Here is a 57,671-nt window from a genome sequence, read left to right on the forward strand (position 1 = left end):
ACCGGGAACGTGCCCCAGCAGGAGTGGGACGCCGGGGTCGAGGCGCTGGTCGCCCGGTACGGACTCCCCGAGCAGGCGATCGCCACCCTCGCCCAGGAGAGTGGGCTGTACCGGTTCCCCGGGGGCACCCAGTCCGTGGAGACCCGGCGCGTCTCGCCGTCCTACGGGCCGCTGCACCGCATCCAGCCGGTCGAGGGCCGCTGGTTCCGCGCCGGTGACCGGCAGAGCATGTCGCCCGCGCTGGTCGTCAACCAGGACTTCCTGACGCTGCTCGGCGTGACCGACCTCAGCACCCGCCCGACCGTGGTCATCGGCGGCTCCCAGCCGGTGCTGGCCACGATCGTCGGGGTGGTCGCCTGGAACGAGGGCTGGCCGAGCACCTACCGGATCGACTCCTCGGCCGGCGACGCCGCGACCGCGGCCGGCGGCCCGGGGTTCGGGTCCCCGCCCACGTTGGAGCTCTGGGTGCCCTCCGAACAGGCCGACGCGGTGGTGGCGGCGGTGCAGACCGACCTGGCGCGACTGCTGCCCGGGGCGGAGGTGCAGGCCTACCGGCAGGACCCGGAGAACCTGGAGGACACCATCGCCAAGCTCCGGCTCGCGGTGCGTGCCGCCGGGCTGGTGGTGCTGGCCCTCGGCGGGCTCGGCGTGCTGAACATCGGGTTGGTCACCGTGCGCCAGCGGATCCGGGAGATCGGCGTCCGGCGCAGCTTCGGGGCGACCTCGGCGCGGGTCTTCTCCGCAGTCGTGCTGGAGAGCGTCGTGGCCACCGCGCTGGCGGGGCTGGCTGCCGTCGCCCTGTCGGTGGCGATCGTCCGGAACCTGCCGCTGGAGCGGTGGCTGGCCGGCGGCGTCCCCCTGGTCGACGCGCCCGGGTTCCCGGTCTCGGCGGCGGTCGAGGGGCTGGTCGCGGCGACGGCGGTCGGCGCGCTGGCCGGTCTGGTGCCCGCGCTGATCGCGGTCCGGGTGAAGGTGATCGACGCGATCCGGTTCTGACGGTCCGGTCCCCGCCACCAGGCTCTGGTGGCGGGGACCGGATCGGCTCAGTCGCGGACGAGCAGGGCGACCGGCAGCTGCGCGCACATCTCGCTCAGCCGGATGCCGCCCGAGTCGGAGACCAGTCGGTTGCCGGTGAGCAGGTCCCGCCACGCCCCGGTCCGTGAGCCGACCGCGGTGTCGCCCCACCCGGTCTCGGCCAGGTGGACCGGCCGCCGGGTCGCCACGGTGACGACGCCGCCGCGGTCGAACGCGACGACGGAGTCGGCCGCCGGACCGCGGGCCGTCACCGGGGTGTACCCCGACCACGCCTCCGGGGCGTCGCGCCGGTGCCGCAGCGTGCGGGAGACCACCAGCAGCTTGGCCGCACCGGTCTCGTCGACCGGCGGCACCCAGCCACCGTCCAGCCGGGCCAGCAGCTCCCGGCGCAGCTCGTAGTCGACCGGACGCCGGTTGTCCGGGTCGACCAGCGAGAAGTCCCACAGCTCGGTGCCCTGGTACACGTCCGGGACACCGGGGACGGTCAGCTGCAGCAGCTTCTGCGACAGCGAGTTCGACCAGCCGAAGGGCGCGATCCGCTGCACGAACCGCTCGATCTCCGCGTGCGTGGTGGCGTCGTCGAACGCCGCGTCCACCAGGGCGTGCAACTGGCTCTCGAACTCCTGCACCGGGTTGGTCCAGGTGGTCGAGGTGCCCGCCTCCCGGGCCGCCTTCTCCACGTAGGCGTGCGCCCGCTCCCGGGACAGCGGCCACGCGCCGACGAGGTTCTGCCACACCAGGTGGGCCAGCGGGCGGTCGGCCAGCGGGTGCCGGTCCAGCCAGCCGCGGACCAGGGCGGCCCACTCGGACGGGACCTCGGCCAGCACGGCCAGCCGGGCCCGGACGTCCTCGCTGCGCTTGGTGTCGTGCGTGGACAGCGTCGTCATCGAGGCCGGCTTGACCTCCTGGCGGTGCTGCTGCGCCGCGTGGAACTGCTCGACCGTCGTCCCGAACCGGGCCGGGTCGCCGCCCACCTCGTTGAGCGCGACGAAGCGCGACCACCGGTAGTAGGCGCTGTCCTCCACGCCCTTGGCCATCACCGGACCCGAGGTCTGCTCGAACCGGGTGGCCAGCTCGGTGCCGGCCGAGCCCAGCAGCGGGTGCAGCGCGTCGACGGCGGCGGTGAGGTCGGGACGGCGGAGCTTCACCGCGGCCACCGTGGCGTCCAGGTGCTCGCGGCCGTCGGGCAGGTAGCTGCGGTAGACCGGGAAGCCGGCCAGCAGCTCGGCCAGCCCCTCGGTCACCTGCTCGGCGGGCACACCGGGCAGCTCACCGACGATCCGGTGCAGGCGGGCCACCTCCGACCCGAGCATGCCGTCGGTGACCTCGCGCTTGCAGTCGTGCACGAGCTGGGCGTAGTCGACCCGGCCGCCGGCCAGCTCGGTGTCCAGTGCGGTGATCGCGGCCTCGCCGGCCGGGTCGATCAGCACGTCATCGACCTCGGCGAGCGCGTCGTACCCCGTCGTCCCGGCCGTCTTCCAGCTCTCGGGGAGCTCCTCGCCGGGCTCGAGGATCTTCTCCACCACGGTCCACCGGTCACCGGTCGCCTCGGCGAGCAGGTCCAGGTAGCCCTTCGGGTCGGCGAGCCCGTCGGGGTGGTCGATCCGGAGCGCGTCGACCGAGCCGTTCTCCACCAGCTGGACGACGAGTGCGTGCGTGGCCCGGAAGACGTCCCGGTCCTCGACCCGCAGCCCGGCGAGGGTGTTGATCGCGAAGAACCGACGGTAGTTCAGCTGGTCGTCCGCGCGCCGCCAGTCGACCAGCTCGTAGTGCTGCCGGTCGTGCACCTCCTGCGGCGTGCCCGCCTCGGTGCCGGGGGCGATGGGGAAGCGGTTGTCGTAGTAGCGCAGCTCGGGACCGTCGTCGGTCTCCACGACCTCCAGCTGGGAGACGTCGTCCGCGCTGCCCAGCACCGGGATCCGGATCCTGCCCCCGCCGAAGTCCCAGTCGACGTCGAAGGCGTCGGCGTGGGCCGACTCCCGCCCGTGCTGGAGCAGGTCCCACCACCAGCGGGACTCGGCCGGGTCGCTGACGCCCATGTGGTTGGGCACCAGGTCCAGCACCAGGCCGAGCCCGTGCTCGTGCAACGCGGTCACGAACCGGTCGAGCCCGGCCCGCCCGCCGCGCGGCTCGTCGATGTGCGCGTGGTCGACCGTGTCGTACCCGTGCGTGCTCCCCGCCGCCGAGCGCAGCAGCGGGGAGGAGTACGCGTGGGTCACGCCGAGGTCGGCCAGGTAGCCGGCCACGGTCGCTGCGTCGTCGAGGGTGAAGTCGGCGGTCACCTGGAGCCGGTAGGTGCCCGCGGGCACCTCCCGGCGACGGCTCTCGGACGGCTGGCCCCCGGCCGGCTGGCTCACGAGGCGGACTGTAGGACGACGGTGGCGCGGGCGGCGACGGTCAACGTGTCCCCGGCCTTCACCACGACCGGTTCGACCTCGCTCATCTCCGCGGTGTCCACCACCACGGTCCAGCCCTCGGCGTACTCGCTGCTGGGCAGGGTGAACTCGATGTCCTCGTGCCAGGCGTTGAACACCAGGTAGAAGCAGTCGTCGACGACCGGCTCGCCCCGCTCGTCGGTGGAGCGGATCCCGTGGCCGTTGAGGTAGACGCCGATCGACTTGGCGTAGTGGGCGTCCCAGTCCTCTTCGCTCATCAGCTCACCGGCGTGGGTGAACCAGGCGACGTCCTGGACCGGGTCGCCCTCGGCGCGGCGCACCGGGCGGCCGTGGAAGAACCGCCGACGACGGAACGTCGGGTGGTCGGTGCGCAGCTTGGTGACCAGCTTGGTGAACTCCAGCAGGCCCTCGTCGATGTTCTCCCAGTCGATCCAGGTGATCGGGGAGTCCTGGCAGTAGCCGTTGTTGTTGCCGCCCTGGGTGCGGCCGAGCTCGTCGCCGTGCAGCAGCATCGGCACGCCCTGGGAGAGCATCAGCGTGGTGATGAAGTTGCGCCGCTGCTGGGCTCGCAACGCCAGGATCTCGGGGTCGTCGGTCTTGCCCTCGACGCCGAAGTTCCAGCTGCGGTTGTGGCTCTCGCCGTCGTTGTTGTCCTCGCCGTTGGCCTCGTTGTGCTTCTCGTTGTACGAGACCAGGTCGTTGATGGTGAACCCGTCGTGCGCGGTGACGAAGTTGATGCTGGCCACCGGACGCCGGCCGGAGTGCTGGTAGAGGTCGGCGGAGCCGGTGATCCGGCTGGCGAACTCGCCGATCGTGGCGTTCTCGCCCCGCCAGAAGTCGCGGACGGTGTCGCGGTACTTGCCGTTCCACTCCGTCCACAGCGCCGGGAAGTTGCCGACCTGGTAACCGCCGTCGCCGATGTCCCAGGGCTCGGCGATCAGCTTCACCTGGCTGACGATCGGGTCCTGGTGGACGAGGTCGAAGAAGGCCGACAGCCGGTCGACCTCGTGGAACTGGCGGGCCAGGGTGGAGGCCAGGTCGAAGCGGAAGCCGTCGACGTGCATCTCGGTCACCCAGTACCGCAGCGAGTCCATGATGAGCTGGAGCGACTGCGGGGTGCGGACGTTGAGCGAGTTCCCGGTGCCCGTGGTGTCCATGTAGTACTGCTTGTCGTCCTCGACCAGGCGGTAGTACGCCGAGTTGTCGATGCCCTTGAACGACAGCGTCGGGCCCATGTGGTTGCCCTCGGCGGTGTGGTTGTAGACGACGTCGAGGATGACCTCGATGCCCGCCTCGTGCATGGCCCGGACCATGCCCTTGAACTCCTGCACCTGCTGGCCGTCGGTGTACTGGGCGTACTCGTTGTGCGGGGCGAAGAAGCCGATCGTGTTGTAGCCCCAGTAGTTGCGCAGGCCCTTCTGCTGCAGCGTGTCGTCCTGCACGAACTGGTGCACCGGCATCAGTTCGATCGCGGTGATCCCGAGCTCCAGCAGGTGCTCGATGATCGCCGGGTGGGCGACGCCGGCGTAGGTGCCGCGCAGGTCCTCGGGGATGCGCGGGTGGGTCATCGTCAGGCCCTTGACGTGCGCCTCGTAGATGACCGTCTTGTTGTAGGGGGTCCGCGGCGGGCGGTCCATGCCCCAGTCGAAGAACGGGCTCACCACGACGGACTTGGGCATGTGCGCCGCCGAGTCGTCGTCGTTCTTCTCACCGGTGGCGAAGTGGTAGCCGAACACCGACTCGTCCCAGTCGACCTGGCCGTCGATCGCCTTGGCGTAGGGGTCGAGCAGCAGCTTGTGGGGGTTGCAGCGGTGGCCCTGGGCGGGGTCGTGCGGGCCGTAGACGCGGTAGCCGTACCGCTGTCCGGCCTGGATGCCGGGGAGGAAGGCGTGCCAGACGTAGGCGTCCATCTCGGGGAGGCGGATGCGCTCCTCGTTGCCCGCCTCGTCGAACAGGCACAGCTCGATCTTCTCGGCCACCTCGCTGTAGATCGCGAAGTTGGTGCCGGTGCCGTCATAGGTCGCCCCGAGGGGATACGCGGAACCGGGCCACACCTGGGTGGTCATGAAAGGTCGTCCTCCTGAGCTGATCGCCCCTGGGCTCGGGGCAGGGGCGCGGGTCGTCACGGCTGAACCGAGGGGTTCGTCGTCGGATGCCCGCTGAGCGGCCTCCGCACACCTGTGGCGATGAGACACGGGCGACGTCCGGAGGACGAGCGCGGGCGGTCGTCGGAGGGAGTCTGCCAAGCCCGGTCCGCTCGCCCGCGCAGTGCCGACCCGCCGGCGGCACGGCTCCGCCGCGCGGACGACGACGCCGGCCGTGTCGCGGGGACGGCGACGCCCTCCGCGGCGGACCGGGGAGGGCGTCGGCACCCGGCTGCGGCAGTGCCTGCACCGGGCCGGGCCGGGAGCGGCAGCCCGGGCACCGCCGACCTCGCCCGGTGACCCGGGTGGCACTGGCGGCGACCGGTGCTGCTCGCTCCTGCGGGCGCTGACGGTAGGGGTCCGCGGGCGTGTCGACAACTCCCCACGGCGACGGCCGGTCGATCTCCCGTCCCACGTGTCCCGTGCGGCCCATCCGGACGGGGTCACCGGCCCGGGGGACGCTCCGGCCACTTCTGTCACAGGCCCGTCGTACCGTCGTCGGCGTGCGCGCATCCACCGACATCCGGCCCACCCAGGGGCGGTTCCGTGTCGTCAGCGAGTTCGAGCCCTCCGGCGACCAGCCCACGGCGATCAAGGCCCTCGCGGAGCGGGTCAATGCCGGTGACCAGGACACCGTCCTGCTCGGCGCCACCGGCACCGGGAAGTCGGCCACCACAGCCTGGTTGATCGAGCAGGTGCAGCGCCCCACCCTGGTGATGGCCCCGAACAAGACGCTGGCCGCGCAGTTGGCCAACGAGTTCAAGGAGTTGATGCCCGACGCCGCGGTCGAGTACTTCGTCTCCTACTACGACTACTACCAGCCCGAGGCCTACGTCCCGCAGACCGACACCTACATCGAGAAGGACTCCTCGGTCAACGAGGAGGTCGAGCGGCTGCGGCACTCGGCGACCAACAGCCTGCTCACCCGGCGCGACGTCATCGTCGTCTCGACCGTCTCCTGCATCTACGGCCTGGGCACGCCGCAGGAGTACGTGGAGCGCGCACTCAAGGTGAAGGTGGGGGAGCAGCGCTCCCAGGAGGAGCTGCTGCGCACCCTGGTCACCGAGCAGTACACCCGCAACGACCTGGCCTTCACCCGGGGCACGTTCCGGGTCCGCGGCGACACGATCGAGATCTTCCCGGTCTACGAGGAGCTCGCCTGCCGGATCGAGATGTTCGGCGACGAGATCGAGCGGCTGTACTACCTGCACCCGCTCACCGGCGAGGTCATCCGCGAGGTCGACGAGCTCTTCGTCTTCCCCGCCACCCACTACGTCGCCGGGCCCGAGCGCATGGAACGGGCGATCGGTGGCATCGAGGCGGAGTTGGAGCAGCGGCTCGCCGAGCTGGACAAGCAGGGCAAGTTGCTGGAGGCGCAGCGGTTGCGCATGCGCACCACCTACGACATCGAGATGATGCGCCAGGTCGGGTTCTGCTCGGGCATCGAGAACTACTCCCGGCACATCGACGGCCGGTCACCCGGCAGCGCCGGCGCCTGCCTGATCGACTACTTCCCCGACGACTTCCTGCTCGTCATCGACGAGTCGCACGTCACGGTGCCGCAGATCGGCGGCATGTACGAGGGCGACATGAGCCGCAAGCGCACGCTGGTCGAGCACGGCTTCCGGTTGCCCTCGGCGATGGACAACCGCCCGCTGCGCTGGGAGGAGTTCACCGACCGCATCCACCAGACCGTCTACCTGTCGGCGACCCCGGGTCACTACGAACTCGGCCGGGTCCAGGGTGACGTCGTGGAGCAGGTGATCCGCCCGACCGGGCTGATCGACCCGGAGGTCGTGGTCAAGCCGACCAAGGGCCAGATCGACGACCTGGTCCACGAGATCCGGCTGCGCACGGAGAAGGACGAGCGGGTCCTGGTCACCACGCTGACCAAGAAGATGTCCGAGGACCTCACCGACTACCTGCTCGAGCTCGGCATCAAGGTGCGCTACCTGCACTCGGAGGTCGACACCCTGCGTCGCGTCGAGCTGTTGCGGGAGCTGCGCCAGGGTGAGTACGACGTGCTGGTCGGCATCAACCTGCTGCGCGAGGGGCTCGACCTGCCCGAGGTGTCGCTGGTGGCGATCCTCGACGCGGACAAGGAGGGCTTCCTCCGCTCGGGCACCTCGCTGATCCAGACCATCGGCCGGGCGGCGCGCAACGTCTCCGGCCAGGTGCACATGTACGCCGACAAGATCACCCCGTCGATGGCCCAGGCGATCGATGAGACCAACCGGCGGCGGGAGAAGCAGATCGCCTACAACACCGAGCACGGTGTCGACCCGCAACCGCTGCGCAAGAAGATCGTCGACATCCTCGACGGCATCTACAAGGCCGCCGAGGACACCGAGGAGGTCACCGGCGGGGCCACGACCGAGCTGCTGGGCGGCTCGGGACGTCAGCAGTCGCGCGGCAAGTCGCCGGTGCCCGGGCTGTCGTCGAAGAGCCGGGCGAAGGCCGGGTCGATCGACGTCCAGGGTCTGCCGCGCAACGAGCTCGCCGACATGATCACCTCGATGAACGAGCAGATGCTGGCGGCGGCCCGCGAGCTGCAGTTCGAGGTGGCGGCCCGGCTGCGCGACGAGCTGACCGAGCTGAAGAAGGAACTGCGGCAGTTCGACGCCGCGCACGCCTGAGCCGGTTCGCAGGTCCTCGCCGTCCGCGGGCACAGGTCCTCGCCGTCCGCGGGCACAGGTCCTCGCCGTCCGCGGGCACAGGTCCTCGCCGTCCGCGGGAACTCTGCGGGGCGGTCGTTCGTAGGGGACCCTGGGACCTGGACCGCCGGGGTCGGTGCGTTGCCGCGCCGGACCGGGCAGGCCCCACGTGGAGGGGAGTATCCCGCCCGCGGCAGTGTCGTCAACACGGGATCCCACGGTCCCCGGCGCTGCCGGCCGACCTGCCTGGCGGGTCGGTGGGAGAGACCTCCGGTGCTGACATGAGCCAGACGACCGGAGGAAGTGCATGGACGTCCCCCTGTGGGTGTGGGGCATCACGGTGGCTGCGATCATCGGGATGCTCGTCTTCGACTTCTACGGCCACGTGCGGACACCGCACGCGCCGACCCTGAAGGAATCAGGCAAGTGGTCGGCGATCTACGTCGCCATCGCCGTGCTGTTCGGCCTGGTGGTGCTGGTGTTCTGGGGCGGTACCTACGCCGGTGAGTACTTCGCCGGGTGGGTGACCGAGAAGAGCCTCTCGGTCGACAACCTGTTCGTCTTCGTGCTGATCATGGCCAGCTTCGCCGTGCCTCGGGAGCTGCAGCAGAAGGTCCTGCTGTTCGGGATCGCCTTCGCGCTCGTGCTGCGGACGATCTTCATCTTCCTCGGGGCCGCGGCGATCGAGAACTTCAGCTGGGTCTTCTACATCTTCGGCGGCTTCCTGATCTGGACCGCGATCGCCCAGGCCCGCAGTGGCGGCCACGACGACGACGAGGAGTTCAAGGAGAACTCGGTCCTGCGGCTGACCCGCAAGGTGCTCCCGACGACCGAGGAGTACCACTCCGACCGCCTGACCACGAAGATCAACGGCAAGCGGTTCATCACCCCCCTGATGATCGCGCTGATCGCCATCGGCAGCGCCGACATCCTCTTCGCCGTCGACTCCATCCCGGCGATCTTCGGTCTCACCCAGGAGACCTACCTGGTCTTCAGCGCGAACGCGTTCGCGCTGCTCGGGCTCCGCCAGCTGTTCTTCCTCATCGACGGCCTGCTCGACCGGCTGGTGTACCTCGCCTACGGCCTGGCGATCATCCTCGGGTTCATCGGCATCAAGCTGCTGATCCACGCACTGCACGAGAACACGCTGCCGTTCATCAACGGCGGCGAGCACGTCACCCTGGTGCCGGAGATCCCGACCTGGCTGTCGCTGCTGGTCATCCTGGTGACCCTGCTGGTGACCACCTGGGCGAGCCTGCGGAAGAACAAGAAGGACGCCCAGCGGCGCGAGCAGCGTGGCGCCGGGGACCCGGCGGCCGACAGCACCGGGCGGCACATCGACGCACCGGGCGACCCGGACGCCGACACGGCCGAGGCGCCGGCCGACCCGCGCGAGGTGCCGGTGAGCCGGCCGGAGTCGCGCACCGACTGAGCGTCGCGGGGTCAGGGGTGACGAACGTCGCTCCTGGCCCCGCGCCACAGCGGTCGGGGACACGGGTCGTCAACCGATGCACGGGGCAACGAACCCGTAGAGTGCCGGAACGTGGAGCTCCCCGTCTGGTTCGAGATCTCGACGTTCGTGGGGCTCACCGTCCTGCTGCTCGCCGACCTCGCCCTCGTCGTCCGTCGTCCGCACGAGCCCTCCGTCAAGGAGGCGACGGCGTGGGTCGTCTTCTACGTGGCCCTGGCGCTGGCCTTCGGCGGGATCGTCCTGGCGGTGACCAACGGGCAGTTCGCCACCGAGTTCTACGCCGGCTGGTTGACCGAGTACTCGCTGTCGGTCGACAACCTGTTCGTCTTCGTGATCATCATGGCCCGCTTCCGGGTGCCCCGGAAGCTCCAGCAAGAGGTCCTGATGGTCGGGATCATCATCGCGCTGGTGCTGCGCGGCCTCTTCATCCTCGCCGGCGCCGCCGTCATCGAGCGGTTCATCTGGGTCTTCTTCCTCTTCGGTGCGTTCCTCGTCTACACCGCGATCAACCTGGTCCGGCACCGCGAGGAGGACGAGGACTACGAGGAGAACGGCCTCATCCGGCGGATGCGCAAGATCCTGCCGATGACCCAGGACTTCCACGAGAGCAAGATCCGCGTCGTCCAGGACGGCAAGAAGCTGTGGACGCCGATGATCGTGGTGTTCCTGGCACTGGGCACGACCGACCTGCTGTTCGCGCTGGACAGCATCCCGGCGATCTTCGGGCTGACCCGCGAGCCGTTCATCGTCTTCACCGCGAACATCTTCGCGCTGATGGGCCTGCGCCAGCTGTACTTCCTGCTCGGCGGCCTGCTCAAGCGCCTGGTCTACCTGTCCCTGGGGCTGGCCGTCATCCTGGCCTTCATCGGCGTCAAGCTGATCCTCGAGGCGCTGCACGAGAACCAGTACCCCTTCGCCGGCGAGCGTGAGCCGCTGGAGAGCATCCCGGCGATCCCGACCTGGCTGTCCCTGACGGTCATCCTGGTGGTCCTGCTGGTCGCCACCGTGGCCAGCCTGGTCAAGACCCGCGGCGAGGTGCCGGACACCGAGGGTGCCGCGATCGACCCGGCCGGCACCGACACCGGTGAGCCCGGCCGCCCCGCCGCGCTGACCGAGGACGAGCAGCGCGCCCGCGCCGCCACCGGCGAGGACCCGCACCGCACCAGCTGAGCGCGGCGGCGGCCCGTCTCTCGGGCCGCCGCCGTGGAGTCAGCGGGGCGGGATCGTCCCCGGCTCGACGGTCGAGCCGCCGGCGGCGACCAGGACGCCGTCCCGCCACACCTCGCGCACCCGCCCGGCCAGGCCGGTGAGGTCGCCCGCGTCGCCGTCCAGGACCACCAGGTCGGCCCGCTTGCCGGGCTGCAGGCTGCCCAGCTCGCCGTCGACGCCCAGCAGCTCGGCGGCCGAGAGCGTCGCGGCGTGCCAGGCCTGGTCGGCGGTCATCCCGCAGCCGGCCATCAGGCCGAGCTCGGAGAGGTTGTCGCCGTGCGGGCCCACCCCGCTGTCGGTGCCCATCGCGACCTTCACCCCGGCCTCGACCGCCCGGCGGACGGACTCGTCGTGCACTGACTGCACCGCGCGGGCCTTCTCGATCACGGCCTCGGGCAGCGACGCTCCCGCGGCGACCGAGGCGAGCACCGCCCGGGGGGCGGCGAGCGTGGGCACCAGCCAGGTCCCGTGCGCCAGCATCAGGTCGATGGCCTCGTCATCGAGGTAGATGCCGTGCTCGATCGAGCGGATCCCGGCCCGGACGGCGGCCTTGATCCCCTCCGCGCCCTGCGCGTGGGCCATCACGTGCACCCGGGCCGCCGTCGCCTCCTCGACGAGCACGTCGAGCTCGGCCGGCCGGAAGTGCGGGTGCCGCGGGTCGTCCCGAGCGGAGAGGACTCCGCCACTGGTGGCCACCTTGAGCACGTCGGCGCCGGCGCGCAGCAGCTCCCGCACGGTGCGGCGCATCTCGTCGGCGCCGTCCACGACCGTTCCCGGCCGACCGGGGTGCGGCCCCATCAGCGGCAGCTCGGCGCCGCAGACGTGCCAGCCGTCGCCGTGCCCGCCGGTCTGGGACAGCATGCTGATCGCGATCTGCATCCGCGGCCCGGCGATCAGCCCGTCGCGCACGGCCTGGGCCACCCCCAGGTCGGCGCCGCCGGCGTCCCGCACCGAGGTGATGCCCACGGCCAGGGTGCGGCGGAGGTTGAGCACCGCCTCGTAGAAGCCGTAGCTGAACGGCGTCTGGAGCAGCCGCAGCATGTCCACGCCGCTGAGCATCACGTGCACGTGGCAGTCGAAGAGGCCCGGCAGCACGGTCGCGCCGGCGCAGTCGACGACCTCGTCGCCCTCCAGCCCCGTGCCGACGTCCAGGACGCGGCCGTCCTCCACGAGGACGTCGGCGCGGGCAGCGGGCCCGCCCGTGCCGTCGAACACCTGGCCACCGGCGAACACCCGTCGTGTCATCCGGGTCACACTAGCGATCCGTCAGTGGGCCGCAGGACCGTGCGGCCGGGGGAGGTCGGCCGGCGCGTGGTTGGCTCCCGGGCATGAGCCCCCCGACCGACGTCGGCCGCGTCGCCGGCCTGGTCGGGATCCTCTTCGGACTCGCCGGCATGGGCAGTGCTGCGGTCGCGGTCACGCTGCCGGCCATCGCCGCCGACCTCGACCTGACGACCGGTGGCGTCTCCTGGGTGATCAGCCTCTACGCGCTGATGCTGGCCGTGGCGACCGCCGTGTACGGCCGGATCGCCGACCTGGCCGGCATCCGGCTGCCGCTGGTCGTCGGCGTGGCCCTGATGACCGCCGGGGCGGTGCTCGGCGGTCTGGCCCCCAGCTACCCGGTGCTGCTGGGTGCCCGCATCCTCCAGGGCCTGGGTGCGGCTGCGGTCCCGGTGCTCGGCATGGCGATCGTCAGCGCGCGGTACGAGGGAGCGGTGCGCACCGCCGCGCTGGGCAAGGTCGCCGGTACCGCGGCGGCGGTCAGCGCGCTGGGGCCGTTGGTCGGTGGGCTGGTGGCCGACGTCGCCAGCTGGCGGGCGGTCGTGGTGCTGCCGGCGCTCGGGTTGCTGCTGGTGCCGGTGCTGTGGCGGTCGGTCCCCGCCGTGGGCACCGGTGCCCGGCTGGACGTGCTGGGCGCGGTCCTGGTCGCCGGCACCGCCGCCGGGCTGGTGCTGCTCGTGCAGTCCCCGGCCTCCGGGGTGGTGATCGCCGCCGTCGGTGCTGCGCTGCTGGGGCTGGGCGTCCCGGCGGTCGCCGCGCAGGTGCGCCGCCGGCCGGAGGGCTTCCTGCCCAGGGCCGTCGTCCGGGAGCCGGTGGTGGTCCGCAGCGCGCTGGCCGCCTCCGCCGTCCCGGCTGCCTGGTTCGCGCTGCTGATCGCCGTCCCCGCCGTGCTCGCGGGCGAGGGGTGGACGCCGCTGCACATCGGCCTGGCGCTGGTGCCCAGCGCGGTCACCGGCTTCCTCGCCCCGCGGCTGGCCGGCCCACTGCTGGCCCGGCTCGGCCCCGCCCGGTCGCTGGCCATCTCCGGGATCATCGCGACCGTCGCGCTGCTGGTCGCTGCTCTGGGCGCCACCGCTGGTTCCGCCCCCGGCCTGGTGACGGCCGTCGTCCTGGTGACGGTCGCCTTCGGGCTGGGCCAGCCGGCACTGATGGCCGCGGTGGGTGGCGCCGTTCCCGACGAGGTGCGCGGCGTCGCGCTGGGCATCGCCACGCTGGTCTTCCTGGTCGGCGGCGGGGTGGGGTCGGCGGTGGTCGGCGGTGCGGGCGAGGTGCTCGGGCTGGACCGCAGTCTGCTGCTGCTCGCCGTGCTGCCGCTGATCGGTGCGCTGGGCCTGGTCGGCAGCATCCGGGCGGAACGGCGCGACCCGGGAGCACTCACCCCTTAGCAGGGCTCATCTTCGCGCCGCCGTGCGCTGGGCTAGCGTGCCCCGCATGCGGCCGACCGACCTCTCCCTGCTGCGCGTGCCCGGTGTGCCGACGGTGTCCCCGGACGGGGCGACCGCCGTCGTCGCCGTCAGCCGGCTGGACCTGGACGCCGACGAGTACCGCGGCCAGCTGTGGACCGTCCCGACCGACGGCTCCGCGCCGGCCCGACCGCTGACCCACGGCCACCACGACTCGGCACCCGTGTTCTCCCCGGACGGCCACTGGCTGGCCTACCTGTCGGCCGAGCCGAAGGGGCGGCCGCAGCTGCACGTGCTGCCCGCCGGCGGTGGCACGGCCCGGCGGCTGACCGACCACCACCTGGGCGCCGGCACCCCGGTGTGGTCGCCGGACTCCCGCCGGCTGGCCTACACCGCACGGGTGCCCGAGCAGGGGCGGTACGGCACCGACGAGGACGTGTCGCCGGGTGCGGAGCCTCCCCGGCTGATCACCACCCTGAAGTACCGGGCCGACGACATCGGTTTCACCAACGACCGCCGCAGTCACGTCTTCGTCGTCGACCTGCCCGCGGACACCGACGACGACGCCGTCGAGGAGCCCACGCCGTTCCAGGTCACCGGCGGCGACGTCGACGACACCGACGTGGCCTGGCGTCCGGACGGCGCCGAGCTCGCCTTCGTCTCCGCGCGGCACGAGGGCGCCGACCTCGACCTGGTCTCCGACGTGTACGTCGTCCGGCCCGACGGCAGCGGGCTGCGCCGGGTCACCGACTCCCGGTCCACGTGCAGCCACCCGGCCTACGACCCGGACGATCCCACCGGCCGCACCATCTACCTCACGGCGATCCCCGACCTGGGCCCGGTCGGCCGGGACTTCGTCGGCCGGAACAGCACCCTGGCGCAGGTCAGCGCCGCGGGTGGCCCGGTGGTGCCGCTGCTCGACCCGGAGGAGCACGACCGCGGCGACGAGACCCCGGCGACCGTCGTGGCCGGTGGCGCCGCCCTCATCGGTGTCCAGCGCCGCGGCGCCGTCGAGCTGCTGCGGGTCCCGCTCGGCGGAGGCGAACCCGAGGTGCTGGTCGAGGGGCAGTACACGGTGCGGGGGATGGCCGTCGGGGGCGGCGTCGTCGTCGCCACCGTCGCGCACGACCGCTCGGCGGGCGAGCTCATCGCGGTCACGCCGGGACGGCGCCGGCTGATCACCGGCTTCGGTGCGCCGCTGCAGGCCACCGGCCGGCTGCACCGGATGCGGGAGACGACGGCGACCGCGCCGGACGGCTACCCGGTGCACGGCTGGGTGACCACGCCGCCCGGGCCGGGGCCGCACCCGGTGCTGCTGACCGTGCACGGCGGGCCGTTCAGCCAGTACGGCTGGACGCTGTTCGACGAGACCCAGGCCTACGTCGAGGCCGGCTACGCCGTGCTGATGTGCAACCCCCGCGGGTCGTCGGGCTACGGCCAGGCGCACGGCCGGGTGGTCAAGGAGCACATGGGCGAGCTGGACGCCGACGACGTGCTGGCCTTCCTCGACGAGGCGCTGACCGACCCAGGGCTGGACTCCTCCCGCGTCGGGCTGATGGGCGGCTCGTACGGCGGGTTCATGACCACGCTGCTGCTCGGCCGCACCGACCGGTTCGTCGCCGGCATCAGCGAGCGGGGCTTCAACGACCCGGTGAGCTTCGTCGGCTCCTCCGACATCGGGTTCTTCTTCCCCGACGAGTACGTGGGCACCGACCCCGAGCGCGTCGCCGCGCAGTCGCCGATGGCCTCGGCGCACCGGATCACCACGCCGACGATGGTCATCCACTCGGAGGAGGACTGGCGCTGCCCGCTGGAGCAGGGGACCCGGCTCTACGTGGAGCTCAAGCGCCGCGGCATCCCCACCGAGCTGCTGCTCTTCCCGGGGGAGGGGCACGAGCTGTCCCGGTCCGGCCGGCCCAAGCACCGCCGGGCGCGGCTCGAGCACGTGCTGCGCTGGTGGAGCCGCTGGCTGCCGACCCCGCAGAACAGCCCGGTGATGGGCGCGCTGCCGGCCGGGTCCGGCCCGGGCGGGCCGGACCCGGCCGAGCCGCTGACCGTGCAGGCGACCCGGGTCGACTGAGGAGCGCGCTGGGCCACGCCCCCGCTCACCTGCGGCGGCGGACCACCGCGTAGCCGAGGGCGAGCAGCGTCGCGCCCAGTGCGGTCTCGACAGCCCGGGCCCGGACGCTGGCGCGGACGATGCCGACGGCGTCCGGGCGCGCCTGCCGGGTGCCCAGCAGCGCTCGACCGAGCGACGAGTCGACGCCGGCGCCGACGGTCACGATGCGCTGCGACGGTGAGTCGAGCCGGGCGGTGAGCCCGGCATCGGCCAGCGCGCCGGCCAGCTCGGCGAGATCGGCGCGGCCGGGCCGGGTCCCGGTGCGGGCGGTGGCCGCCGCCGAGCGCAGGCCCAGCACGAACCCGCGGACGTCGTCGGCGACCACGTGGACGTCACCGCCGGCGGCGGTGACCCGCACGGGCGCACCGTCGACCCCGATGGACAGGTCGCCCGTCACGTCGAGGCGGGCCACCTCCGGGTTCATCCCTTGCTGGCGTTCTCGGCGGTGGTGATGCGCAGCGTCCCGTTCAGCCGCCAGGTGGCGCGGGGGGCGTCGGGACCGGTCTCCCGCGGCACTTCGACGGTCATGTCCACGAACTCGTAGTTGATCGCCGCGCCCTTGCCCGTCAGGTAGGCCCACATCTCCTTGCCCAGGTCGGCGAAGCTGGTCGTCTCGTGGGACTTGATGTCGCGCTTGCCGGTCGCAGTGTCGCTGTTCGACATGGTCATGGAGCTCTCCTCGCTCGGGCGGTGGCCGCGCGGACGCGGCGCTGCCGGACCTGCCGCGGGCGCGCTCGTCCACGGCTCCGGTTGTGCACTACCCGGTATGGCGTCGACGAACCGGCGTCCGGAGCAGGCGGCGGCGGAGGGCGGTGCGGGCCGCGGGCCGGTCTAGCGTGTCCGCATGGCGCTCATCTACCCCGTCCAGGCCGACCTCCCGGAGCCCGACGAGGACAGCGAGGCCGACTTCGCCGAGCTCGCGGCCGATCTCTCCGACAACTGGCTGGTCGAGATCGCGGTGGGGGAGGACGGGGACGACGCGTGCTTCGGCCCGCTCACCGCGAGGGCGGCCTGGGACCTCGCGGTCGACCTCGACGAGCGCCGCCCCGACTGGTCGATCTCGGTGGTGCCGCTGCACGTGGCCGGGACGGCGGAGGAGCTCGTGGATCTCTTCGAGGACTAGAGCCCTCGAGGACCGGCCCCGGCGCCGCGCCGGTCACCAGCCGCGGGCGCGCCACTCCGGCAGGTTCGGGCGCTCGGCGCCGATCGTCGTGTCCGCGCCGTGGCCCGGGTAGACCCAGGTGTCGTCGGGCAGCTCGCCGAACAACCGGCTCTCCACGTCGTCGACCAGGCTGGTGAACCGGGCGGCGTCGGACTGGGTGTTGCCGACGCCGCCCGGGAACAGGCTGTCGCCGGTGAAGACGTGCGTGCCGGCGCCCTCGGGGCCGCGCCAGACCAGCGCGATGCTGCCCGGCGTGTGCCCGCGCAGGTGCACCACTGCGAGGGTCTGGTCGCCCACGGGGACGGTGTCGCCGTGGGAGACCGGGCGGGTGACCGGCACCGGCAGGTCGGCTGCGTCGGCCGGGTGCGCGACGGTCTCCGCGCCGGTCGCCTGCACCACCTCCGGGAGTGCGCGGTGGTGGTCCCAGTGGCCGTGCGTGGTCACCACCGTGCGGACGTCGGCGTCGCCGATCAGCTCCCGCAGCGCCGCCGGCTCGGCCGCCGCGTCGACCAGCAGCGACTCCCCGGTGGCCGTGCTGGTGAGCAGGTAGACGTTGTTCGCCATCTCGCTGACGGCCAGCTTCCGGATGGTCAGCCCCGGGAGCTCGCGGACGTCGGCGGGGCCACCGACCTGCACGTCACCGGTGTACGTCTGCCCGCTCATCCCGCTCCCGTCTGAGACTGTCGGTGCCGCCGTCTAGGTTCGTCGGCATGGACGCTAGTGCAGGTTCCAGGCCCTCCGGCGCGCCGGCCGCGGCGGGGTCCGGCGAGCCGACGCTCGACGGGGTGGTCGGGCTGCCGGCGACCGAGCTGGCCGCCAGGGTCCGCGCCGGTGAGCTCTCCGCGGTCGACGTCGTCCGTGCCCATCTGCGGCACCTGGCCGCCGTGGAGGCGCGGATCGGGGCGTTCCGGGTCGTCCGCACCGAAGCCGCCCTGGCCGAGGCCGCCGCGGTCGACGCCCGCCCCGACCGGGCCCGGCTGCCGCTGGCCGGTGTCCCGATCGCGGTCAAGGACAACGTCGCGGTGGCCGGCGAGGTGGCCACCGACGGGTCGTCGGCCCACCTGCCGGCGCCGGCGAGCGCCGACCACCCGGTGGTGGCCCGGCTGCGGGCCGCGGGGGCGGTCGTCGTCGGCATCACCCGGGTGCCCGAGCTCTGTCTCTACTGCGCCACCGACGGTCCGGGCACGGTCACCCGCAACCCGTGGGACACCGCACGGTCGGCCGCCGGCTCCTCCGGGGGCAGCGCCGCCGCGGTGTCCGCCGGTGTCGTCCCGCTGGCCCAGGGGAACGACGGCATGGGCTCCCTCCGGCTGCCCGCTGCCGCCTGCGGGCTGGTCACGCTCAAGCCCGGCTCCGGAGTGGTCCCGGCCCTGATCGGTGCCGACAGCTGGTCCGGCATGGCGGAGAACGGTGTGCTGGCCACCACCGTCGCCGACCTGGCCGTCGGCTTCGCCGTGCTGGCCGGCACCGAGCCGGCCCCGCCGGCGGCTCCGGTCGGCCCGCTGCGGATCGCGGTGTCGACCCGGTCGCCCGTGCCCGGCGTCCGGCTGGACGCCGCCGCCCGCGCTGCGCTGGACGCCGTGGTGGCCGAACTGCGGACCGCCGGGCACGTCGTGGTCGAGAAGGAGCCGCTGATCACCCCGGCTGCGGCGCTGGGCACCATCACCCGGTGGCTGGCCGGCGCCGACTCCGACGCCGAGGCCCTCGGGCTCGACCGCCAGGCCCTGGAGCCGCGTAGCCGCACCCACGCCCGGCTGGGCCGCTGGGTGCGCCGGGCCGGCCTGGTCCGGCCGCAGACGGCGGCGGCGTTCCGGGCCCGGATGGCGAACTTCTTCTCCGACGTCGACGTCCTGCTCAGCCCGGTCGTCTCCGGTCCGCCGCTGGCTGCGCGGCCGTGGCACGAGCGGGGCTTCCTGGCCAACATCACGGCCAACGCCCGCTGGGCGCCGTGGACGTCGGCCTGGAACGTGGCCGGCCTGCCGGCGCTCGTCCTGCCCGCCGGCCCGGGCCGGGAGGGGCTCCCCAGCTCCGTCCAGTTCGTCGGCCCGGCCGGTGCCGAGACGCGGCTACTCTGGCTGGCCGGGGAGCTCGAGGGCCGGCTGCCCTGGCGCCGGCACGCGCCGGTCTTCGACCCGGCCGGACCGGTCGGCGGCCCCGCCGGCTGACCGGGCAGCGTCGCCTCGGCCCGCGGTGGGGGAGACCCAGCCGACACCCGGGCCGGGAAGCGCACCGTCCGGGCCACCGTTCCACGGTCCGATGCACCGCACCGGCCTCAGCACCGCACCACTGGTCCCCGCCGCCCCGCGACCGGACCAGCACCGAACCACTGCGACCGACAGGGATCACATGGACCGGCTCGTCGTCCGCGGCGCCCGAGAGCACAACCTCAAGGACGTCCACCTCGACCTGCCCCGCGACGCGATGATCGTGTTCACGGGGCTCTCCGGCTCGGGCAAGTCCAGCCTGGCCTTCGACACGATCTTCGCCGAGGGCCAGCGCCGCTACGTCGAGTCGCTGTCGGCCTACGCCCGCCAGTTCCTCGGCCAGATGGACAAGCCGGACGTCGACTTCATCGAGGGCCTGTCCCCGGCGGTGTCGATCGACCAGAAGTCGACCAACCGCAACCCGCGGTCGACGGTCGGCACGATCACCGAGGTCTACGACTACCTGCGGCTGCTGTACGCCCGGGCCGGTCAGCCGCACTGCCCCAACTGCGGGAAGCCGATCTCGCGGCAGACCCCGCAGCAGATCGTCGACCAGGTGCTGGCCATGGAGGAGGGCACCCGGTTCCAGGTGCTGGCGCCGGTCGTCCGGGCGCGCAAGGGCGAGTACGTCGACCTGTTCAGCTCGCTGCAGACCCAGGGCTTCTCCCGGGTGCGGGTCGACGGCACCATCCACCCGCTGACGGAGCCGCCGACGCTCAAGAAGCAGGAGAAGCACACGATCGAGGTGATCGTCGACCGGCTGACGGTCAAGGAGAACGCCAAGCGGCGGCTGACCGACTCGGTCGAGACCGCGCTCGGGCTCGCCGGTGGCCTGGTGGTGCTCGACTTCGTCGACCTCCCCGAGGGCGACGCACACCGGGAGCGCACCTTCTCCGAGCACCTGGCCTGCATCGACGACGGGCTGTCCTTCGAGGCGCTCGAGCCGCGGTCGTTCTCGTTCAACTCGCCGTTCGGCGCCTGTCCCGAGTGCACCGGCATCGGCACCCGCAAGGAGGTCGACCCCGACCTCGTGGTCCCCGACCCCGGCAAGAGCCTCGGTGAGGGCGCCATCGCCCCGTGGGCCGGTTCGATGAGCAACGAGTACTTCCAGCGGTTGCTCGGCGGGCTCGCCGACATGATCGGCTTCTCCATGAACACGCCCTGGGAGGAGCTGCCGGCGAAGGTGCAGAAGGCGGTGCTGCACGGCTCCCCGGACCAGGTGCACGTCCGCTACAAGAACCGCTACGGCCGCGAGCGCAGCTACTACGCCGCCTTCGAGGGCGTGCTGCCCTTCCTCGAGCGCCGACACGAGGACACCGACAGCGAGTTCATGAAGGACAAGTACGAGGGCTACATGCGCGACGTGCCGTGCCCCGTCTGTCACGGCACCCGGCTCAAGCCGGAGATCCTCGCCGTCAAGTTGATGGGCCGCTCGATCGCCGAGGTCACCGGGCTGTCGATCGGCGAGGCCTCCGAGTGGCTCAACGCCCTGGAGCTCGGCGAGCGCGAGCGGGCGATCGCCGTCCAGGTGCTCCGGGAGATCCAGGCCCGGCTCTCCTTCCTCGTCTCCGTCGGGCTGGACTACCTGTCCCTGGACCGGCCGGCCGCCACGCTGGCCGGTGGGGAGGCGCAGCGCATCCGGCTGGCCACCCAGATCGGCTCCGGGCTGGTCGGCGTCCTCTACGTGCTCGACGAGCCCTCGATCGGCCTGCACCAGCGCGACAACGTCCGGCTGATCGAGACCCTCGTGCGGCTGCGGGACATGGGCAACACGCTGATCGTCGTCGAGCACGACGAGGACACCATCAAGCAGGCCGACTGGATCGTCGACATCGGTCCCGGCGCCGGCGAGCACGGTGGCGAGGTCGTGGTCAGCGGCACCTACGAGGACCTGCTGGCCAGCGAGCGGTCGATCACCGGCCAGTACCTGTCCGGCCGCCGGGAGATCACCATCCCGAAGATCCGTCGCGAGCGGACGCCGGGCCGGGAGCTGGTCGTCAAGGGCGCCCGGGAGAACACCCTGCGCGGCATCGACGTGGCGTTCCCGCTGGGCGTGCTGGTCGCCGTCACCGGCGTCTCCGGCTCGGGCAAGTCCAGCCTGGTCAACGACATCCTCTACACGACCCTGGCCAACGAGCTCAACCGCGCCCGGATGGTGCCCGGCCGGCACCGCACCATCACCGGCCTGGACCAGCTGGACAAGGTCGTCGGCGTCGACCAGTCGCCGATCGGCCGCACCCCGCGGTCCAACCCGGCCACCTACACGGGGGTCTGGGACCACGTCCGCAAGCTGTTCGCCAGCACGTCGGAGGCGAAGGTCCGCGGCTACCAGCCCGGCCGGTTCTCCTTCAACGTCAAGGGCGGCCGGTGCGAGGCGTGCTCCGGCGACGGGACGCTGAAGATCGAGATGAACTTCCTCCCGGACGTCTACGTGCCCTGCGAGGTCTGCAAGGGGGCCCGGTTCAACCGGGAGACCCTCGAGGTGCACTACAAGGGCAAGACCGTGGCCGAGGTGCTCAACATGCCGATCGAGGAAGCCGCCGAGTTCTTCGCGGCCATCCCGGCGATCGCCCGCTACATGCGCACCCTCACCGACGTCGGTCTCGGCTACGTCCGGCTCGGCCAGCCGGCGACGACGCTGTCCGGTGGCGAGGCGCAGCGGGTCAAGCTCGCCAGCGAGCTGCAGAAGCGCTCCAACGGCCGCACCATCTACGTCCTCGACGAGCCCACGACCGGGCTGCACTTCGAGGACATCAACAAGCTGCTGCAGGTCATCCAGGGGCTGGTCGACAAGGGCAACTCGGTCATCGTCATCGAGCACAACCTCGACGTGATCAAGAGCGCCGACTGGTTGATCGACATGGGCCCGGAAGGTGGCTTCCGCGGCGGCATGGTCGTGGCCGAGGGGCCGCCGGAGCTCGTGGCCTCGGTCCCGGAGAGCCACACCGGCAGGTTCCTCGCCAACATCCTCGACCCGGAGGCCGTCGCCGCGGCGGCCGCCGGCCCGAAGAAGAAGGCCCGCAAGAAGGCCAGCTGACCGGTGCGCGGGGCGGTTGCGGCCGCCTCGTGCGCCCCGGACGAGAGGACCCACCGTGACGACGACGTCCGGCGACCTGCCCGTGCTACCGCGCCCCGATGGGGTGGACGTCCGCTACCGACGCTGGCTGCCCGCCGGCGAGATCCGGGGCACCCTGCAGCTGGTCCACGGCGCCTCCGAGCACTCCGGCCGCTACGAGCGCCTGGCCGGTGCGCTCACCGGGCGGGGCCTGGCCGTCTACGCGATGGACCTGCGCGGGCACGGTCGCACCGCCGAGGTCACCGGCCCCGGTCGGTTCGGGGCGCCCGGCGCCGACGGCGTCCTCGACGACGTGGAGGCCCTGCACCGGCTCGCCGCCGAGGAGCACCCGGGCCTGCCACGGGTGCTCCTGGGCCACTCGATGGGCTCGATCATCGCGCTGGCCAGCGCCGAGCGGGACGGCGCCGGGCTGAGCGGGCTGGTGCTGTCCGGACCGATCGGGGTGTCGCCGGAGCTGGCCGAGACGGTGTCCGCCCTGGACGGTGCCGTGGCCGCTGGGCTGGGAGACCAGCCGCTGGACGCCCTCGGCGCCTTCAACGAGCCGTTCGAGCCGGCCCGCACCCCCTACGACTGGCTGTCGCGTGACCCGGCCGAGGTCGACGCCTACCTGGCCGACCCGCTCGCCGGCGACCAGGTGCCGCTGACCCACGGGTACGCGGCCGGGGTCTTCGGCATGTCGGTCCGTGCGGCCAGCCCGCAGGGCGTCGCCGCACTGCCCGGAGGTCTGCCGGTGCTGCTGCTGTCCGGGCAGCACGACCCGGTCGGCGGCCGGGACGCCGAGCAGGTCACCGCGCTGGCCGGGCTGCTCCGGGAACGCGGCCTGCCGGTCGACCAGCGGGTCTACCCCGAGGCGCGGCACGAGGTCTTCAACGAGACCAACCGCGACGAGGTCGTCGCCGACCTGCTCGGCTGGCTCGAGGCTCGCCTCGGCGGTTGACCGGGAGGCTCGCCTCGACGAACGACGCGGAGGCTCGGCGGCCGCCCCGGAGCGGCTGCTGCGCCGGTCGGCCTCCAGGGCGCCCCGCGGGGCACGGGTCAGCTACGACGGTCCTGCACGTCCAGGAGTCGACCGCCGGTCGGCGCGGGTGGCCGTCCGGCCTGCACCGCGCCGGTCACCTCGCCCACGGCCGCCTGCGCCGCATCGGGCCCCTCGACCAGCCAGACCGCCGACCGCGCGGGCCCGGCGCAGGCCGTGAGCTCCACCAGCCACGGGTGCGTCCGTTCCGCCGCCGCCAGCTGCCTGATCCGGCGACCGCGCAGCAGCAGGACGAAGGCGGCGACCGACCCGAGCCCGGCCGTCAACGCGATCGGGCGGAGGGCGGAGACCTCCTCTCGCCACGGGTCCGCCCCGGCCCCGGGAGCGGCCCAGCCCTGCCAGCGGGTCGACCTCCCCAGCACCCAGCTGGCCCGGGGTGGAGGTGGGGGTGAGCCCGTGGGCGTGCCCCAGGGCAGCAGCAGCCGCCCGACCGCCGCGGCGTCCGGCCGGGCCACGGGGGCCGGCAACACCCCAGCGCGGAAGCAGCTGACCCGCCAGTTCCCGCCCCAACGGTCGGTGACCACCACGCCGCCCCGTTCGCTGCTCGCCGTCCCGCGCATGCCCGTCCCGTCCTCCGCCCGTCGCTGAGAGGGCCACCCTGGCAGCCGCGGCCGGTGTGGTGCCGGCGTCGTCCACAGGCCGATCGCCGTGCACGACGAACCCGCTCCGCGGCACCCCGGTCCACCACCGGGACGTGTGGCCTCTCCCCGGCAGGACCGGGTACCTGCTGCTCAGGCGGCCGCCATCCGTCCGGTTGCCGCGCGCGTCGGCGGGGCTGCCAGGAGCGGGCGACGGAGTGTCGGTGGGCAGACCTAACCTGGGGGCATGCCCGACCCGTCCACGTACCGCCCAGCGGTCGGCAGCATCCCGGAGAGCCCCGGGGTCTACAAGTTCCGCGACCCGGCCGGCCGGGTCGTCTACGTCGGCAAGGCCAAGAGCCTCCGGCAGCGGCTGAACAGCTACTTCGCCGACGTCTGGGGCCTGCACCCGCGCACCCGGCAGATGGTCACCACCGCGGCGAGCGTCGAGTGGACCGTCGTCGGCACCGAGGTCGAGGCCCTCCAGCTCGAGTACAACTGGATCAAGGAGTTCGACCCCCGGTTCAACGTCCGGTACCGGGACGACAAGAGCTACCCCAGCCTCGCCGTGACGCTCAACGAGGAGTTCCCGCGGCTGCAGGTCATGCGCGGCCCCAAGCGCAAGGGCGTGCGGTACTTCGGCCCCTACGCACACGCCTGGGCGATCCGCGAGACGGTCGACACGCTCACCCGGGTCTTCCCGGCCCGCACCTGCTCCAACGGCGTCTTCAAGCGGGCCGCCCAGATCGGCCGGCCCTGTCTGCTCGGCTACATCGGCAAGTGCGCAGCGCCCTGCGTCGGCCGGGTCAGCGCCGAGGAGCACCGCGAGATCGTCGACGACTTCTGCGACTTCATGGGCGGCCGCACCGAGCAGATGATCCGCCGGCTCGAGCGGCAGATGACCGAGGCCGCCGAGGAGATGAACTACGAGCGGGCCGCCCGGCTGCGCGACGACCTCGGCGCGCTGCGCCGGGCCCTGGAGAAGCAGGCCGTCGTCCTCGGCGACGGCACGGACGCCGACGTCGTCGCCTTCGCGCAGGACGAGCTGGAGGCCGCCGTCCAGGTGTTCCACGTCCGCGGTGGCCGGGTGCGCGGGCAGCGCGGCTGGATCATCGACAAGGTCGAGGACGTCACCACCGGCCAGCTGGTCGAGCAGTTCCTGCTGCAGGTCTACGGCGGGGTGGACGAGGAGACCGGCACCGGCGACGTGGGGGAGTCCGTGCCCCGCGAGGTGCTCGTGCCCGAGCTGCCCGACGACGCGGAGGTCTACGCCGAGCTGCTCAGCGAGCTGCGCGGTTCCCGGGTGTCCCTGCGCGTCCCGCAGCGGGGGGACAAGCGCAGCCTGATGGAGACCGTCGAGCGCAACGCCAAGGAGTCCTTCGCCCGGCACCGGGTGAAGCGGGCCAGCGACCTGACCGCCCGGTCGCTGGCGCTGTCGGAGATCCAGGAGGCCCTGGACCTGCCCGCGGCGCCGCTGCGGATCGAGTGCATCGACATCTCGCACGTGCAGGGCACCAACGTCGTGGCCAGCATGGTGGTCTTCGAGGACGGCATGGCCAAGAAGTCCGACTACCGGCGCTTCTCCGTGGCCCAGGGCACCGACGACACCGCGGCGATGGCCGAGGTCGTGCGGCGCCGGTTCGCCCGGCACCTCAAGGAGGAGCAGGACCGCCGGGACGAGCAGGGCGTCGCCGCGGAGGAGGGCCGGCCGCGCCGGTTCGCCTACCCGCCCAACCTGCTGGTGGTCGACGGCGGCGCCCCGCAGGTGGCCGCGGCCAGCCGTTCGCTCGCCGAGCTGGGCATCGTCGACGTCGCCGTCTGCGGCCTGGCCAAGCGGATGGAGGAGGTCTGGCTGCCCGACGACCCCGACCCGGTCATCCTGCCGCGCACCTCCGAGGCCCTCTACCTGCTGCAGCGGGTGCGCGACGAGGCACACCGGTTCGCGATCACCTACCACCGGCAGAAGCGATCCAGCACCATGTTGGTCTCCCTCCTGGACGACGTCCCGGGGCTCGGCGACACCCGGCGGAAGGCACTGATGAAGCAGTTCGGATCCCTCAAGCGGCTGCGTGCGGCCTCGGTGGAGGAGCTCACGGCGGTGCCCGGCATCGGCCGGCGCACGGCCGAGGCGGTGCTCGCCGCGGTCGCCGAGCCGGTGGCCGCGGGCGCCTCGCCCGACGTGGTCGCCGAGGACGCGGTCGAGCTGGAGCCGCCGGTGGACACCGGGGCGCCGGCCCAGGGGCCGGACGCCGACCAGACCGCCGACACCGGCCGGGTCCACCCCGCCGCCGGGCAGCCGGCATGACCGCCGGTCGCGCAACGCCGGCCGGGCCGCAGAGCGACGTCCCGCCGGCGGACGACGGGTCGAGCACCGAGCTCGCCCCGCTCGACGTCGTGGTCGTCACGGGTCTGTCCGGAGCGGGCAAGAACAGCGCCGGCCGGGTGCTGGAGGACCTCGGCTTCTTCGTGGTCGACAACCTGCCGCCGGCCCTGCTCCAGCCGATGGTCGAGCTGGGCGCCCGCGGCGACCTGCGCCGGTTCGCCGCCGTCGTCGACGTGCGCAGCCGGGCCTTCTCCAGCGACCTGCAGGAGTCCATCCGGCAGCTCGCCGAGGCCGGGCACCGCCCGCGCGTCGTCTACGTGCACGCCCGCAACGAGGTGCTGATCCGGCGCTACGAGTCGGTCCGGCGCGAGCACCCGCTGCAGGGCAACGGCCGGTTGATCGACGGCATCGACACCGAGCGGGAGCTGCTCACCGGCATCGCCGGCGACGCCGACCTGTGGATCGACACCAGCGACCTCAACGTGCACCAGCTGCGCGCCACCCTGGAGGCGTCGTTCGTGCCGGACGGCGAGCTGCCGGAGGTGGTGGCGACCGTGCTCAGCTTCGGCTTCAAGTACGGCCTGCCGCTGGACGCCGACCTCGTCGTCGACGCCCGGTTCCTGCCCAACCCGCACTGGGTCCCCGAGCTGCGCCCGATGACCGGCCGGGACGCCGAGGTGCGCGACTACGTGCTCGCCCAGGACGACGCCGGAGCGTTCCTGGACCGCTACGGCGAGGTGCTGCGGCTGCTGCTGCCCGGTTACCGGCGCGAGGGCAAGCGGTACCTGACCCTGGCGGTGGGGTGCACCGGCGGCAAGCACCGCAGCGTCGCCATCGCCGAGGAGTTCGCCCGTCGGCTCAACGCCGAGGGCGTCCCGGCGACCGCCCGCCACCGTGACCTGGGGCGCGAGTAGTGGAGACCCCCGGCCTGCGGGTCGTCGCCCTCGGCGGCGGGCACGGGCTGGCCGCTGCCCTGGCTGCCTGGCGACGGCTCACCGCGGAGCTCACCGCAGTGGTCACCGTCGCCGACGACGGCGGTTCCTCGGGGCGGATCCGGCGCGAGATGCCGGTGCTGCCACCCGGTGACCTGCGGATGGCGCTGGTCGCACTGGCCGGCGAGTCCCCGCGCACCCAGCAGATGGCCGACCTGCTCCAGCACCGCTTCGGTGGCACCGGGGTGCTCGCCGGGCACCCCGTCGGCAACCTGATGCTGACCGGCCTGACCGAGATGCACGGCGGCGACACGGTCCGGGCCCTCGGCGTGCTGGAGGAGCTGCTCGGGACGCGCGGCCGGGTGCTCCCGATGGCCGACGTCCCGCTGGACCTGGTGGCCACGGTGGCCAGCGTCGACCCCGACGACCCGCAGGAGACCCGCCGGATCCGGGGCCAGGTTGCGATCGCCTCCACCCCCGGGCACGTCGAGGACATCCGGGTCTCCCCGGCCGACCCCCCGGTGCCACCGGAGGTGCTGGCGGCGATCGCGGCGGCCGACGTGGTCAGCCTCGGGCCGGGCTCCTGGTACACCTCCGTGCTGCCCCACCTCCTGGTCCCGCGGCTGCGGACGGCGCTGGCGGAGACCGCGGCACGGGTGGTCGTGGTGCTGAACCTCGAGCCCCAGGCGGGGGAGACCGACGGCTTCTCGCCGGAGGAGCACCTGCGCGTCCTGCTGGCCCATCTGGGGGGCGTGTCGCTGCACACGGTGATCGCGGACACCGCTGCGGTTGTTGACCGGCGTGGTCTGCTGTCTGCTGTGCATGCATGTGGTGCAGAACTGGTGCTGGCACCGGTGGCTGCACCCGACGGGACACCACAGCACGATCCCTCCCGGCTCGCTGCCGCACTGGCCTCCGTGGTCGGTGCGCGGTGACCGGCAGGGCAGTGGCCGGACACGGGGACGACCGTGACACCGGCCGGCACACAGGGGGAAGGGAACACCGCTGATGGCGATGACGGCGATGGTGAAGGACGAGCTCTCCCGCGTGGAGTGCACGAAGACCTCGGAGCGCAAGGCCGAGGTGACCGCGCTGCTGCGCTTCTCCGGTGGCCTGCACATCGTGGGCGGCCGGGTGGTCATCGAGGCCGAGCTGGACACCGGTTCCGTGGCCCGGCGACTGCGCCGGGACATCAGCGAGGTGTACGGCTACACCAGTGGCGTGAGCGTGCTGGCCGGCGGCAACATCCGCCGGGGCGTGCGCTACCTGGTCCGGATCGCCAAGCACGGTGAGGGCCTGGCCCGGCAGACCGGGCTGGTCGACCAGCGGGGCCGGCCGGTGCGGGGCCTGCCGCCGTCGGTCGTCTCCGGCGGGATCGGCGACGCCGAGGCAGCCTGGCGGGGCGCCTTCCTGGCGCACGGGTCGCTGACCGAGCCGGGGCGTTCGTCGTCCCTGGAGGTCACCTGTCCCGGCCCCGAGGCGGCCATGGCGCTGGTCGGTGCGGCCCGTCGGCTGGGCATCGCGGCCAAGGCCCGTGAGGTGCGCGGCACCGACCGGGTGGTCGTGCGGGACGGCGACGCGATCGGCGCGCTGCTGACCCGGATGGGCGCCCACGACGCCGTCCTGGCCTGGGAGGAGCGGCGGATGCGCCGCGAGGTCCGGGCCACGGCCAACCGGCTGGCCAACTTCGACGACGCCAACCTGCGCCGTTCGGCGCGGGCCGCGGTCGCGGCGAGTGCCCGGGTCGAGCGGGCCCTGGAGATCCTGGCCGACGAGGCCCCCGAGCACCTGCTGGTCGCCGGGCGGCTGCGGCTGGAGTTCGGTCAGGCGTCGCTGGAGGAGCTCGGCCAGCGCGCCGACCCGCCGATGACCAAGGACGCTGTTGCCGGGCGCATACGGCGTCTGCTGGCGATGGCGGACAAGCGGGCCAAGGACCTCGGCATCCCGGACACCGAGTCCGTGGTGACCGACGACATGCTGGCCCAGTAGCCGGAGGACCACCCCGCTGAGTGGCGCGGCAGCACCGCGCCAGACGTCCGCGACGTCTCTCCCGGCCACCGGGGGAGACGTCGCGGACGTCTGTGCACGCCCCGTCCGGCGGGGCGGGTGCGCGGTCGGAGGCTGCTCGGCGGGCCGATAGGCTGTCGCCGGAATGTGGTCGTGCGCACGCACGGCCCACGGGCGCCGCTGGGCCGACCGGTCCGGCTGGGCAACACGGTCTGGGAGGTCCTCAGTGACGGTACGGGTCGGCATCAACGGGTTCGGTCGGATCGGCCGCAACTTCTATCGGGCGGTCGCCGCCAGCGGGGCCGACGTCGAGGTCGTGGCGGTCAACGACCTGACCACGCCCGAGACGCTCGCGCACCTGCTCAAGTACGACAGCATCCTGGGCAAGCTGGCCGAGGACGTCTCGGTCGTCGGTGACGGCATCAAGGTCGGCGGCGCCACCATCAAGGTGCTGGCCGAGCGCGACCCGGCCAACCTGCCCTGGGGCGAGCTGGGCGTCGACGTCGTCGTCGAGTCCACCGGTTTCTTCACCAAGGCCGACGACGCGCGCAAGCACGTCGACGCCGGTGGGGCCAAGAAGGTCATCATCTCGGCGCCGGCCACCGGCGACGACCTGACGATCGTCATGGGCGTCAACCACGAGCAGTACGACGGCTCGCAGACGATCATCAGCAACGCGTCCTGCACCACCAACTGCCTGGCCCCGCTGGCCAAGGTGCTCAACGACGCCTTCGGCATCGAGCGTGGCCTGATGACCACGATCCACGCCTACACCGCCGACCAGAACCTGCAGGACGGCCCGCACAAGGACATGCGCCGCGCCCGCGCCGCCGCGCTGAACATCGTCCCCACCTCCACCGGTGCGGCCAAGGCGATCGGCCTGGTGCTGCCGGAGCTGAAGGGCAAGCTCGACGGCTACGCGCTCCGCGTCCCGGTGCCGACCGGCTCGGCGACCGACCTGACCGTCACGCTGTCCCGCGAGGTCACCGTCGAGGAGGTCGACGAGGCCTACAAGGCGGCCGCCGCCGGCCCGCTGGCACCGTACCTGGTCTACACCGACGCGCCGATCGTCTCCTCCGACATCGTCACCGACCCGGCCTCGTGCATCTACGACTCCGGTCTGACCAAGGTGTTCGGCAACCAGGTCAAGGTCGTCGGCTGGTACGACAACGAGTGGGGCTACTCCAACCGCCTCGTCGACTCCGTCGTGCTGGTGGGCAGCAAGCTCTGATGCGGTCCGTCGACGAGCTCATCGCCGACGGGGTGTCGGGTCGGCGCGTGCTGCTGCGCGCCGACCTGAACGTCCCGTTGGACTCTGACAGCGGCGCGATCACCGACGACGGCCGGATCCGGGCCAGCCTGCCCACGATCTCGGCGCTCCGCGAGGCCGGCGCCCGGGTCGTCGTCGCCGCGCACCTGGGCCGGCCCAAGGGCGAGCCCGACCCGCGGTACTCCCTGGCGCCGGTCGCCGCACGGCTCGGTGAGCTGCTCGGCACCGAGGTGCCGCTGGCCGCCGACGTCGCCGGCCCCGACGCCACGGCGAAGGTCGCGGCGCTCGCCGACGGCCAGGTGCTCATGCTGGAGAACGTCCGCTTCGAGGCCGCCGAGACCAGCAAGGACGACGCCGCTCGCGGCGAGCTGGCCGACCGGCTGGCCGGGCTGGCCGACCTCTACGTCGACGACGCGTTCGGTGCCGTGCACCGCAAGCACGCCTCGGTCTACGACGTGGCCGAGCGCCTCCCGCACGCGGCCGGCCGGCTGGTCGCCCGCGAGCTGGAGGTGCTCACCCGGCTCACCGAGAGCCCGGAGCGGCCCTACGTCGTCGTGCTCGGCGGCTCTAAGGTCAGCGACAAGCTCGGCGTGATCGAGGCGCTGCTGCCCAAGGTCGACCGGCTGCTGGTCGGCGGGGGGATGACCTACACCTTCCTGGCCGCCCAGGGCCACGAGGTCGGGACGTCGCTGCTGGAGGCCGACCAGGTCGACAGCTGCCGGCGGCTGCTGGCCGAGGCCGGCGACCGGATCGTGCTGCCGGTCGACGTGGTCTGCACCCCGGAGTTCAGCGCCGATGCGCCGACCACCGTGCTGCCGGCCACCGAGATCCCGGCCGACCAGATGAGCCTGGACATCGGGCCGAAGAGCGTCGAGCTCTTCGCCGAGGCGCTGGCCGGCGCACGCACCGTGTTCTGGAACGGGCCGATGGGCGTGTTCGAGCTGGCTCCCTTCCAGGGCGGCACCCGGGGCGTGGCGCAGGCCGTCGGCGCGATCGACGGGCTCTCCGTCGTCGGTGGCGGCGACTCCGCGGCCTCCGTGCGCCAGCTCGGGCTGGACGAGGCGGCCTACGGTCACATCAGCACCGGCGGCGGCGCGTCGCTGGAGTACCTCGAGGGCCGGGAGCTCCCCGGGCTCGCGGTGCTCGCGGACTGAGGGGCGACGATGGCACGCACGAAGCCCAGGCCGCCCCGGGAGGGCCGGCGTCCGCTCATCGCGGGCAACTGGAAGATGCACCTGACCCACCTCGAGGCGATCGGGCTGGTGCAGAAGCTGGCCTTCTCGCTGACCGAGCCGCAGCTGGAGGACGCCGAGGTCGTCGTCGTCCCGCCGTTCACCGCGCTGCGCAGCGTGCAGACGCTGGTGGCCGGCGACAAGCTGGAGATCGGGTACGGCGCGCAGGACGTCTCGGCGGAGGACTCCGGTGCCTACACCGGGGAGGTCAGCGGGGCGATGCTCGCCGCACTGGCCTGCCGCTACGTGCTGGTCGGCCACTCCGAGCGGCGCACGCTGCACGGTGAGGACGACGCGGTCATCGCGGCCAAGGTCCAGGCGGCGCTGCGGCACGGCCTGGTCCCGCTGCTGTGCGTGGGGGAGGGGCTCGACGTCCGCCGGGCGGGCACCCACGTCGCGCACTGCACCGACCAGCTGGACCGGGCACTGGACGGCGTCCCCACCGAGCAGCTCCAGGAGCTGGTGGTCGCCTACGAACCGGTGTGGGCGATCGGCACCGGCGAGGTGGCCACGCCGGATGATGCGCAAGAGGTCTGTGCGGCGCTGCGGGCGCGGCTCGCCGAGCGTCACGGCGCGGACACGGCCGCTGCGGTCCGTATCGTCTACGGCGGATCGGTCAAGGCCGCCAACACCGCCGGTATCCTCGCCGGGCCGGACGTCGACGGTGCACTCGTCGGTGGGGCCAGCCTGGACGCCGACGAGTTCGCACAGATCTGTCGTACCGCTGCCGGTGGGAGCTGACCGCCGCCGGCACTGACCGGGCGGAGCAGCACCCACGTTGACGCACAGCACCGAACGGCGACCGGCCGCCCAGCGCACCCCTCGGGGAGCAGGGCGGTCGGTCGTCGTCGTGGCCCTGGCCGCCGCCCTGGCCGTGCTGACCGGCTGCGGCAGCGAGAACAGCGGGCTGGCCGGGGTGCCGACCGTGGCGGCGGAGCCCGGCAGCGGGGTCGAGGGCGTGCGCGCACCCTCCGAGGAGCCCGGCGGGACGTTGCGGCTGGTCACCGGCGAGATCGACAGCCTGGACCCACAGCGCTCCTACATGCCGTCGGTGTGGAACCTGATGCGGCTGTACACCCGCACCCTGGTCACCTACTCCGCCGAGCCGGGCAGCACCGACGAGCTGGTCCCCGACCTCGCCACCGACCTCGGTACAGGCACCGACGGCGGCCGCACCTGGACGTTCACCCTGCGGGAGGGCGTGCGGTTCGAGAACGGCCGGCCGATCACCTCGCGTGACGTGAAGTACGGGATCCAGCGCTCCTTCGCCTCCGACGTGGTCGTCGGCGGCCCCACCTACGTCGTCGACCTGCTCGACGACGCGGCGGACCCCTACGCCGGGCCCTACCAGGACGAGACCGCCGACCGGCTCGGGCTGGCCTCGATCGAGACCCCCGACGACCGGACGATCGTCTTCCGGCTCACCAGCCCGGCCCCGGACTTCCCCTTCGTCATGGCCCTGCCCTCGAGCAGCCCGGTGCCGGTGGAGAGCGACACCGGCGGCGACTACGGGGCCCGTCCGGTCAGCTCCGGCCCCTACCTGATCACCTCCGTGGACCCCGTGGCCGGGATCGTGCTGTCCCGCAACCCGGAGTGGGACCCGGCCACCGACGACGTCCGCACGGCCCTGCCGGACGAGGTGGTGGTGCGCACCGGGCTCTCCGGCGTGGCCCGCGACCAAGCCCTGCTGGCCGGGTCGGCCGACGCGGACCTCTCCGGGACAGGTGTGCAGCAGGCCACCACCAGCCGGCTGGACGACGAGGACCTGGCCGCGCGGATCGACGACGTCACCACCGGCACGGTCCGGCTGCTGGCCCTGCCCACGACGGTGGCCCCGATGGACGACCCGTCCTGCCGGGCTGCCGTGGCTGCCGCCGTCGACCGGTCGGCCGTGCAGCAGGCCCTGCTGGGGGCCGGCAACGCCGTGCGGACGTCGGTGCTCTGGCCGCGCGCGGTCGCCGGCGCCCCCGAGGAGTCCGACCCCCAACCGGATCTCGCCGCTGCCCGGGCAGCGTTGGCCGCCTGTGGTCAGCCCGACGGCTTCAGCACGGTGCTGGCCGTCCCGGACGTGCCGTCCAGCGTCGAGGTGGCCGAGGCCATCGCAGCAGACCTCGCGGAGGTGCAGATCGTCGTCGAGGTGCGCCCGCTGGACCCGGCCACCTACTACGCCACCGACGTCGGCAACCCCGATGCCGTGACCGCGGCGGGGTACGGGATGGTTCTCGCCACCTGGACCGCGGACTTCCCGACCTCGGCGTCCTTCCTGCTCCCACTGGTCGACGGGCGCTCGATCCGCAAGGTCGGCAACACCAACTACGCGTACCTGAACGACCCGACCGTCAACGGGCTGGTGGACGCCGCCCGGGCGGCGACCGAGCCGGCTGCGGCCGCCGACGCCTGGCGCCAGGTCGGGTACGCGGTGCAGGAGACGTCGGCCTATGTCCCGCTGGTGGAGAACCGGGTGCAGTTGCTGGCCGGCCAGCGGCTGCGCAACGGCGTGGTCATGCAGCCCTACGGGGGCTATGACGTCGCGACGGCCGGAGTCCGCTGACCGGCCCAGGCTGAACCGGCGCCCCGGCCCCGTCGGTTAGGCTGGACCGTCGAGAGCCCCCGACCCGACGGGTGCGAGCCCACCCACCCCGTTGTGTACGGGACAGGAGACCAAGAACGATGGAGTTGTTCCTCAACGTCCTGCTGGTCCTCACCAGCCTGCTGTTGATCGTGCTCATCCTGCTGCACCGCGGCAAGGGCGGCGGTCTGTCCTCGATGTTCGGTGGTGCGGTGTCCTCGCAGCTGTCCGGCAGCTCGGTGGTGGAGAAGAACCTCAACCGGCTGACCGTCTTCGCCGGGGTGCTGTGGGCCGTCTGCATCGTGGCGCTCGGGCTCCTGCTCAAGGTCTGAAGAAGGACCCTCTCTCCCCCCACGCCTCGCGAGCTCGCCGCGGGCCCCTGAGAGAGGGCCGGTGCGTGCGATCGTTCCCATCGGTGCGAGGGCGCGTGGCGGCACACAGGGTGTTCACATCGTGACCCTGGACCGGCTGGTCAGGCCCTAGACTGCCTCCGCGGTGATCAACTCAGTCACCGCGACGTGGCAGCGATCAGGGGGGCCGCTCGTGGCTGGTGGGAACGCGATCCGGGGGAGCCGGGTCGGTGCGGGACCGATGGGTGAGGCCGAACGGGGCGAGGCAGCGCCTCGGAACCGGATCGGCTTCTGGTGCGCGAACAACCACGAGTCGCGGGTCGCCTTCGCGACGGACGCCGACGTCCCGGAGACCTGGGACTGCCCGCGGTGCGGGCTCCCGGCCGGGACCGACCAGCAGAACCCGCCGCCGGCGCCGCGGACGGAGCCGTACAAGACGCACCTCGCCTACGTCCGGGAGCGCCGATCGGACGCGGACGGTGACGCCCTCCTGGAAGAGGCCCTGAGCCGGCTGCGCGCCCGCCGCGGCGCCTGAAGTACCCCGCGCTGCCCCCGCCACTCGCGAGCTCGCGACGGGGCCCTGCAGCGGGGCTGTTGCAGCACGTCACCGGCCCGGTCACCCCATGAGCAGCTGGGGTGACCGGGCCGTCGGCTGTCCTGGGCTCAGGCGCGGGGGAGCTGGCTGGCCGCTGCGGTGTCCAGCAGCCAGCGGGTGGCCTGCTTGCCCCGCGCCCCGGCCGCCGGGAGCTGGACCGGGTCGGCGCCGGACAGTGCCCGGGCGACGGCCTCGGCCTTGCCCTCGCCGCTGACCAGCAGCCACACCTCCTCCGCCGCGGTGATCGCCGCGAACCCGAGGCTCACCCGGGTCGGCGGCGGCTTCGGGCAGTCGCGGACCGCGACCACCGCACGGTCGTCGGTGGCCGCCGGGGACTCCGGGAAGATCGAGGCGACGTGGCCCTCCGGCCCCATGCCCAGCAGCAGCACGTCGATCCGGGGCATCGTGCCGCCGTCACCTGCGGCTGCGGAGAGCTGCTCGGCGTACCAGGCCGCTGCCTGCTCCGGCTCGTCGAAGCCCGCGTCGGAGGAGGGGATCGGGTGCACCCGCTCCGGGTCCAGCGCCACCGTGGTCAGCAGCGACTCGCGGGCGCCGAGCTCGTTGCGGTCCGGGTGGTCGACCGGCACGAAGCGCTCGTCACCCCACCACACGTCCACCAGGCCCCAGTCGACGACGGCGTGCTCGGGCTCGGCGGCCAGTGCGGCGACCCGTTCGAGCACCGCCGTCCCGATGCCCCCGCCGGTGAGCACCACCGACGCCGTCCCGTGCACCGCCTGGGCGGCGGCCAGCCGGGCGACCAGCGCGGAGGCCACGGAGCGGGCCAGCTGGTCGGCGTCGGGCCGCACGACCACGTCGGGCGTCTGACTCTCCTGCTGGCTCATCGTGCGCGCGCCTTCCTGGTCGGTGCCTTGCCGCCTGCCGCCGACGGTGCATCGGGGGCCTGGACGGCCCGCTGCTCGGCGGTGTCGTCGGCGGGGGAGTCGTGCTCGCCGGCCTCGGCCACCTCGTCGGCGTCAGCCGAGTCGGCGGGCACCGTGGGGGCCGGTGTCGCAGCCGATGCCCCGTTGCCGTTGCCGTTGCCGTTGACCGGCTCGGAGGTCTGCTGCGGCCGCATCGGGTCGTACCAGACGTGGTCACGGCAGGCCGGCCGGTCGGAGAGACCAACCGCCCCGGTCACCGCCTCCAGGGCCTCGCTGTAGGGCTCGTCGGAGTCCAGCCGGCGGAGCTCCTCACCGATCAGCTCACCGAGACTGCGGTCGGGCAGCGCGACGATCGCCTCCGGGCGGAACGGCTGGTTGATGACCGCGCCGCCCTTGCGGTCGTCCTGCACCCGGACCACCTCGTCCTGGTCCAGTCGCAGCTCGACGCTGTCGATACCGGCGGACCCGGGGACCCGTGCGGTGGGGACCACCGGGATGTCGCAGCCGCACCGGGCAGACAGCCAGCCGGCGACCAGTTGGGCGGTCGCGCTCTCCGGGTCTCCCTCGACCTGCCCACCCCGGACGCGCACCGAGTCGCCACGGCGACCGGAGACCGAGTCCAGGGTCGAGGCCAGGGTCGCCCGCCACGGGGTGCTGCGGGTCCACGCCAGGTCGGTGTCACCGGGCGCGTAGTCGTGCGCCCGGGCCCGCAGCGCGGCCACCGGGTCGGCGGCCATGGCGGAGTCGGTGATCCGGCGGTCGGCGATCACGCCGAGCGCGTCCCGGGCGATCTGCTCCGGCGGCGCCTCGTGCCACCAGGTGACGACGGGGGCGTCGGCGGCCAGCAGCGGCAGCACCACGGACTCCGCGTGCAGACCCAGCCGGCCGTACATCCGCATGACGACGGCCTCGCCCGGGCCCAGCCGGCCACCGATGAGCACCTCGGCGTCCAGCCGCGGCACCGGCGCCTCGACCTGACGGCGGACCACGACCAGCAGCCGGCAGGGGTGCACCTCGGCTGCGGCGGACGCGGCCTGCTCGGCCTCCGCGACCCGGCCCTCGTCGGCGACGACCACCAGGGTGAGTGCCACCCCGCTCATCACGGCGCCGCCGGTGCGGCGCTGGGCGGCCAGTTCCTTGACCACCGCGGATCCGGTGGTGTCCCACAGCGTGGTCATGAGATCCCCTCCTGGGGAGTCGCGCGGGCGGTGGATGGGCGGCCGCTCACGGTCGGCGCCACTGGCGGCCGTCGGCCTCGAGCATGGCGTCGGCGGCCCGCGGACCCCACTCGCCTGCCCGGTACGGGTGCGGCTCGGTGGAGGCCCAGTACGCCTCGAGCGGGTCGATGACCGCCCAGGAGGCCTCCACCTCGGCGTTCCGTGGGAACAGCGTGGCGTCGCCGAGCAGCACGTCGAGCAGCAGGCGCTCGTAGGCCTCGGGGCTCGCCTCGGTGAACTGCTCGCCGTAGAGGAAGTCCATCGCGACGTCGCGGACCTCCATCACGCTGCCCGGCACCTTCGAGCCGAACTTCAGCGTCATGCCCTCGTCGGGCTGGACCCGGATGACGAGCTGGTTGTGGCCGAGCTCCTCGGTGTCGGTGGGCGCGAAGGGCAGGTGCGGCGCCCGCTTGAACACCAGGGCGATCTCGGTGACCCGGCGGGGCAGCCGCTTGCCGGTGCGCAGGTAGAACGGGACGCCGGCCCAGCGCCGGGTCTCCACGCCGAGCCGGACAGCGGCGTAGGTCTCGGTGGTGGAGTCGGTCGCCACGCCCTCTTCCTGGCGGTAGCCGTTCGCACGCTGGCCGGCCAGCCAGCCCTGCTCGTACTGGCCGCGGATGGCGAACTGGACCATGTCGTCGCCCGCCGGGACGGAGACCGCCCGGAGCACCTTCAGCTTCTCGGTGCGGATCTCCTCCGCGGAGAACTCCACCGGCTCCTCCATGGCGGTCAGCGCCAAGAGCTGGAGCAGGTGGTTCTGCAGGACGTCGCGGGCCGCACCGGTCTTCTCGTAGAACCCGGCCCGCCCGCCGATGCCGACGTCCTCGGCCATGGTGATCTGCACCGAGTCGACGTGGTGGCCGTTCCAGATCGGTTCGAACATCGAGTTGGCGAAGCGCAGGGCCAGGAGGTTCTGGACCGTCTCCTTGCCCAGGTAGTGGTCGATCCGGAAGACGTCGTCGGCGGTGAACACCGAGTCGACCAGCTCGTTCAGCTCGCGGCTGGAGGCCAGGTCGGTGCCGAAGGGCTTCTCCACCACGACGCGCCGCCAGCGGTCCATGCTGCTCTCGGCCATCCCGGTGCGCTGCATCTGCTTCAGCACGGTGGGGAACATCGCCGGCGGGATGGACAGGTAGAACGCGGCGTTGCCGCCGATGCCGTGGCTGCCCTCCAGCTCGGCCAGGTTGCTGGCCAGCTCGTCGAAGGCGTCGTCGTCGTCGAAGGAGCCCTGGACGAACCGGACGCTGTTCGCCAGCCGCTCCCACACCTCCTCGCGCCACGGGGTGCGGGCGTGCTCACGCGCGGCCGAACGCGCCAGCTCGGAGAACTCCACGTCGCCCCAGTCGCGGCGGGCGAAGCCCAGCAGCGCGAAGTTGGTGGGCAGCAGGCCCCGGTTCGCGAGGTCGTAGACGGCGGGGAGGAGCTTCTTGCGCGAGAGGTCCCCGGTGATCCCGAAGACGACCAGGGCGCAGGGCTCGGGGACCCGGGGCAGCCGCCGGTCCCGTGGGTCGCGCAACGGGTTGGTGGGCATCGTGTCCGTCCTCGATCAGCTCGCAGGGTGCCCGTCGTCCGGTGCGGCGCCGGAACGGACGACGGACGGTGTCCAGAGGGTGGTGCGCAGTCGGGACAGCGCGGGGCCCGGGGGCGGCAGGTGCACCGCCGCCCGGGCCCCGGCGGTCACGCCTTGTCCTGCAGCTGCTCCTGCACCGAGCCGGTCAGCTCGTCCCAGGAGTCGACGAACTTCTGCACGGCCTCGTCCTCGAGGACGCGGAACACGTCGTCGAGGTCGACGCCGGCGTCGGCCACCGCCTGCATGACCTTCTCGGCGTCCGCGTAGGCCGACTGCACCGGGGTGCCGGCCTGACCGTGGTCGGCGTAGGCCTGCATCGTCTTCTCCGGCATGGTGTTCACCGTGTCCGGGGCGATGAGCTCGGACAGGTACAGGGTGTCGGAGTAGTCGGGGTTCTTGACCCCGGTGGAGGCCCACAGCGGCCGCTGCTTGCTCGCACCCTTGGCCTCCAGCGCCTTCCAGCGGTCGGAGGAGAAGACCTCCTCGTAGGCCTGGTAGGCCAGCTGGGCGTTGGCGACGCCGGCCTTGCCCTTGAGCGAGGCGTCCGCGCCGCTGTCGTCCAGGCGCTTGTCGATCTCGGTGTCCACCCGGGACACGAAGAAGGACGCCACCGACTCGATGCCCTCGAAGGAAGCGTCCGGGTCCTCGGCCAGTCGCTGCTCGAGGCCGGCCAGGTAGGCGTCCATCACGGCGCGGTAGCGCTCGAGGCTGAAGATCAGCGTCACGTTCACGCTGATCCCGGCCGCGATCGTGCTGGTGATCGCGGGCAGGCCCTCGACCGTCGCCGGGATCTTGATGAACAGGTTGGGCCGGTCGACGAGCCACCACAGGTGGGCGGCCTCGGCGGCGGTCGCGTCGGTGTCCCGAGCCAGCCCGGGGGCCACCTCGAGCGACACCCGGCCGTCGCGGCCGGTGCGGGCGGCGACCGGCGCGAGCAGGTCGCAGGCGTCCCGGACGTCGGCGGCGGTGATGGTGCGCAGCGCCTCCTCGACGCTCACCTTCCGGACGGCCATGGCGTGCAGCTGGTCGTCGTAGGAGTCCGAGCCGCTGATCGCCGCGGCGAAGATGCTCGGGTTGGTGGTGACGCCGACGACGCTCTGCTCGTCGACCAGCGACTGCAGGTTGCCGCTGCGGATGCGGTCCCGGGAGAGGTCGTCGAGCCAGACGGCGACCCCCGCCTTCGACAGCTGTGCCAGGTTCTCGTTCTGGGCCATCTCATGCCCTCCTGTCGGTGTGGTCAGCCCCGCTGTGGGGGGCCGCTACGAGTTCTCGAGTGTTCTCTGTGGCCCCGCTGCAGGGCCCCGCCGCGTGCGCGCGAGTGGTGGGGGGCAGCGGGGTCCTCCATCAGTGGTCGCCGGTGGCGTCGGAGCTGAAGACCCCGCCGCGGGAGACGCCGGCACCGCTCGGCGGGTTGGCGCCGGAGGCAGCGGCCTGGATGCTCTCCCGTGCAGCCGCGACGACGGCGTCCTCGGTCAGCCCGAACTCCTCGTACAGCTTGGAGTAGGACGCGCTGGCGCCGTAGTGGTTGAGCCCGACGATCCGCCCGGCGTCGCCGACGAACTCCCGCCAGCCCATCGGCACCCCGGCCTCGACGCTGACCCGCGCCTTGACCGACGGGGGCAGCACCTGCTCGCGGTAGGCCTGGTCCTGCTCGGCGAACCACTCCCAGCAGGGCAGGGAGACGACCCGGGTGGGCACGCCCTGGGCCTCGAGCTGCTCCCGGGCGGCCACCGCGATCTGCACCTCGGAGCCGGTGCCCATGAGCACCACCTCGGGCTGGCCGTTGGACGCCTCGGCCAGCACGTAGCCGCCCTTGGCGGTGCCCTCCGCCGAGGCGAACTGGGTGCGGTCGAACACCGGCAGGTTCTGCCGGGACAGCGCCAGACCGGCGGGCCGGTCGTTGTGCTCGAGGATCGTGCGCCAGGCCACTGCGGTCTCGTTGGCGTCGGCCGGGCGGACGAAGTCCAGCCCCGGGATGGCGCGCAGCGCGGCGTAGTGCTCGATCGGCTGGTGGGTCGGGCCGTCCTCGCCCAGGCCGATCGAGTCGTGGGTCCACACGTAGGTGACCGGCAGCTGCATGAGAGCGGCGAGCCGCACCGCGCCACGCATGTAGTCGGAGAACGTGAGGAAGGTGCCGCCGTAGACGCGGGTGCCGCCGTGCAGCGCGATGCCGTTCATGACCGCGCCCATGGCGTGCTCACGGACACCGAAGTGCAGCGTGCGGCCGTAGGGGCCACCGGACCACATCTTGGTCTGGCGGCTGGCCGGCAGGAACGAGGGCTCGCCCTTGACCGCGGTGTTGTTGCTCTCGGCGAGGTCGGCCGACCCGCCCCACAGCTCGGGGAGCTCGGGGTAGAGGGCGGCGAGGACCTCACCGGAGGCCTTGCGGGTGGCGACGCCCTTGGGGTCGGCGTCCCAGGACGGGAGCTCCTCCGCCCAGCCCTCGGGGAGCGTGCGGCTGCTCATCCGCTCCATCAGGGCGGCGCCCTCGGGGTTGGCGGCGGTCCAGGCGTCGAACCGGTGCTGCCACTCGGCGTGCGCCTGCTGGCCGCGGGTGACGGCCTTGCGGGTGTGCTCGATGACCTCGGGGGCGACCTCGAAGGTCTTCTCCGGGTCGAACCCGAGGATCTCCTTGGTCGCCTTGACCTCGTCGTCGCCGAGCGCCGAGCCGTGCACGGCGCCGGTGTTCTGCTTGTTCGGCGACGGCCAGCCGATGACCGTGCGCAGCACGATGATCGACGGGCGGGTGGTCTCGGCCTTGGCGGCGGCAAAGGCAGCGTCCACGGCGGCCAGGTCCTCGCCGTCGTCGACGTGCTGGACGTGCCAGCCGTAGGCGGCGTAGCGGGCGCCGACGTCCTCGGTGAAGGCGACGGTGGTGTCGTCCTCGATCGAGATCTTGTTGTCGTCGTAGACCAGGACGAGGTTGCCGAGCTCCTGGGTGCCGGCCAGCGAGGACGCCTCGCCGCTGACGCCTTCCTCCATGTCACCGTCGGAGGCGAAGGCCCAGATGGTGTGGTCGAACAGGCTCTCGCCCTCGGGGGCGTCGGGGTCCAGCATGCCGCGCTCGCGGCGGGCGGCCATGGCCATGCCGACCGCGTTGCCGACGCCCTGGCCCAGCGGGCCGGTGGTGGTCTCCACGCCGGCGGTGTGCCCGACCTCGGGGTGGCCCGGGGTCTTGGAGCCCCAGGTGCGCAGCGCCTGCAGGTCCTCCAGCTCCAGGCCGTAACCGGCGAGGTAGAGCTGGACGTACAGGGTCAGGCTGGAGTGGCCCATGGAGAGCACGAAGCGGTCGCGGGCGGCCCAGTTCGGGTCGCTGGGGTCGTGCTTGAGCCACTTCTGGAACAGCAGGTAGGCGACCGGGGCCATGCTCATCGCGGTGCCGGGGTGGCCGTTGCCGACCTTCTGCACCGCGTCCATGGCCAGGACGCGCGCGGTGTCGATGGCCGCGCGGTCCAGGTCGCCGAGGCCCTCGGGGAGGGTCGGGCTGGGCTGGCGGGGCGAGCCGGTCGAGGAGTCGGTGGCGGCCTCGGCGGGGGCCTCGGCTGCGGTGCTCTTGGTTCCGTTGTCGCTGGTCATGTGGCGCTCGGAGCTCCCTCGGGGATCGGTCGGTGTCGGACCCGCCCGGGGGCGCGGGGGCAGTTCACCCCGGGCGGACGACGATGCGCACCACGGCCGCCCCGGTCGGCGCGGTCGGAGGTCGTGAGCGTGGGCGCGCCGTCGTCCTCGACGTCCGCCCTACCCGCATCACGCGCAGAGTCAACGTGATCAAACCCTAGTGGTGTCCGGCCATTCCCCGTAGGTGGGCCGGGCTACAGTGGGCGGGCTACCCCATCCCCGGCGGAGAAGGACCTCGTGGTGCCCTGCTGCCCGCGCGACGCTGCGCTCCTGGGCCCCCGGTGACGGCGATCGCCGACCGTTCCGTCGGTCGGGCCCGGCCGGTGCGTTCCGCCCGCGCGACGGTGGCCGCCTACGTGTCGCTGACCAAGCCGAAGCTGGTCGAGCTGCTGCTGGTCACCACGCTGCCGGCGATGATGCTCGCGGCCGGCGGCTGGCCGGGCACCGGCCTGGTCGTGGCCACCCTGGTCGGCGGCATGCTCGCCGCCGGGGCCGCCAACACGATCAACTGCTGGTACGACCGGGACATCGACCGGCTGATGTCGCGCACCCGCGACCGGCCGATCCCCAGCGGGGTGATCGCGCCCCGCAACGCGCTGGTCTTCGGTGTGCTGCTGGCGTGGGTCTCGCTGGTCCTGCTCGGCCTGTTCACCACGCCGCTGGCCACGGCTCTCGCGGCCGCCGCGGTGCTGGCCTACTCGGTGCTCTACACGATGGTGCTGAAGCGTCGGACCAGGCACAACACCGTGTTCGGTGGTTTGCCGGGTGCCGCGCCGGTGCTGATCGGTTGGGCCGCGGTCACGGGTTCGCTGGACTGGCCCGCCTTCGTCTTCTTCGGCATCGTCTTCTGCTGGCAGATGCCGCACTTCTGGGCGCTGGCCAGCCGGTTCCGCTTCGACTACTTCCGGGCCGGGGTGCCGATGCTCTCGGTGGTCGCCGGGCCGGTCACCGTCGGGCGCCAGTCCGTCGCCTGGGCCTGGGGCACGCTGGGCACCTCGCTGCTCATGGTGCCGGCGACGCCGCAGCTGGGCTGGGTCACCGGGATCGCCACCCTGGGCCTGGGCGCCTGGTACGTCGCGGAGTCGCACGCCTGGCTGCGGCGGATCAAGGCGGGTGTCCCGGACCGTCCGATGCGGCTGTTCTCGGTGTCGATCACCTACATGACGCTGCTGTCGATCGCCCTGGTGGCCGACGTCCTCGTCTGACGGGGGACGCACTCACCCACCGCGCGGCGGTGAGCGGGTGAGGTGATGTGCACCCGCGGCCGGTCTTGACCTCTGGACCAGCCGCAGCTGCACATCACCGGAGCCGGGGGCCGAGCCACGCACGGGGTGCGGCCGCTCTCCATCGAGCGGGCTCGTCGCCTGGCCGGCGCCGAGCGGCCCCGTCAGTGGGTGGCGGCGGCGCGCTCCGGTGAGGTCTCGACCGGCAGCTCGGTGGCCGGACCACGCACCGACCACACCAGCCGGGCGGCGTAGGCGGTGGTCAGCACCGCGCCGGCCATGTGCAGCAGCACCAGCAGGATGGGCAACCCGGTGAAGTACTGCACGTAGCCGACCACGCCCTGGGCCAGCAGGACGACCAGCAGGTCGCGGGCGGCCCGGCGGACCCGGCCGGGGGAGTCGGTGGCGTACAGCGCCACCAGCAGCGCGATCGTCAGTCCGAGCAGCAGGAAGACGGCGTCGGCGTGCAGCTGGCTCATCAGCGCCGGGTCGAAGCCGGTGCGGCCGGCCTCGGGGTCGCCGCTGTGCGGGCCGCTGCCGGTGACCACGGTGCCGAGCACCAGGACCACCGCGGTGGTGGCCGCGATGCCGTACACCAGCAGGGCGAAGGGGCGGCGCACGACCAGCTGGCCCACCCCCGGCTCCCGGGACCGCAGCCACATGACGGTCGTCAGGGCCACGAGGGCGGTGGAGACCAGGAAGTGCGCGGCGACCGTGTACGGGTTGAGGCCGGTGAGCACGGTGATCCCGCCCACCACGCCCTGTGCGGGGATGCCCAGGAACGCCAGTACGGCCAGCCGGCGGAGGTCGCGGCGGGCGGACCGGAGGACCGCGATCAGCGTGGCCGCGGCGATGGCCACCAGGGCGAAGGTCAGCAGTCGGTTGCCGAACTCGATGACGCCGTGGGCGGCGAGCTCCGGCGTCGTGGTGAAGCTGTCCTCGGTGCACCGGGGCCAGGTCGGGCAGCCCAGCCCTGAGTCGGTGAGCCGGACGAACCCGCCGGTGAGGACGATCAGGCCGTTGGCGACGACGCTGGCCAGCGCCAGCCGGGAGACCGTCGAGTTGCGCACCCGCGAGGGAAGGACCGACACGGCACCGATGCTACTGACCGCGGGGCTCCCCGCCGCCTGTCCGACCGATCCGGCAGCGGCCCACCTGGGCGGTTCCGCTCGCCGTGTGACGCGCCTCTCCGGGAGCCCGCAGGTAAGGCCGACCTTCCTTGCAAGCTCGCCGATTAAGCACACAATCGTGTTGTGGAATCCGCTGCGGCCCGAGCCGCCGTCCCCTCCGCCGGTGCGCCGGCCGAGGACGGGCGCACCCGTGACCGGGTGAGCAGCCTCCTCCTCGAGCACGGCCCGCAGACGGCCGCAGAGCTCGCCGGTCGGCTGGGCATCTCCCCGGCCGCGGTGCGCCGGCACCTCGACGGCCTGGTCGCCGCGGGCCGGGTCACCGAGCGCGAGGCACCCGGCGGTCAGCGGGGGAGGGGTCGGCCTGCCCGCCGGTTCGCCCTCACCGACGCCGGCCGGGAGTCCTTCCCGCACGCCTACGACGACCTGGCGCTCACGGCCCTGCGGTTCGTCGCCGAGCACGGTGGGCCGGACGCCGTCCGCGCCGTCGCCGAGCAGCAGCTCTCCGGGCTGGCACAGCGATGCTCCACCGCCGTCGAGTCCGCGCTGGAAGAGGCTGAACCGGGCGCCGGTGAGGTCGACCGGGCGCAGGTGCTCGCCGTCGCGCTGACCGCCGAGGGCTACGCCGCGACCGCCTCGGCGATCTCCAGCGGCGGGCAGCTGTGCCAGCACCACTGCCCGGTCGCCCACGTCGCAGCCGAGTTCCCGCAGCTGTGCGAGGCTGAGACGGCGGTGATCAGCCGGCTGGTCGGCACGCACGTCCAGCGGCTGGCCACGATCGCCCACGGCGACGGGATCTGCACCACCCACATCCCCGCGCAGCTCGCCCTCCGGGCCGGACTCCGCGTCGGGAACAAAGCCACCCCTGCACGCCCTGTACCTGCTGGTCGCGCTGCGCCCTCCGGCGCCGGCGCCAGCACTCGCACCACCCCCTCGATCGACCGGGAGAGGACCCCCGCATGACCACCACGCAGCCGGTGCCCAGCGCGCCGATGACGCAGGACGAGACGATCGACGCGCTCGGCCGCTACAAGTACGGCTGGTCGGACACCGACGCCGCCGGCGCCTCGGCCACCCGCGGCATCAACGAGGACGTCGTCCGCGACATCTCGCGCCGCAAGAACGAGCCCGAGTGGATGCTCGAGCGGCGGCTGAAGGCGCTGAAGATCTTCGGGAAGAAGCCCATGCCCGACTGGGGGTCCGACCTCTCCGGCATCGACTTCCAGAACATCAAGTACTTCGTGCGGTCGACCGAGGCGCAGGCCACCTCGTGGGAGGACCTGCCCGACGACATCAAGAACACCTACGACAAGCTGGGCATCCCGGAGGCGGAGAAGCAGCGGCTGGTCTCCGGTGTGGCGGCCCAGTACGAGTCCGAGGTCGTCTACCACAAGATCCGTGAGGACCTGGAGGAGCAGGGCGTCCTGTTCCTGGACACCGACACCGCGCTGCGCGAGCAGCCCGAGCTGTTCCGCGAGTACTTCGGCTCGGTCATCCCGGCCGGGGACAACAAGTTCTCCGCGCTGAACACCGCGGTGTGGTCCGGTGGCTCGTTCATCTACGTGCCCAAGGGCGTCCACGTGGAGATCCCGCTGCAGGCCTACTTCCGGATCAACACCGAGAACATGGGCCAGTTCGAGCGCACCCTGATGATCATCGACGAGGGCGCCTACGTGCACTACGTCGAGGGCTGCACCGCGCCGATCTACAAGACCGACTCGCTGCACTCCGCGGTCGTCGAGATCATCGTCAAGAAGAACGCGCGCTGCCGGTACACGACCATCCAGAACTGGTCGAACAACGTCTACAACCTGGTCACCAAGCGGGCCGTGGCCCACGAGGGCGCGACCATGGAGTGGGTCGACGGCAACATCGGCTCCAAGGTGACGATGAAGTACCCGGCCGTGTGGATGACCGGTGAGCACGCCAAGGGCGAGGTCATGTCCATCGCCTTCGCCGGTGAGGGTCAGCACCAGGACGCCGGCGCCAAGATGGTGCACGCCGCCCCGCACACCTCCTCGACGATCGTGTCGAAGTCGGTGGCGCGCGGTGGTGGCCGTACCTCCTACCGCGGGCTGGTCCAGGTCGACGAGGGCGCCTACGGCTCGAAGTCGACGGTGAAGTGCGACGCACTGCTGGTCGACACCATCAGCCGCTCGGACACCTACCCCTACGTCGACGTCCGCGAGGACGACGTGTCGATGGGCCACGAGGCGACCGTCTCCCGGGTCAGCGACGACCAGCTGTTCTACCTGATGAGCCGAGGGCTCTCCGAGGACGAGGCGATGGCGATGGTCGTCCGCGGCTTCGTCGAGCCCATCGCCCGCGAGCTGCCGATGGAGTACGCGCTCGAGCTCAACCGCCTGATCGAGCTCCAGATGGAAGGTGCCGTCGGCTGATGTCGGCAACTGACGACCAGACCACCCTGACCACCGACTCGGCCACCCTCGCCGGGGAGCTCTTCGCTCCCGGCGTGGGTGCCCAGGCCGGCCCCCCGACCACCCCGGCGGCCGGCACCGGCACCGCCGGCGACACGCCCCCCGGGTCGCACTCGCACGGCGGGCCGGCGCCCACCGGCTCGCCGGCCGAGCGGTTCACCTCCACCGACCCGGAGGCGTTCGGCGCCCCGACCGGTCGCGAGGAGGAGTGGCGCTTCACCCCGATGCGCCGCGTCCGCGCACTGCTGGACGGCGCACCGTCGGACGCCCACCTGACGTGGGAGTCCGACCTGCCCGAGGGGGCGGAGCTGACCTCGGTCGAGGCCGGCGACCCGCTGCTCAAGGGCCTGCCCGAGCCGGTCGACCGGCTGGCCGCGCTGACCCGTCAGCGCAGCGGCGGCGCAGCCGTGCTCCGGATCGCCAAGGAGGCCGTGCTCGACCGCCCGGCGACCCTGGGCCTCGCCGGCACCGGCAGTGACGACGTCGTCTGGGGCCAGCTGGTCGTCGAGGTCGGGGCGTTCGCGCAGGCGACCGTCGTCCTCGACCACTCGGGGCTGGCCCGCTACTCCGGCGGGGTCGCCTTCCTGCTCGGCGACGGTGCGCAGCTGACCGTCGTCTCGGTGCAGGACTGGGCGCCGGGCACGGTGCACGGCGGGCAGTTCGACGCCGTCGTCGGCCGGGACGCCTCGTTCAAGCAGGTCGTGGTCACCCTCGGCGGCGACCTGGTTCGGCTGGTCAGCAACGTGCAGTACGCCGGTCCCGGCGGCTCCGCGGACCTCTACGGCGTGTACTTCGCCGACGAGACCCAGCACCAGGAGCACCGGCTCTGGGTCGACCACGGCACGCCGAACTGCCGCAGCAACGTCGTCTACAAGGGCGCGCTGCAGGGGGAGAAGGCGCACACCGTCTGGGTCGGCGACGTGCGGATCCGCCCGGCGGCGACCGGCACGGACACCTACGAGCTGAACCGCAACCTGGTGCTCACCGACGGCGCCCGCGCCGACTCGGTGCCGAACCTGGAGATCGAGACCGGCGAGATCGTCGGCGCCGGTCACGCCAGCGCCACCGGCCGGTTCGACGACGAGCAGCTGTTCTACCTCTGCTCTCGTGGGATCGACGCCGAGACGGCCCGCCGCCTCGTGGTGCGCGGCTTCTTCGCCGACGTCGTGCAGCACATCGGCGTCCCCGCCCTGCAGGACCGGCTGATGGGCACCATCGAGGCCCGCCTCGGTGCCCTTCCGGACCTCGAGGAGCAGCCGGTCGAGGTCGGCGCGTGACGTACGAGCGGGTCTGCGCGCTGTCCGAGGTGCCCGAGGAGGGCTCCCTGCGGATCGAGCTCGCCGACATCGACGTCGCCGTCGTCCAGCTCGACGGTGAGGTCTACGCGATCCAGGACGTCTGCTCGCACGCCGACGTCCCGCTGACCGACGGCGACGTCGACGACGTCGATGGGGCGCCCACCATCGAGTGCGCCCTGCACGGCTCGTGCTTCGACCTGCGCACCGGCCAGCCCACGAACCTCCCGGCCACCGAGCCGGTCCCCGTCTACCCGGTCCGGGTGGAGGGTGACGACGTCCTGGTGGACGTCGACGCCCCCCTCGCCGCGGCCAGCCACTGAGGAGCGAGAACCCCGTGACCAGCCCCACCGCCACTCCCACCGCCACCGGCCTCTCGGCCGGGAGCGTGCTGGAGATCCGCAACCTGCACGTCACCGTCGGTGACGGGGACGAGACCAAGGAGATCCTCCGCGGCGTCGACCTGACCGTCCGCGCAGGCGAGACCCACGCGATCATGGGCCCCAACGGGTCCGGCAAGTCGACCCTGGCCTACTCGATCGCCGGGCACCCCAAGTACACGATCACCGGTGGCACCGTGACCCTCGACGGCGAGGACGTCCTCGCGATGACCGTCGACGAGCGCGCCCGGGCCGGCCTGTTCCTGGCCATGCAGTACCCGGTCGAGGTCCCCGGCGTCTCGGTGTCGAACTTCCTGCGCACCGCGGCCACCGCGATCACCGGCGAGGCGCCGAAGCTGCGCACCTGGGTCAAGGACGTGCGCACCGAGATGACCGCGCTCGAGATGGACAGCGCGTTCGCCGAGCGCAACGTCAACGAGGGCTTCTCCGGTGGTGAGAAGAAGCGCCACGAGATCCTGCAGATGCGCCTCCTCAAGCCGAAGATGGCGATCCTCGACGAGACCGACTCCGGCCTGGACGTCGACGCGCTCCGCGTCGTCTCCGAGGGCGTAAACCGGGCCAAGGCCGACAGCCCGGTCGGCGTCCTGCTGATCACGCACTACACGCGGATCCTCAAGTACATCAAGCCCGACTTCGTGCACGTCTTCGTCGCCGGCCGGGTCGTCGACGAGGGTGGCCCGGAGCTCGCGCAGAAGCTCGAGGACGACGGCTACGCCGCCTACGTCAAGGACTCCAACGAGCAGGCTGCCAGCGAGGCTGCATCCGCATGACCGAGACCGTCTCGCGTCCCGTGGGGGCGCGCCAGGTGCCGCTCCCGCTGGACGTCGAGGCGATCCGGGCGGACTTCCCGATCCTGTCCCGCACCGTCCGGGACGGGAAGCGGCTGGTCTACCTCGACTCGGGCGCGACCTCGCAGAAGCCGACCAGCGTCCTGGACGCCGAGCGGTGGTTCTACGAGAACGTCAACGCCGCTCCGCACCGGGGTGCGCACCAGCTCGCCGAGGAGGCCACCGCGGCCTACGAGGCGGCGCGCACCACCATCGGGGCGTTCATCGGGGCGCCGGAGAACGAGGTCGTCTTCACCCGGAACAGCACCGAGGCGATCAACCTGGTCGCCTACGCGCTGTCCAACGCAGCGACCGCCAAGGAGCCGGAGTTCCGCCGGTACGCCGTCGGTCAGGGCGACGAGATCGTCGTGACCGAGATGGAGCACCACGCGAACCTGCTGCCCTGGCAGCAGCTGTGCGAGCGGACGGGGGCGACCCTGCGCTGGCTCGGGCTCACCGACGACGGCCGGCTCGACCTGTCGGACCTGGCCACCGTGGTGAACGAGCGCACCAAGCTCGTCGCGGTGACCCAGCAGTCGAACATCCTGGGCACGATCAACCCGCTGGGCGACATCGTCGCCCGGGCCCGGGAGGTCGGCGCCCTGGTGCTGGTGGACGGCGCCCAGTCGGTGCCGCACCAGCGGGTCGACGTCACCGAGCTCGGTGCGGACTTCCTGGTGTTCTCCGGGCACAAGATGCTCGGCCCGACCGGGGTCGGCGTGCTGTGGGGCCGCTACGACGTGCTCGACGCGCTGCCGCCCTTCCTCACCGGCGGCTCGATGATCGAGGTCGTCCGGATGGAGGGCAGCACGTTCATGCCCCCGCCGCAGCGCTTCGAGGCCGGCGTGCCGATGACCGCGCAGGTCATCGGGCTCGCCGCCGCCGTGGAGTACCTGCAGCGACTCGGCATGGACGCGGTGCAGGCCCATGAGGAGGCCCTCACCGAGTACGCGCTGGCCCAGCTGCAGGCCATCCCCGGCGTCACCGTGATCGGCCCGCCGGACACCGTGGCCCGCGGGGGAGCGATCAGCTTCACCGTCGAGGGCGTCCACCCGCACGACGTCGGCCAGGTCCTCGACGACCTCGGCATCGCCGTCCGGGTCGGGCACCACTGCGCCTGGCCGGTCGTGCGCCGGTACGGCGTCCCGGCCACCACCCGGGCGACGTTCTACGTGCACACCGGGTACGACGACGTCGACGCACTCGTCGAGGGCGTGCGGGAAGCCCAGCGCTTCTTCGGTGTTGCACCCAGCGAGGTGAAGTGATGCAGCTGCAGTCGATGTACCAGGACATCATCCTGGACCACTACCGGAACCCCCACGGGCGCGGACTCCGCGACCCGTTCGAGGCCGAGGTGCACCACGTCAACCCGACGTGTGGTGACGAGGTCACCCTGCGGGTGCACCTGGAGGGCGAGACCATCGCCGACGTCTCCTACGAGGGCATGGGCTGCTCGATCAGCCAGGCCTCGGTCTCGGCGATGTACGACCTGGTGATCGGCAAGAGCGTGACCGAGGCGATGCACACCGGCGAGCAGTTCATGACGCTGATGCAGAGCAAGGGCAACGCGACCGTGGCCGAGGAGCTCGAGGACGACCTGGAGGACGCCGTGGCGTTCGCCGGCGTCTCGAAGTACCCGGCGCGGGTCAAGTGCGCACTGATGAGCTGGATGGCGCTGAAGGACGCGAGCGCCCGCGCCCTCTCCACGACGAATGAGGCGAACTGAGATGACCGAGCCCACCACCCCCGACGCCGGCCTGTACGGCGGCAAGTCCGCCCTGATCGAGGACCTCGAGGAGGCCATGCGCGACGTCGTCGACCCCGAGCTGGGCGTCAACGTCGTCGACCTCGGTCTCGTCTACGGGCTGGACGTCGACACCGACGCCAACGTGGCGATCATCGACATGACGCTGACGTCGGCGGCCTGCCCGCTGACCGACGTGATCGAGGACCAGGCCCGCCAGGCCCTCACCGGCGGCCCCGGCCCCGGCCTGGTCGGCGACATCCGGATCAACTGGGTCTGGATGCCGCCGTGGGGCCCGGACAAGATCACCGACGACGGCCGCGAGCAGCTGCGGGCCCTCGGCTTCCGGGTCTAGTCCTGCAGTTGCGCACGTTGCTCGACCAGCTGGCCGTGGGGGAGACCCCGCCGGCTGCTGCGAGTGTCACGACCGTGCCGGCGCCTGCCCTCCTCGACGGACGGCGGGCGCCGGCACTCGTCGTCGGAGGGACCGGCTGGCACGTCGTGGCGGCCGATGTCGACCCGGGCTGGGTGGCCGCGCAGGTCGCACGCGAGCCGATCGAAGCGCCGCTGGGGGCCCGCTTCCTGTCGGCGCTGGCCGACCGGGTGGGCGCGGAGCCCGGGGTGCTGGACGCGCTGCTGATCGCCCCGCCGGCCCCGGTGCGCCCGGGCCTGGAGCTCGGGGAGGTCGCCCCCGGCGAGCACCCGAGGGTGCGGCGGGCGCTGCGGCACCGCTCCGGCGTGCGGGTGTGGACGACGCCGGACAGCGCCGCCCTGCTGGTCCTGGGCCGTGGTGTCGCCGGCCGGTGGGAGGCCAGTGTGGAGGTGCACCCGTCGGCCCAGGGCCGTGGTCTGGGCACCGCGCTGGCTGCTGCGGCCCCGGCGCTGGTGCCCGGCGGTGAGCCGCTGTGGGCGCAGGTCGCCCCGGCCAACACCGCCTCGCTGCGGTCGTTCCTGGCGGCGGACTGGCGCCCGGTCGGCGCCGAGGTCCTCTTCGGCTCCTGACCCGAGGCCTCATCGGGCTCAGGTCCGCATCTCTGCCGCGTCCAGGCCTGATGTCACTGATTACAGCTGCTGTAACGACAGCGTCAGCGCAGGTCAGTGACGCGGGCGAGGGCTGCGCGGGCGCGTGTCCGGCGCTGCTCGTAGACCGCGCCCGCGGCGAGCAGGACAGCGCCGGCCGCCCCGACGGCGAGCAGGCCGGTCAGGGGCAGGTGGACGACCAGCCGCCCGAGGGCCACCGCGGTCAACGACGCGGCACCGACCACCAGCGGGGCCTGCACCTGCCAGCGGCTGCCCGCGGTCGCGGAGAGCGTGGCGGCGAGGACGACCAGCACCAGCCGCAGCAGGTCCGGCTCGGTGGCCGCCAGCCAGACCGACGGGACGAAGGCGACCACCAGTCCCGGGCCCCAGGCCGGCCAGGACGCGCCGCGGGCCAGCCGTCGTCCTGAGTACAGCCACAGCACCATGGCGGCCGGGAGCGTGTAGGCCTCCGGCACGCCGATCCCGGCGCTGCCGGCGGCCAGCCAGGCGGCCAGGACCAGCGCGGTGCACCCACCGGCCCGGACGGGTGTCCGGTCGGTGACCGTGCCGGAGGCGATGAAGCCCACGCCGACGACGGCCAGGGCGAGGGCCAGGCCGGGCAGGTGCCCGGTGCCGGCCAGGTGCGCCAGCCCGGCAGCGGCGACCGCCGCGGCCGTCCAGGTCAACGGCAGCTCCGCGGGCTGCCCGCGCAGGGCGGTCGCGGCGCCGAGGGCCAGCAGGCACCACAGCACCAGCAGCTGACCGGCCGGCGCCGACCCGAGACTGCCGTCGGCCTCGGCCAGCAGCACGGCGGCGGCCAGGCAGCCCACCACGACCGGCAGCGCCCACCGGCGGTCGCTGGGCCGCCGGGCGGCGACCACCAGCGCGGGGACGGCGGCGACCGCGACCAGGGCAGCCAGCGCCGTCCAGCGTCCCGACCCGAGCAGCTGCACGACGGCCAGCCCGGTGAGCACCGCGGCGGCGGCGAGACCCGACGGGCGGAGCAGGCGGGACGGTCCCGGGGAGGCCACCGCACCGACCACCGTCGCGAGCGCCAGGCCGAGGTAGCCGCTGGTCATCACCCCGACCGGCCCCGCAGCCTGCAGCAGGCCGGCGACGGCGGCCCCGGTCACCAGCCCGGCCGACACCGGGACGGCGGCCGGGGGACCCAGCACGGGCCGCAGGTCCGCTCGTCGGGGCAGCGCGAGCAGCGCACCGGCCGCCAGCAGCATCAGCGCGGAGGGCACCAGCGCGGCGGCGACCGACTCCGTCGTCCACACGTGGGCGGTGGCCTCCACGACCCCCGTCACCCACCAGGCGGCCGCGGTGACCAGGGTGACCACCGCGACGGCCCGGCGGACGGCCAGCGTGATCACCAGCCCGGCGACGGCGGTGGCCAGCACGGCGGAGGCGTGCGGGGCCAGCGACAGCCCGGAGCCGGTCAGCGCGCTCAGCACCGCCCCCTGCCCGGCTCCCCAGGCGGCGATCGGCCAGGTGAGCGTCGTCCGCGGGATCAGGCCGAGGACGACGAAGACCGCGGCGAGCAGGGACAGCAGCACCGCGCTCGGGCCGCCGGGGCCGTCCCCGGCCGACCACGCGGCCACCGCGGCGAGCACCACGGCGGCGGAGGCGAGCGCCTCCTCGCTGCTGCGGAGGCCCCGGCGCCCCGCGCGCAGCGACCCCAGGGTCGCGGCGACGGTGAGCAGGGCGACCACGAGGAGGCCCGGGACGGAACCGGCGTCGGTGAGCGTGGCCGCGCCGGCGGCGACCACGGCGACCGCGCCGGCGCCGAGGAGCACCTGCTGGGGTGCGACGTCGCCGGTGCCGGTGCCGGTGTCGGTCGGCGCCGCGTCCGTCGGCGCCGTGGTCGGCGGGGGACGGCCCAGTGGCGGTGGGTAGACCACCTCAGGGCTGCCGGGCACCGCTCACCTCCGCTGTCTGGACCGTCGCGTGCGACCACGGCTGGTGCCCTGCGTACCCCAGGTGACGTGGAGGTCACCTGGCAATCCGGTCGGCCGATGGCGGTCGAGCGCCTATCATGGGGTCAGTGATCACGACGACCGGCCTCGAGCTGCGTGCCGGCTCCCGGATCCTCATCAGCGAAGCCGATCTGCGGGTCCAGCCCGGTGACCGCATCGGGCTGGTCGGGCGCAACGGTGCTGGCAAGACGACGACCCTGACCACCCTCGCCGGGGAGCGCGTGCCGCACGCCGGCAAGGTCGACGTGACCGGTGAGCTCGGCTACCTCCCGCAGGACCCGCGCAGCGGCGACCTCGACATCACCGCCAGCGACCGGGTGCTGTCCGGCCGCGGCCTGGACGTGCTGAAGGCGCAGCTGACCAAGGCGCAGGTGGCGATGGCCGAGCCCGCCGACGACGCCGAGATGGACCGCGCCGTCCGGCAGTACGGGCGGCTGGAGGACCAGTTCGCCGCACTCGGCGGGTACGCCGCGGAGAGCGACGCCGCCCGGATCTGCACCAACCTCGGCCTGCCCGACCGGGTGCTCCAGCAGCCGCTGCGCACCCTCTCCGGCGGCCAGCGCCGCCGCGTCGAGCTGGCCCGGATCCTCTTCTCCGACGCCGACACGCTGCTGCTCGACGAGCCCACCAACCACCTGGACGCCGACTCCATCGTCTGGCTCAAGGGCTACCTGGCCAGCCACCGCGCCGGGCTCATCGTCATCAGCCACGACGTCGAGCTGCTGGCCGCCGTCGTCAACAAGGTGTGGCACCTGGACGCCAACCGCGCCACGGTCGACGTCTACAACCTCGGCTGGAAGCGGTACCTGGACGCCCGGGAGACCGACGAGCGACGCCGCCGGTCCGAGCGCGCCAACGCCGAGAAGAAGATCGACGCACTCTCCGCCCAGGCGGACAAGATGCGGGCCAAGGCCACCAAGTCCAAGGCCGCGCAGAGCATGGACAAGCGCGCCCAGCGACTGGCCGCGGGCCTGGAGCAGGTGCGGGTGCAGGACAAGGTCGCGAAGCTGCGCTTCCCGACGCCGGCCCCGTGCGGCAGGACGCCGCTCACCGCCGAGCACCTCAGCAAGAGCTACGGCTCGCTGGAGATCTTCACCGGCGTCGACCTGGCCATCGACAAGGGCACCCGGGTCGTCGTCCTCGGCTTCAACGGCGCGGGCAAGACCACCCTGCTGCGCATGCTGGCCGGCACCGAGCAGCCGGACACCGGCGAGGTCAAGGCCGGGCACGGGCTGCGGGTCGGGTACTACGCGCAGGAGCACGAGACGATCGACATGGACCGCACGCTGCTGGAGAACATGCGGTCCTCGGCTCCGGGGAGCACCGACACCGAGCTGCGGAAGATCCTCGGCGCCTTCCTCTTCTCCGGCGACGCCGTCGACCAGCGGACCGGCACGCTGTCCGGTGGTGAGCGCACCCGGCTGGCGATGGCCACGCTGGTGGTCTCCGGCGCCAACGTGCTGCTGCTGGACGAGCCGACCAACAACCTGGACCCGGCCAGCCGCGAGCAGGTGCTCGAGGCGCTGCGCACCTACCAGGGCGCGATCGTGCTGGTGACCCACGACGAGGGCGCGGTGCACGCACTGAACCCCGACAAGGTGATCATCCTGCCCGACGGCACCGAGGACACCTGGAGCGCCGACTTCGCCGATCTGGTCTCGCTCGCGTAACGACGGGATCCGGTCGCCCCGCGGTGACCTGCTGATTCGGCGGTGCGCGTTCTTGTTGCGGTGGCCGACCCTCCCGGCCTGGGTGATCATGGCCAGTGGGACGCCGAGGTCACCGGGACATCGGCGCCGGGGGATCAGCGGGATGTCGTCGGCAGGAGTCGGCAGCACCCCTGACACGGAGGGGAGTCATGGCCGACTCGAGCACTGCGGACCTGAGCAAGGGCAAGAGGATCACCGGGGACGACCGCACGTCGCTGGCCGGCGAGCTCCGGGAGCGTTACGACGGCGGGGAGAGCATCCGCTCGCTGGCCACCTCGACCAACCGCTCCTACGGTTTCGTGCACCGTCTGCTGTCGGAGTCGGGCGCCACCCTCCGCGGTCGGGGTGGGGCGAACCGGAACGCCAAGAAGTCTGCGTGAGTGAGCAGCCCGACGGCTGGGTGAGGACGGCGCGCGAGGGCGCCGTCCTCACCGTGACCCTCGATCGGGCCGACCAGCTCAACGCGCAGACCCCGGCCACCTGGGCGGCGCTGCGCGCGGTCGGGGAGTCACTGGACGACGGCGTGCGCGTGGTCGTCGTCCGCGGCGCGGGCCGGGCGTTCTCCGCCGGCCTGGACCGCACGCTCTTCAGCGCCGACCCCGGGGTGCCCGGCGGGCTGGCCGAGCTGGGCTCGCTGCCCACCGAGGCGGCCCAGGAGCGCATCCGGGGCTACCAGGCGGCGTTCCGCTGGCTGCGCTCGCCCGGCGTCGTCTCGGTGGCGGCGGTGCAGGGGCACGCCATCGGCGCGGGCGCCCAGCTGGCGCTCGCCTGCGACCTCCGGGTGTTCACTGAGGACGCCCAGCTGCGGCTGCCCGAGGCCGGCCTCGGGCTGGTCCCCGACCTCACCGGTACCAGCACGCTGGTCGAGCTGGTCGGCTACAGCCGCGCCGTGGAGATCTGCCTGACCGGTCGGGCGGTGGGCGCGGCCGAGGCCGTGACCACCGGGCTGGCGAACCTCGCCGTCCCGACCGCCGAGCTCGACGGGGCGGTGGCCGACCTGGTCGCCGCGCTGCTGGGGCCGGACGCCGACGCCGCCCGGGAGACGCTGGCGCTGGTGCGCTCGGCCGTCCGCAACGGGCCCGACGAGCAGGACGCCGCCGAGCGGGCGGCCCAGGTGCGCCGGCTGCGGACACTGGCCGGGCGGGACTGACCGGACGGAACACGACGGCCGCCCCGGCTGTTCGGCTCGGTGATCAACCGGATCCAGCAACAGGGGGCGTGTCGTGGACTCACCGATGACGTCCATGGCGGCGATGCGGTCGTTCAGCACCGACCGCTCGGTCACGTCCCACGGCGTCCCCAAGGGGACGGTGCGCCGGATCCTGGGCATCGCCGGTCCCTACCGGCGCGAGCTCATCGGCTTCCTGGCGCTGGTCGTCTTCTCTGCGGTGATCGGGGTCGTGACCCCGCTGCTGGCCGGCGACATCGTCAACCGGATCGCCAACCTGACCGGCACGGCCGGCGACATCGTCCGGATCGCGCTGTTCATCGCCGGGCTGGCCGTGCTCGACGCCGCCAGCTCGCTCGTGCAGCGCTGGTACTCCGCCCGGATCGGCGAGGGCGTCATCTACGACCTGCG

Annotated in this window: 49 protein-coding genes (2 of these 49 cut by a window edge); 34 read left to right on the forward strand and 15 right to left on the reverse strand. The window is 72.9% G+C overall.

Annotation, left to right across the window (positions count from 1 at the left end):
- On the forward strand, window positions 1–996 hold the 3' portion of the coding sequence (locus tag O2W15_RS23265) for an ABC transporter permease (protein WP_269181184.1). It extends 216 nt beyond the left edge of the window; 996 of the gene's 1,212 nt are visible here — the last part of the coding sequence; the start codon falls outside the window, past its left edge; the stop codon is at window positions 994–996.
- 47 nt (window positions 997–1,043) lie between these two features.
- On the opposite strand, the gene treY is transcribed toward O2W15_RS23265, so the two are convergent.
- Window positions 1,044–3,392 (reverse strand): malto-oligosyltrehalose synthase, encoded by a 2,349-nt coding sequence (gene treY / locus O2W15_RS23270; RefSeq protein ID WP_269181185.1) that lies wholly within the window; start codon window positions 3,390–3,392, stop codon window positions 1,044–1,046.
- Complete coding sequence (gene glgX / locus O2W15_RS23275; RefSeq protein ID WP_269165160.1) at window positions 3,389–5,497, reverse strand: glycogen debranching protein GlgX; 2,109 nt, start codon at window positions 5,495–5,497, stop codon at window positions 3,389–3,391. The genes treY and glgX overlap by 4 nt, the downstream gene beginning before the upstream one ends.
- Window positions 5,498–6,078: 581 nt before the next feature.
- Between glgX and uvrB the strand changes: the two genes are divergently transcribed.
- The 3 genes from uvrB (at window position 6,079) to O2W15_RS23290 (ending at window position 10,870) form a co-directional block, all read left to right on the forward strand.
- Entirely contained in the window at window positions 6,079–8,211 is a 2,133-nt protein-coding gene (gene uvrB / locus O2W15_RS23280; protein ID WP_269181186.1) for an excinuclease ABC subunit UvrB, read from the forward strand.
- Between the two features lie 325 nt (window positions 8,212–8,536).
- Window positions 8,537–9,661 carry a TerC family protein gene (locus tag O2W15_RS23285; RefSeq protein WP_269165158.1) on the forward strand — a complete coding sequence of 375 codons (1,125 nt, stop codon included), beginning with the start codon at window positions 8,537–8,539 and terminating at the stop codon, window positions 9,659–9,661.
- 111 nt (window positions 9,662–9,772) lie between these two features.
- On the forward strand, window positions 9,773–10,870 hold the full coding sequence (locus tag O2W15_RS23290; RefSeq protein ID WP_269165157.1) for a TerC family protein: 1,098 nt from the start codon (window positions 9,773–9,775) through the stop codon (window positions 10,868–10,870).
- Between the two features lie 39 nt (window positions 10,871–10,909).
- Here O2W15_RS23290 and O2W15_RS23295 read toward each other — a convergent pair whose 3' ends face one another.
- Window positions 10,910–12,154, reverse strand: a complete 1,245-nt coding sequence (locus tag O2W15_RS23295; RefSeq protein WP_269181187.1) for a metal-dependent hydrolase family protein — start codon at window positions 12,152–12,154, stop codon at window positions 10,910–10,912.
- 83 nt (window positions 12,155–12,237) lie between these two features.
- Between O2W15_RS23295 and O2W15_RS23300 the strand changes: the two genes are divergently transcribed.
- Both O2W15_RS23300 and O2W15_RS23305 read left to right on the forward strand, forming a co-directional pair.
- The gene (locus tag O2W15_RS23300; protein WP_269165155.1) at window positions 12,238–13,575 is read left to right on the forward strand and encodes an MFS transporter; all 1,338 of its coding nucleotides are present in this window, start codon (window positions 12,238–12,240) and stop codon (window positions 13,573–13,575) included.
- Between the two features lie 46 nt (window positions 13,576–13,621).
- Window positions 13,622–15,673, forward strand: coding sequence for a S9 family peptidase (locus O2W15_RS23305; protein ID WP_269181188.1), 2,052 nt, complete (start codon window positions 13,622–13,624; stop codon window positions 15,671–15,673).
- A gap of 25 nt (window positions 15,674–15,698) precedes the next feature.
- On the opposite strand, the gene O2W15_RS23310 is transcribed toward O2W15_RS23305, so the two are convergent.
- Together O2W15_RS23310 and O2W15_RS23315 are read right to left on the reverse strand one after the other, a co-directional pair.
- The gene (locus O2W15_RS23310; RefSeq protein ID WP_269181189.1) at window positions 15,699–16,136 is read right to left on the reverse strand and encodes a hypothetical protein; all 438 of its coding nucleotides are present in this window, start codon (window positions 16,134–16,136) and stop codon (window positions 15,699–15,701) included.
- Window positions 16,133–16,381 carry a hypothetical protein gene (locus tag O2W15_RS23315; protein ID WP_269181190.1) on the reverse strand — a complete coding sequence of 83 codons (249 nt, stop codon included), beginning with the start codon at window positions 16,379–16,381 and terminating at the stop codon, window positions 16,133–16,135. Before O2W15_RS23315 ends, O2W15_RS23310 begins: the two co-directional genes overlap by 4 nt.
- 175 nt (window positions 16,382–16,556) lie before the next feature.
- Between O2W15_RS23315 and O2W15_RS23320 the strand changes: the two genes are divergently transcribed.
- Entirely contained in the window at window positions 16,557–16,835 is a 279-nt protein-coding gene (locus O2W15_RS23320; RefSeq protein ID WP_269181191.1) for a hypothetical protein, read from the forward strand.
- Between the two features lie 33 nt (window positions 16,836–16,868).
- Here the strand turns inward: O2W15_RS23320 and O2W15_RS23325 are convergent, their stop codons facing one another.
- Window positions 16,869–17,537 (reverse strand): MBL fold metallo-hydrolase, encoded by a 669-nt coding sequence (locus O2W15_RS23325; RefSeq protein ID WP_269181192.1) that lies wholly within the window; start codon window positions 17,535–17,537, stop codon window positions 16,869–16,871.
- A gap of 47 nt (window positions 17,538–17,584) precedes the next feature.
- Here O2W15_RS23325 and O2W15_RS23330 point away from each other — a divergent pair, with 47 nt between their 5' ends.
- The 3 genes from O2W15_RS23330 (at window position 17,585) to O2W15_RS23340 (ending at window position 23,091) form a co-directional block, all read left to right on the forward strand.
- Window positions 17,585–19,039: an amidase gene (locus O2W15_RS23330; protein ID WP_269181193.1), complete on the forward strand. Its 1,455-nt coding sequence runs from the start codon at window positions 17,585–17,587 to the stop codon at window positions 19,037–19,039.
- A 181-nt stretch (window positions 19,040–19,220) separates the two neighbouring features.
- Entirely contained in the window at window positions 19,221–22,115 is a 2,895-nt protein-coding gene (gene uvrA, locus O2W15_RS23335) for an excinuclease ABC subunit UvrA (RefSeq protein WP_269181194.1), read from the forward strand.
- Between the two features lie 55 nt (window positions 22,116–22,170).
- Window positions 22,171–23,091, forward strand: a complete 921-nt coding sequence (locus O2W15_RS23340) for an alpha/beta fold hydrolase (protein ID WP_269181195.1) — start codon at window positions 22,171–22,173, stop codon at window positions 23,089–23,091.
- Between the two features lie 98 nt (window positions 23,092–23,189).
- Here the strand turns inward: O2W15_RS23340 and O2W15_RS23345 are convergent, their stop codons facing one another.
- The gene (locus O2W15_RS23345; RefSeq protein ID WP_269181196.1) at window positions 23,190–23,750 is read right to left on the reverse strand and encodes a hypothetical protein; all 561 of its coding nucleotides are present in this window, start codon (window positions 23,748–23,750) and stop codon (window positions 23,190–23,192) included.
- Window positions 23,751–24,015: 265 nt separating this feature from the next.
- On the opposite strand from O2W15_RS23345, the gene uvrC reads away from it, so the two are divergent.
- The 10 genes from uvrC to O2W15_RS23395 all read left to right on the forward strand — a co-directional run bounded on the left by uvrC (window position 24,016) and on the right by O2W15_RS23395 (window position 34,986).
- Window positions 24,016–26,073, forward strand: coding sequence for an excinuclease ABC subunit UvrC (gene uvrC / locus O2W15_RS23350; protein ID WP_269165145.1), 2,058 nt, complete (start codon window positions 24,016–24,018; stop codon window positions 26,071–26,073).
- Complete coding sequence (gene rapZ, locus O2W15_RS23355) at window positions 26,070–27,005, forward strand: RNase adapter RapZ (RefSeq protein WP_269181197.1); 936 nt, start codon at window positions 26,070–26,072, stop codon at window positions 27,003–27,005. Before uvrC ends, rapZ begins: the two co-directional genes overlap by 4 nt.
- Entirely contained in the window at window positions 27,005–27,958 is a 954-nt protein-coding gene (locus tag O2W15_RS23360) for a gluconeogenesis factor YvcK family protein (protein ID WP_269165143.1), read from the forward strand. Before rapZ ends, O2W15_RS23360 begins: the two co-directional genes overlap by 1 nt.
- A 73-nt stretch (window positions 27,959–28,031) precedes the next feature.
- Window positions 28,032–29,012 (forward strand): DNA-binding protein WhiA, encoded by a 981-nt coding sequence (gene whiA / locus O2W15_RS23365; RefSeq protein WP_036338709.1) that lies wholly within the window; start codon window positions 28,032–28,034, stop codon window positions 29,010–29,012.
- A 244-nt stretch (window positions 29,013–29,256) separates the two neighbouring features.
- Entirely contained in the window at window positions 29,257–30,261 is a 1,005-nt protein-coding gene (gene gap, locus O2W15_RS23370) for a type I glyceraldehyde-3-phosphate dehydrogenase (RefSeq protein WP_269165142.1), read from the forward strand.
- Window positions 30,261–31,454 carry a phosphoglycerate kinase gene (locus O2W15_RS23375; protein WP_269181198.1) on the forward strand — a complete coding sequence of 398 codons (1,194 nt, stop codon included), beginning with the start codon at window positions 30,261–30,263 and terminating at the stop codon, window positions 31,452–31,454. Before gap ends, O2W15_RS23375 begins: the two co-directional genes overlap by 1 nt.
- A 9-nt stretch (window positions 31,455–31,463) precedes the next feature.
- Window positions 31,464–32,273 carry a triose-phosphate isomerase gene (gene tpiA, locus O2W15_RS23380; protein WP_269181199.1) on the forward strand — a complete coding sequence of 270 codons (810 nt, stop codon included), beginning with the start codon at window positions 31,464–31,466 and terminating at the stop codon, window positions 32,271–32,273.
- A gap of 37 nt (window positions 32,274–32,310) precedes the next feature.
- Window positions 32,311–34,083 carry an ABC transporter substrate-binding protein gene (locus O2W15_RS23385; protein ID WP_269181200.1) on the forward strand — a complete coding sequence of 591 codons (1,773 nt, stop codon included), beginning with the start codon at window positions 32,311–32,313 and terminating at the stop codon, window positions 34,081–34,083.
- Window positions 34,084–34,202: 119 nt separating this feature from the next.
- Complete coding sequence (gene secG / locus O2W15_RS23390; RefSeq protein WP_269165138.1) at window positions 34,203–34,433, forward strand: preprotein translocase subunit SecG; 231 nt, start codon at window positions 34,203–34,205, stop codon at window positions 34,431–34,433.
- A 211-nt stretch (window positions 34,434–34,644) separates the two neighbouring features.
- Window positions 34,645–34,986, forward strand: coding sequence for an RNA polymerase-binding protein RbpA (locus O2W15_RS23395; protein ID WP_269165221.1), 342 nt, complete (start codon window positions 34,645–34,647; stop codon window positions 34,984–34,986).
- Between the two features lie 128 nt (window positions 34,987–35,114).
- Here O2W15_RS23395 and pgl read toward each other — a convergent pair whose 3' ends face one another.
- The 6 genes from pgl to tkt form a co-directional block, all read right to left on the reverse strand.
- Entirely contained in the window at window positions 35,115–35,888 is a 774-nt protein-coding gene (gene pgl / locus O2W15_RS23400; RefSeq protein ID WP_269181201.1) for a 6-phosphogluconolactonase, read from the reverse strand.
- Window positions 35,885–37,105 carry a glucose-6-phosphate dehydrogenase assembly protein OpcA gene (locus O2W15_RS23405; protein ID WP_269181202.1) on the reverse strand — a complete coding sequence of 407 codons (1,221 nt, stop codon included), beginning with the start codon at window positions 37,103–37,105 and terminating at the stop codon, window positions 35,885–35,887. The genes pgl and O2W15_RS23405 overlap by 4 nt, the downstream gene beginning before the upstream one ends.
- Window positions 37,106–37,151: 46 nt before the next feature.
- Entirely contained in the window at window positions 37,152–38,675 is a 1,524-nt protein-coding gene (zwf, locus tag O2W15_RS23410) for a glucose-6-phosphate dehydrogenase (RefSeq protein ID WP_269181203.1), read from the reverse strand.
- Between the two features lie 15 nt (window positions 38,676–38,690).
- A complete protein-coding gene (locus tag O2W15_RS23415; protein WP_269165134.1) occupies window positions 38,691–38,825 on the reverse strand; it encodes a hypothetical protein in 135 nt (44 codons plus the stop codon).
- Window positions 38,822–39,928 carry a transaldolase gene (gene tal / locus O2W15_RS23420; RefSeq protein WP_269165133.1) on the reverse strand — a complete coding sequence of 369 codons (1,107 nt, stop codon included), beginning with the start codon at window positions 39,926–39,928 and terminating at the stop codon, window positions 38,822–38,824. The genes O2W15_RS23415 and tal overlap by 4 nt, the downstream gene beginning before the upstream one ends.
- Window positions 39,929–40,058: 130 nt before the next feature.
- A complete protein-coding gene (gene tkt, locus O2W15_RS23425; protein ID WP_269181204.1) occupies window positions 40,059–42,290 on the reverse strand; it encodes a transketolase in 2,232 nt (743 codons plus the stop codon).
- Between the two features lie 320 nt (window positions 42,291–42,610).
- Between tkt and O2W15_RS23430 the strand changes: the two genes are divergently transcribed.
- Window positions 42,611–43,534: a heme o synthase gene (locus O2W15_RS23430; protein ID WP_269165131.1), complete on the forward strand. Its 924-nt coding sequence runs from the start codon at window positions 42,611–42,613 to the stop codon at window positions 43,532–43,534.
- Window positions 43,535–43,716: 182 nt separating this feature from the next.
- Here the strand turns inward: O2W15_RS23430 and O2W15_RS23435 are convergent, their stop codons facing one another.
- Window positions 43,717–44,643: a COX15/CtaA family protein gene (locus tag O2W15_RS23435; RefSeq protein ID WP_269181205.1), complete on the reverse strand. Its 927-nt coding sequence runs from the start codon at window positions 44,641–44,643 to the stop codon at window positions 43,717–43,719.
- A 162-nt stretch (window positions 44,644–44,805) separates the two neighbouring features.
- Between O2W15_RS23435 and O2W15_RS23440 the strand changes: the two genes are divergently transcribed.
- The 9 genes from O2W15_RS23440 to O2W15_RS23480 are packed head-to-tail and all read left to right on the forward strand — an operon-like array spanning window position 44,806 to window position 52,386.
- Window positions 44,806–45,642: a helix-turn-helix transcriptional regulator gene (locus O2W15_RS23440; protein ID WP_269181206.1), complete on the forward strand. Its 837-nt coding sequence runs from the start codon at window positions 44,806–44,808 to the stop codon at window positions 45,640–45,642.
- A 29-nt stretch (window positions 45,643–45,671) separates the two neighbouring features.
- On the forward strand, window positions 45,672–47,078 hold the full coding sequence (gene sufB, locus O2W15_RS23445) for a Fe-S cluster assembly protein SufB (RefSeq protein WP_407937444.1): 1,407 nt from the start codon (window positions 45,672–45,674) through the stop codon (window positions 47,076–47,078).
- Complete coding sequence (sufD, locus tag O2W15_RS23450) at window positions 47,078–48,394, forward strand: Fe-S cluster assembly protein SufD (RefSeq protein WP_269181207.1); 1,317 nt, start codon at window positions 47,078–47,080, stop codon at window positions 48,392–48,394. Before sufB ends, sufD begins: the two co-directional genes overlap by 1 nt.
- Window positions 48,391–48,735 (forward strand): Rieske (2Fe-2S) protein, encoded by a 345-nt coding sequence (locus tag O2W15_RS23455; protein WP_269165127.1) that lies wholly within the window; start codon window positions 48,391–48,393, stop codon window positions 48,733–48,735. The genes sufD and O2W15_RS23455 overlap by 4 nt, the downstream gene beginning before the upstream one ends.
- A gap of 14 nt (window positions 48,736–48,749) precedes the next feature.
- Window positions 48,750–49,583: a Fe-S cluster assembly ATPase SufC gene (sufC, locus tag O2W15_RS23460; protein WP_269165126.1), complete on the forward strand. Its 834-nt coding sequence runs from the start codon at window positions 48,750–48,752 to the stop codon at window positions 49,581–49,583.
- On the forward strand, window positions 49,580–50,905 hold the full coding sequence (locus O2W15_RS23465; RefSeq protein WP_269165125.1) for a cysteine desulfurase: 1,326 nt from the start codon (window positions 49,580–49,582) through the stop codon (window positions 50,903–50,905). Before sufC ends, O2W15_RS23465 begins: the two co-directional genes overlap by 4 nt.
- Window positions 50,905–51,366, forward strand: coding sequence for a Fe-S cluster assembly sulfur transfer protein SufU (gene sufU / locus O2W15_RS23470; protein WP_269165124.1), 462 nt, complete (start codon window positions 50,905–50,907; stop codon window positions 51,364–51,366). Before O2W15_RS23465 ends, sufU begins: the two co-directional genes overlap by 1 nt.
- A gap of 1 nt (window position 51,367) precedes the next feature.
- Entirely contained in the window at window positions 51,368–51,739 is a 372-nt protein-coding gene (locus O2W15_RS23475) for a metal-sulfur cluster assembly factor (RefSeq protein ID WP_036338662.1), read from the forward strand.
- A gap of 8 nt (window positions 51,740–51,747) precedes the next feature.
- Complete coding sequence (locus O2W15_RS23480; RefSeq protein ID WP_269181208.1) at window positions 51,748–52,386, forward strand: GNAT family N-acetyltransferase; 639 nt, start codon at window positions 51,748–51,750, stop codon at window positions 52,384–52,386.
- An 83-nt stretch (window positions 52,387–52,469) separates the two neighbouring features.
- Here O2W15_RS23480 and O2W15_RS23485 read toward each other — a convergent pair whose 3' ends face one another.
- Complete coding sequence (locus O2W15_RS23485; protein ID WP_269181209.1) at window positions 52,470–54,326, reverse strand: SCO7613 C-terminal domain-containing membrane protein; 1,857 nt, start codon at window positions 54,324–54,326, stop codon at window positions 52,470–52,472.
- 116 nt (window positions 54,327–54,442) lie between these two features.
- On the opposite strand from O2W15_RS23485, the gene O2W15_RS23490 reads away from it, so the two are divergent.
- The 4 genes from O2W15_RS23490 to O2W15_RS23505 all read left to right on the forward strand — a co-directional run.
- A complete protein-coding gene (locus O2W15_RS23490) occupies window positions 54,443–56,053 on the forward strand; it encodes an ABC-F family ATP-binding cassette domain-containing protein (protein WP_269181210.1) in 1,611 nt (536 codons plus the stop codon).
- 188 nt (window positions 56,054–56,241) lie between these two features.
- A complete protein-coding gene (locus O2W15_RS23495; protein WP_269165120.1) occupies window positions 56,242–56,472 on the forward strand; it encodes a helix-turn-helix domain-containing protein in 231 nt (76 codons plus the stop codon).
- Window positions 56,469–57,242, forward strand: a complete 774-nt coding sequence (locus tag O2W15_RS23500) for an enoyl-CoA hydratase/isomerase family protein (RefSeq protein ID WP_269181211.1) — start codon at window positions 56,469–56,471, stop codon at window positions 57,240–57,242. Before O2W15_RS23495 ends, O2W15_RS23500 begins: the two co-directional genes overlap by 4 nt.
- Before the next feature lie 85 nt (window positions 57,243–57,327).
- Window positions 57,328–57,671, forward strand: the start of a protein-coding gene (locus O2W15_RS23505; RefSeq protein ID WP_269181212.1) for an ABC transporter ATP-binding protein. Its footprint extends 1,540 nt past the window's final position; 344 of the gene's 1,884 nt are visible here — the first part of the coding sequence; it begins with the start codon at window positions 57,328–57,330; its stop codon lies off the right edge, out of view.

The sequence above is a fragment of the Modestobacter sp. VKM Ac-2979 genome, from assembly GCF_026967995.1.
GTDB lineage: Bacteria > Actinomycetota > Actinomycetes > Mycobacteriales > Geodermatophilaceae > Modestobacter.

Coding starts and splice junctions, on each gene's coding strand:
- glgX (WP_269165160.1), bottom strand. CDS start 5,497: ATGACCACCCAGGTGTGGCCCGGTTCCGCGTATCCCCTCGGGGCGACC.
- O2W15_RS23285 (WP_269165158.1), top strand. CDS start 8,537: ATGGACGTCCCCCTGTGGGTGTGGGGCATCACGGTGGCTGCGATCATC.
- O2W15_RS23295 (WP_269181187.1), bottom strand. CDS start 12,154: ATGACACGACGGGTGTTCGCCGGTGGCCAGGTGTTCGACGGCACGGGC.
- O2W15_RS23300 (WP_269165155.1), top strand. CDS start 12,238: ATGAGCCCCCCGACCGACGTCGGCCGCGTCGCCGGCCTGGTCGGGATC.
- O2W15_RS23305 (WP_269181188.1), top strand. CDS start 13,622: ATGCGGCCGACCGACCTCTCCCTGCTGCGCGTGCCCGGTGTGCCGACG.
- O2W15_RS23310 (WP_269181189.1), bottom strand. CDS start 16,136: ATGAACCCGGAGGTGGCCCGCCTCGACGTGACGGGCGACCTGTCCATC.
- O2W15_RS23315 (WP_269181190.1), bottom strand. CDS start 16,381: ATGACCATGTCGAACAGCGACACTGCGACCGGCAAGCGCGACATCAAG.
- O2W15_RS23320 (WP_269181191.1), top strand. CDS start 16,557: ATGGCGCTCATCTACCCCGTCCAGGCCGACCTCCCGGAGCCCGACGAG.
- O2W15_RS23325 (WP_269181192.1), bottom strand. CDS start 17,537: ATGAGCGGGCAGACGTACACCGGTGACGTGCAGGTCGGTGGCCCCGCC.
- O2W15_RS23330 (WP_269181193.1), top strand. CDS start 17,585: ATGGACGCTAGTGCAGGTTCCAGGCCCTCCGGCGCGCCGGCCGCGGCG.
- uvrA (WP_269181194.1), top strand. CDS start 19,221: ATGGACCGGCTCGTCGTCCGCGGCGCCCGAGAGCACAACCTCAAGGAC.
- O2W15_RS23345 (WP_269181196.1), bottom strand. CDS start 23,750: ATGCGCGGGACGGCGAGCAGCGAACGGGGCGGCGTGGTGGTCACCGAC.
- uvrC (WP_269165145.1), top strand. CDS start 24,016: ATGCCCGACCCGTCCACGTACCGCCCAGCGGTCGGCAGCATCCCGGAG.
- rapZ (WP_269181197.1), top strand. CDS start 26,070: ATGACCGCCGGTCGCGCAACGCCGGCCGGGCCGCAGAGCGACGTCCCG.
- whiA (WP_036338709.1), top strand. CDS start 28,032: ATGGCGATGACGGCGATGGTGAAGGACGAGCTCTCCCGCGTGGAGTGC.
- O2W15_RS23375 (WP_269181198.1), top strand. CDS start 30,261: ATGCGGTCCGTCGACGAGCTCATCGCCGACGGGGTGTCGGGTCGGCGC.
- tpiA (WP_269181199.1), top strand. CDS start 31,464: ATGGCACGCACGAAGCCCAGGCCGCCCCGGGAGGGCCGGCGTCCGCTC.
- secG (WP_269165138.1), top strand. CDS start 34,203: ATGGAGTTGTTCCTCAACGTCCTGCTGGTCCTCACCAGCCTGCTGTTG.
- pgl (WP_269181201.1), bottom strand. CDS start 35,888: ATGAGCCAGCAGGAGAGTCAGACGCCCGACGTGGTCGTGCGGCCCGAC.
- O2W15_RS23405 (WP_269181202.1), bottom strand. CDS start 37,105: ATGACCACGCTGTGGGACACCACCGGATCCGCGGTGGTCAAGGAACTG.
- zwf (WP_269181203.1), bottom strand. CDS start 38,675: ATGCCCACCAACCCGTTGCGCGACCCACGGGACCGGCGGCTGCCCCGG.
- tal (WP_269165133.1), bottom strand. CDS start 39,928: ATGGCCCAGAACGAGAACCTGGCACAGCTGTCGAAGGCGGGGGTCGCC.
- tkt (WP_269181204.1), bottom strand. CDS start 42,290: ATGACCAGCGACAACGGAACCAAGAGCACCGCAGCCGAGGCCCCCGCC.
- sufB (WP_407937444.1), top strand. CDS start 45,672: ATGACGCAGGACGAGACGATCGACGCGCTCGGCCGCTACAAGTACGGC.
- sufD (WP_269181207.1), top strand. CDS start 47,078: ATGTCGGCAACTGACGACCAGACCACCCTGACCACCGACTCGGCCACC.
- O2W15_RS23465 (WP_269165125.1), top strand. CDS start 49,580: ATGACCGAGACCGTCTCGCGTCCCGTGGGGGCGCGCCAGGTGCCGCTC.
- sufU (WP_269165124.1), top strand. CDS start 50,905: ATGCAGCTGCAGTCGATGTACCAGGACATCATCCTGGACCACTACCGG.
- O2W15_RS23475 (WP_036338662.1), top strand. CDS start 51,368: ATGACCGAGCCCACCACCCCCGACGCCGGCCTGTACGGCGGCAAGTCC.
- O2W15_RS23490 (WP_269181210.1), top strand. CDS start 54,443: ATGGGGTCAGTGATCACGACGACCGGCCTCGAGCTGCGTGCCGGCTCC.
- O2W15_RS23495 (WP_269165120.1), top strand. CDS start 56,242: ATGGCCGACTCGAGCACTGCGGACCTGAGCAAGGGCAAGAGGATCACC.